The sequence below is a fragment of the Paraburkholderia sp. BR10141 genome, assembly GCF_056155635.1.
Genome location: NZ_JBMIQH010000011.1, coordinates 1 through 57,292, shown reverse-complemented (window position 1 = coordinate 57,292; position 57,292 = coordinate 1). Strand labels below are relative to the sequence as shown.

Below are 57,292 nucleotides of genomic sequence, written 5' to 3'. Positions count from 1 at the left end.
GGCGGCGGCCCACTTGCACAATCCGCAGCGGCGCACCGCATCGTTTCACCAGCAACATCAATGCGCTGCGCTGCCGACGTCGCCCTGCGTCAGACCCGCACGCCCCCCGGCTTCGGGTAAAATACCGCGCTTTTCGGCCGGCGTGAGCCCTGATGGCCCCGGGGTGGACACCCCGTGGCGATTATCCGCCCCGCCAGCGCGCGCTGCCGCAGGGGCCGGAGTGCGTCGCGCTTTCCGACCCGCATTTTTGATCACCTAGAATGGCGGCCAACGGCCACGAGCCGGTCCGCCTTGCGTCGGCCGCGCGCCCCTACCGCGCCGCGCCGCCCGTATCAGTCGTGCATGGGACGGAGTCAGTGCTAAAAAAAGCACTCGCTCCGGCTCGACAGGAGAATGATGAAGAAGTTTGCAGTGTGCGTGGCGCTCGCCCTGATCGCAGGCAGCGCCGCCGCCAAAGAGTGGAAAACCGTGCGCATCGGCGTGGACGCCAGCTATGCGCCGTTCGAATCCAAAGCGCCGAACGGACAGATCGTCGGCTTCGATGTCGACCTCACGAAAGCCCTGTGCGCGCGCATGAGCGTGAAGTGCGTCTGGGTCGAGAACGACCTCGACGGCATCATCCCGGCGCTCAAGGCCCGCAAGTTCGATGCGATCGTGTCGTCGCTGACCATCACGCCGCAGCGCGCCCAGCAGATCGATTACTCCGCGAAGATGTTCGATGCGCCCGCACGCATGCTCGCGCGGGCGGGCTCGCCGCTTCTGCCCACGCCGGCTTCGCTCAAGGGCAAGAACGTGGGCGTCGAGCAGGGCTCGACCCAGGAAGCGTACGCAAAGGCGCACTGGGCGCCGCGGGGCGTGAACGTGATCTCGTACCAGAATCAGGATCAGGTCTACCAGGATCTGATCGCCGGGCGCCTCGACGCCACGCTGCAAGACGAGGTCCAGGCGGATTTCGGCTTCCTGAAAACGCCGCGCGGCAAGGGCTTCGCGTGGGCGGGCCCGGAAGTGGAAGACCCGGCGACGATCGGTGACGGCACCGCGATCGGCCTGCGCAAGGACGACGCCGACCTGAAGGCGAAGTTCAACACGGCGCTGGCCGCGATTCACGCCGATGGCACGTTCGACAAGATCGCGAAGCAGTACTTCGACTTCGATATCTACAAAGGCAAGTGAACGGGAAAGCACACGCAGGTAAATAAACAACGAGACACCACCGCTCGCGCCTCGCGCCACGACACATCAAAAGCCCCGGGGGCTCCCCGATAGACCGCCACCGGGCTTCGTATACAGTCACAGGCGCGCTCACGAGCGCAATTGCATCGGCCGCGCGCGACCAGGCTATAAACCGCGCGGCCATGACCGGATTTGAACCGCGGCAGACAGCCGCGCCTTTCGCGGTGTGAGAAACGCATCGTCAAGGACTTGCCCATGTTTCTTCAAGGCTACGGCCCGCTGATCCTCGCCGGCACCTGGCAGACCGTCAAGCTCGCCGTGCTGTCGCTCGCGCTCTCGTTCGTGCTCGGGCTGATCGGCGCGGCGGCCAAGCTCTCCAAAAACCGCGTCGCGCACGGCGCGGGCACGCTCTACACCACGCTCATTCGCGGCGTGCCCGATCTCGTGCTCATGCTGCTGCTCTTCTACAGCATCCAGATCTGGCTGAACAATCTCACCGACATGCTCGGCTGGGATCAGATCGACATCGATCCGTTCCTCGCGGGCGTGGTCGTGCTCGGCTTCATCTACGGCGCGTACTTCACCGAGACGTTCCGCGGTGCGTTCCTCGCCGTGCCGCGCGGCCAGCTCGAAGCGGGCCACGCCTACGGCATGACGGGCTGGCAGGTGTTCACGCGCATCATGTTCCCGCAGATGATGCGCTTCGCACTGCCCGGCATCGGCAACAACTGGCAGGTGCTCGTGAAGTCCACGGCGCTCGTCTCGATCATCGGCCTCGCCGACGTCGTGAAGGCTAGCCAGGACGCCGGCAAGGGCACGCTGCGTTTCTTCTTCTTCACGCTGCTCGCCGGCGCGATCTATCTCGTCATCACCACGGTCTCCAACTTCGTGCTGATGTATCTCGACAAGCGCTACTCCACCGGTGTGCGCAAGGCGGATCTCTGAATCGCGCGAGGCCAAGACCATGCAAGACTTCGTCCAACTGATCCAGCAGTACTGGCGCAACTATCTCTTCTCCGACGGCTACCATTTCAGCGGCGTGGCCATTACGCTGTGGCTGCTCGTCATCTCGATCGGACTCGGCTTCTGCCTCTCGGTGCCGCTCGCCGTGGCCCGCGTGTCGAAGAAGAAGTGGCTCGCCGGGCTCGTGTGGCTCTACACGTACATCTTCCGCGGCACGCCGCTCTACGTGCAGCTGCTGCTGTGCTACACGGGCCTCTACAGCCTCGAGATCGTGCGCAACCACGAACTCACGAGCGCGTTCTTCAGGAGCGGCATGAACTGCACGCTGCTGGCGTTCACGCTCAACACCTGCGCGTATACCACCGAAATCTTCGCGGGCGCGATCAAGGCGACGCCCTACGGCGAGATCGAAGCTGCGCGCGCGTACGGCATGTCGCAATTCACGCTGTACCGCCGCGTGATCCTGCCTTCGGCGTTGCGCCGCGCCCTGCCCTACTACAGCAACGAAGTCATTCTGATGCTGCACGCAACGACCGTGGCCTTCACGGCGACCGTGCCGGACATCCTGAAGATCGCGCGCGACGTGAACTCGGCGACGTATCAGTCGTTCGGCGCATTCGGCATCGCCGCGCTGTTGTACCTGATCATTTCTTTCACGCTCGTGTGGCTGTTCCGCCGCGCAGAGCGCCGCTGGCTCGCGTACCTGCGACCGCAAGGCAAGTGAGCCCGCCAGGGCGTGTTTAAAGGTCAATTGATGAATTCCCAGAAGCAGAAGCTGTTCGTCGACTCCATCCACAAGAAGTACGGCGACAACGAAGTCCTCAAGGGCGTGTCCCTGAAGGCCAATGCCGGCGACGTGATCAGCGTGATCGGCTCGTCCGGTTCGGGCAAAAGCACGATGCTGCGTTGCATCAACTTCCTCGAGCAGCCCAACGAAGGGCGCATCGTGGTGGATGGCGAGGAAGTCGCCACTCGCGCGGACAAGCGCACGGGCGCCCTGCACCCCGCCGACGCAAAGCAACTCCAGCGCGTGCGCACCAAGCTCGCCATGGTGTTCCAGCACTTCAACCTCTGGTCGCACATGTCGGTGCTCGAGAACGTGATCGAAGCGCCCGTGCACGTGCTGGGCCTGCCGCGCAAGGACGCCGAAGAGCGCGCGCGCACCTATCTGGAGAAGGTCGGTCTCGCGCCGCGCGTGGAGAAGCAATACCCCTCGCACCTCTCGGGCGGCCAGCAGCAGCGCGTGGCGATTGCCCGCGCGCTCGCGATGCACCCCGACGTGATGCTGTTCGACGAGCCCACTTCGGCGCTCGACCCCGAACTCGTTGGCGAAGTGCTCAAGGTCATGCAGAAGCTCGCCGAGGAAGGCCGCACGATGATCGTGGTCACACACGAAATGGGTTTCGCGCGCAACGTTTCGAACCACGTCATGTTCCTGCACAAGGGTCTCGTGGAAGAGGAAGGCCAGCCGGCCGAGGTCTTCGCCAATCCGAAGAGCGAGCGCCTGCGCCAGTTCCTTTCAGGCAGCCTCAAATAAGTCGACTCTCAGGGTCGCCGCCTTTCGGCGATGTAGCAAAAGTAGTTTTACAAGGCGCTTACAGCGCCTGTTCTTTTTGGGACTTTCATCCTCCAAAAGCCGTCCGTTTAGCCTTAAAAACGGCGTTTTTCGCATTACTCCTTGCGAAATCTTCCGTCAATAGTGGCAATCCTGAACTCAGCCATTCAATTGACGTGAGTCCCTTGTCCCACAAGGGTTTCGACCTGGTTGTAGTACCTCTCTGACCACCATCCAGGAAGACCATATTGCAATTTGACGACATCCCGGGGTGCGAGCACGAATTAGTTCGCCAGCGCGGACCTTTTTTGCTAAATTAGTAACCAAAGTAGCAAAACAAAGTTCATTAAAAGTAGTTTCACTTCAAAAAGAACGGGAGATGCCAGTCAACCAGGGGACCTGCAAGACGACCCAGCCCGGGTCATGCAGCGGCACCAGCCCGTACGCCGGTCCTCGGGGTAATTCTCCCTTACGCGACGATTTCTGTTCGCAGCGCCGCCAAGCGCACGGACGTCTTTCGCAGTACTAAGGTTGACTCTTTGACAGGGTATGGAGGAGAAGATGAAGAAAGCTTTGCTCGCCGCAGCATTGATGTCGGCTGGCGTGATCGCGCATGCACAAAGCAGCGTCACGCTCTACGGCCGCCTGGACATGGGTGTGGCGTATATGAACGGCATTGGTGCCGGCAGCGGCGCAAATGGTCAAGCCACCCACGGCTCCAGCCAGGTTCAGCTCGAGAGCGGCTACTGGGGCACCAGCCTCTGGGGCATGAAGGGCGTTGAAGACATCGGTGGCGGCAACAAGGTTCTGTTCCACCTGGAAGGCAGCTTCAGCACCGCCAACGGCACGCTCGGCTCGGCCGGCTCGCTCTGGAATCGCTGGGCAACTATCGGTGTCGCGAACGACCAGTTCGGTACGCTGCTGGCTGGCCGCATGCTGTTCATCTCCAACGGCATTTGGGACTTCGACCCGTTCGGTCAGTCGAACTGGTCGTCGGCCTCGATGGTCCGTGGCCGCAACTGGCCGCAATCGAGCAACAACATTTCGTACCAGTCGCCGAACTGGTTCGGCTTTGACGTGTACGGCCAGTACGCGTTCTCGAACGCGACGAACTGGAACGGCAACAACACGACGCCGTCGGGTCGTGAAGCTGGCCTGCAACTGACCTACACGAGCTCGTTGTTCCAGATCCGCGGCCTGTATGACGAAATCCGCAATCCGAACAATGGTCAGCTGGGCGGCCTGTACAACGCGCTGGACGGCAGCACGAAGACGCCGCTCTCCACCTCGCAAGGTAACGGCAACGGCGTGTTCGCTTACTCGCGCGATTACATGGCCATGTTCAACCTGTTCCTCGGCGCGTTCAAGGTTCAGGGCGGCTACGAAGCCATCCGTTCGTCGGGCATGAATCCGGGCATCATCGGCCAGCCGACCACGCTCGACCACGAGTGGGGCGGTGTGACGTGGCAAATGACGCCGGCTGCAGCGCTGATTGCAGCGGTCTACCACGTCAACGCGAACAACGGCGGCGGCAACGCCACGCTGTACACGATCGGCGGCTCGTACAACCTGTCCAAGCGCACGCTGCTCGACATCCAGGCAGGCACGGTGCAGAACAGCAAGACGGCCAACTTCGGTCTGAACGCCAACAACTTCGGTACGGCTGCAAGCACGGGCAACCCGGTTCCGGGCCACAGCCAGGTTGGCGTGTACGCAGGTATCCAGCACTCGTTCTAATTCGAAACGAGTGTAGAAAGAACAGCTACATCGACGTTTTCACGCTGCTGCGAGAGGCGCGTATCGGTGCGATGTCCGAAAGGGTATCGCACCGTTTTTTATTCTGGGGACGGGCCGCGCGAGCGGCGCCGTCCCCTTTTCTATTGGTGCATCAGGTGCTTCGAAGGCGCACGGTCTCAAACCGCCGCTTCGTTTTCCTCGCCCGTGCGGATGCGGATCACGCGCTCCACGTCGGTCACGAATATCTTGCCGTCGCCGATCTTGCCGGTGCGCGCCGCGCCGATGATCGCGTCGATCACCTGGTCGGCCTGGTCGTTCGCGACCACCACCTCGATCTTCACCTTTGGCAGGAAATCGACCACGTATTCGGCGCCGCGGTAAAGCTCCGTGTGGCCCTTCTGGCGGCCGAAGCCCTTGACCTCGGTGACGGTCAGGCCCGTGAGGCCCACTTCGGCGAGCGCCTCGCGTACTTCGTCGAGCTTGAACGGTTTGATCACGGCAGTAATGCGTTTCATGGCGAACCTCGTCTCGTTATCGGATTTGTCGGAAATTTCGGAACATATCGGGATTCTACGCTGTGCGGCCGGGGCTCACGCCGAGGGCTTGCCCGCAGGCGCCGCGCTCGTCCCGCCCGCTTCGTCGGGTACGCGCTCCAGATCGGCGAGCCAGACCACCGACTCCGAATCGCTGGGGGCACGCCAGTCGCCACGCGGCGAGAGCGAGCCGCCCGAGCCGACCTTCGGCGCATTCGGAATGCAGGTGCGCTTGAACTGGCTCTGGCGGAAGAAGCGGTCGAGGAATATGCGCAGATTGCGCTTGATCGACGCGAGATCGTACTGATTGCGCGCGACCTTCGCGTTCTCGGGCCATGCACCCGCTTCGCGGTCACCCCACGCGTGGCGCGCGAGGAACGCGACCTTGGAAGGCGCGAAGCCAAAGCGCAGCGTGTAGTAGAGGTTGAAGTCCTGCAGCTCGTAGGGGCCGATCGTGTTCTCGGTTTTCTGCTCGGGCGCGCCATCGGACTTGCCGGGGATCAGCTCCGGGCTGATGTCGGTGGCGAGAATCGCTTCGAGCACGTCGCGGCCGCTCTCCCCCTTCTGGCCAATCTGGCCCGTTTCGGCCACCCAGCGCACGAGGTGCGTGATGAGCGTCTTCGGCACGCTCGCATTCACGTTGTAGTGCGACATGTGATCGCCCACGCCGTATGTGCACCAGCCGAGCGCAAGTTCGGAGAGATCGCCCGTGCCGATCACGATCGCGTGATTGAAGTTGGCGAGGCGGAACAGGTGATTCGTGCGCTCGCCGGCCTGCACGTTTTCGAACGTGATGTCGTAGGCTTGCTTGCCTTCCGAGTACGGATGGCCGAGGTCTTCGAGCATCTGCATGCAGCTCTGGCGAATGTCGATTTCGCGCGCCGTGCAGCCCACGAGCGCCATCAGCTCGCGCGCCTGGCGCAGCGTGCGCTCGCTCGTGGCGAAACCAGGCATGGTGTACGCGAGAATGTTCGCGCGCGGCAGCCCGAGGCGATCCATCGCCTTCGCGCACACGAGCAGCGCATGCGTGGAGTCGAGCCCGCCCGAGACGCCAATCACCACCTTCTTGATGCCCGCCTGCGAAAGCCGCTGCACGAGCGCCTGCACCTGGATGTTGTAGACCTCGTTGCAGCGCTCGTCGCGCCGCTTCGGGTCGGCCGGCACATAGGGGAAGCGCTCCACGCGGCGCGAGAGCGCGAGCGTGTCGCGCTGCCATGCGCCCTCGCCCGCCAGCTCGCACGAAATCACGCGAAACTTCGCGACTTCATCGGCGTGGCGGCGGATCGAATCACCGAACGTGGTCTGGCGGATGCGCTCCTGCTGCAGTCGCGCGAGATCGACATCGGCGAAGATGAGATGCGAGTCGTCGGAGAAGCGCTCCGACTGCGCGAGCAGCTCGCCGTTTTCGCACACGAGCGCGTGGCCGTCCCAGGCCATGTCGGTGGTCGATTCGCCCTTGCCCGCCGAGGTGTACAGATACGCGGCAAGACAACGCGCCGACTGTTGCGAGACCAGTTGCTGCCGGTAGCCCGCCTTGCCCACCACGACGTTCGACGCCGAAAGATTGACGAGCACCGAAGCGCCCGCGAGCGCCGCGAACGACGACGGCGGGATCGGCACCCAGACGTCCTCGCAGATTTCCACGTGAAAGCGCAGACCCGCAACCTGCGGCACCTCGAACAGCAGCGACGCGCCGAACGGCACATCCGCGCCGGCGAGGCGCACGGTGTCGGTGCTCGCGCTATCGGCGGCGCTGAACTGGCGCGGCTCGTAGAATTCTCCGTAGTTCGGCAGGAAGCTCTTGGGCACGACGCCCGCCACACGCCCGCCCGCCACGACCGCTGCGCAGTTGAAGAGCGAATGCCCCGCGCGCACCGGCAGCCCCACGATCATCACGAGCGGCAGCGCGGCCGACGCTTCGACGATCTGCGCGAGCGCGCGCTCGCAGGCGTCGAGCAACGCTTGCTGATGGAACAGGTCGTCGCAGGTATAGGCCGAAAGCCCAAGCTCGGGGAACGCGACGAGCGCCGCGCCCCGCGCCGCGGCCTCGCGCGCGAGCGCGAGCGTCTCGCTGGCATTGAATGCGGGATCGGCCACACGGCAGCGCGGCACGCCCACGGCCACGCGCGCAAAGCCGTGCGTATAGAGATTGAAGAAGCGCTCTTTCATTTCGATAACCTTGAGGCGGGCGCGCTGCGCACGAAAGCGCGCGCTCTGACGTTTGGGCTGCCTGGTGCCGCTTGAAGCCGCTTCGAAACCGCTCGATGCTGCGTGGCTGACGCCGCTGCACGAAGCGCGGCGGTCCTCACCCGCTCGGGACGTTTGCTTTACCATGACCGTTTGCCGCTGCAGGCGCTGCTGAACGACCCAAGCCGCATCCCACGCCAACGGGCACGCATGAAACAGGAACATTTCGATTATCGCACGGGCATCCTCGGCTCACCGTCCGAGGTCGACGCCGCCGAATGGAACGCGCTGCTCGCGCGTCAGGCGCAGCCTACGCCCTTTTTGCGCCACGAATTCCTCGCGGCGCTCGACGCCACGCGCTGTTCCACGCCGAACGAGGGCTGGGCCGCGCAATTCGTCACGCTCACCGACGCACGCACGGGCCGCCTCGCCGCCGCCGCACCGGTGTATCTGAAGGGCCACTCGTACGGCGAGTACGTGTTCGACTGGGCCTGGGCCGACGCGTACAAGCGCAACGGCCTCGAGTACTACCCGAAGCTCCTGTGCGCCGTGCCGTTCACGCCGGTGCAGGGCACGCGCCTGATCGCCGCCGACACGACCGCGCGCCGCCATCTGGCCGCGACGCTGCTCGCCTTTGCCGAGCAGGCCGACGTCTCGTCGCTGCATGTGCTCTTTCCGACCACCGAAGACGCCGAGGCACTGACCGACCTCGGCATGATGCAGCGCGAAGGCGTGCAATTTCACTGGCTCAACGACGGCTATCGCGACTTCGAGGACTTCCTCTCGACTCTCGAACAGAAGAAGCGCAAGAACATCCGCGCGGAACGTCGCAAGGTGCACGACGCGGGCGTGACGATGCGGCGTGTGCGCGGCGAGGACATTAGCGACACCGAGTGGCGCTTTTTCAGTCGCTGCTACCGGCAAACCTACCGCGAGCATTTCTCTTCGCCGTACCTGAATCTCGACTTCTTTCGCATGATCGGCGAGACGATGCCGGAGAATCTGCTGCTCGTGATCGCCGAGCGCGAAGGCAAGCCGATCGCGAGTTCGCTCGTGGTCTGGCAGCGCGGTGAGAATGGCCAGGGCGGCACGCTCTATGGCCGCTACTGGGGCGCGCTCGAACACGTGCCCTGCCTGCACTTCGAGACCGCGTATTATCAGCCGCTCGAATTCTGCATCGAGGAAAAGCTCGACGTGTTCGAAGGCGGCGCGCAAGGCGAACACAAGATGGCGCGCGGGTTCCTGCCCACCGCCACGCGCTCGGCACACTGGCTCGCCCATCCGGCGTTCTCCGATGCCGTCGCGCGCTTTCTCGAGAGCGAGACGAACCACATTCACGCCTACATGCACGAGCTCAATGAGCGCAATCCGTTTCGTGCGTGATTCATCCGTAAAACTCGCGCACGACGTGTCCTGAAACGCCCACGCCGATCACGATCATCGCTTCCAGAACTATGCCGTGGTTCCTCTACATGCTCGAATGCGCCGACGGCAGCGTCTACACGGGCATCGCCATCGACGTCGCCGCCCGCTTCGCCCAGCACGCGAGCGGCACCGGCGCGCGCTACACGCGCTCGCGCAAGCCGGTACAGGTGCTCGCGCAATTCGAGTTCGCCGACCGTGCACGTGCCTCGAGCGCCGAGTACTGGGTCAAGCGCCTCACACCACGCGAAAAGCGCGCGCTCGCAGCCGGCACGCGCACGCTCGAATCGGTCCTGCCCCCGCCACCTCCGTCGCCCCCGGAAACGGCCGCGGAAGCAGCCCCGGAAACCGCAGCGCCAGAATGAGCAAACGCCTCGCGGCAAGAGCGTTTGCTCTTTTCATCGAACGCGCCGTCTAAATCCTAAAGCCGCCGCTGCCCCCGCCGTTATTGCTCACAAGACGCCGGTCCTGGCCCCCGGCGCGCGCTCTCATTTCACCTCGCAAGCCGACGGGGACCGGTGAAGCATGAAGAGACCCATTAAATCGGAGACGACCCGGCTTGGCCCCGGTTGGCACGGATGGCGGCGCACGACCGCGGTCCTGCTGCCGCTATGGCTGCTCGCTGCCGTCATGGCGTTGATCGCGGTGGTCAGCCTCGCGATCATGTCGATCCTGCTCGCCTATGTGGCGGGGGAAAGCAGCTGGTCGAAGGGCCAGAAGGATGCGGTCCACGCGCTGGAACGCTACGCGCGCACCGGCGACGAGGCGGACTACCGCGCGTTCCTCGCCGGCATTGCCGTGCCGCTCGGCGACCGCGCGGCACGGCTGGAGATGAACCGCGCGCAGCCGGACATCGCGGCGATCCGGCACGGTTTCGAGCTGGGCCGCATCGCGTCCGCCGACATGGACGGCATGACCTGGGGCTACCGCACGCTCAAGAACACGCCGTGGATGCGCCCGGCCGTCGCTTTCTGGGAGATCGGCGACCGCTACATTCTGCGTCTTGCCGATACCGGCGAACGCCTGCACGCGCTCGTGCAGGCGGGCAAACTGCACGCGCCCGAGTCCGCGAACCTCGTGCACGAGCTGCGCGAGATCGACAGCCGGCTCGCGCCCATCGAAAGCGGCTTCTCCCGCTCGCTCGACGACGCGGCGCGCGCCACGCGCTCGCTCCTCACGCTCGCGCTCGCCGCCTCCGCGATCGTGCTGCTCGGCGTGTTCTCACAGTTCATCCGCCGCGCGCTCGCGCGCAGCGACCGCCTCGAAGCCGAAGTGCGCAAGAACGAGGAGCGCCTCACGCTAGGCTTCGAAGGCATCAACGCCGGACTCTGGGACTGGGAGGTCGGCAGCCGGCAATGCTACTTCTCGAACTGGCTCTACGAGCAGCTCGGCTACGACGTGGGAACACGCTTCGAAAGCGACACGGGCCTCACCCAGCTCGTCCACCCGGACGACCTCACGCTAGTGCGCCACGCGCTGCGCCAACACCTTGCGCGCGCAACGACTTTCGACGTGGAGTTTCGTCTGCGCACGCTCGCGGGCAGCTACTGCTGGTGCCGCGCGCGCGGCCAGGCGGTGCGCGATGCACGCGGGCGCGCCGTGCGCATGGTCGGTTGCCTGTTCGACATTTCCGAGCTGAAGACCGCCGAAGCGAAGGCCTATACGGAACGCGAACTGGCGGAGGTCACACTGGCCTCGATCGGCGAAGCCGTGATCCGCACCGACGAGCACGCGCGTGTGACCTACTGCAACGCGGTGGCCGAACGCATGCTCGGCCGCGCGGCCGCCGAGATGCTCGCGCAACCGTTCGATGCGATCTGCGACGTGCGCAACGACGCACAGGAACCGCAGGGCTTCGCCATCCTGATGAATTCGCAAGCGACGGGCAACGCAGGCGGGTCGAGTCTGCATGTGATGCGCCCGAACGGCTCGCGTCTCGCGGTCGACTACTCGATGTCGAAGCTGCGCGACGCGCAACGCCGCGTGATCGGCACCGTCATCGTGCTCTACGACGTGAGCGCGCTGCGCGAGCATGCCGCCCGCCTCGCGTACCAGGCGACCCACGACGAGCTCACCGACATCTACAACCGCCGCGAGTTCGAGCGGCGCCTCGCCGCGTTGCTGGAAGACAGCGCGGGCGCACCGCCCGGACAGCCCGGCCACGCGGTCATGTTTCTCGACCTCGACCAGTTCAAGGTCGTCAACGACACCTGCGGCCACTCGACCGGCGACGAATTGATCCGCCAGGTCTGCCGCGTGCTCAAGAGCGAGTTGCGCGGCGAGGACATCATTGCGCGCCTCGGCGGCGACGAATTCGGCGTCGTGCTGCCCCACTGCACGGCGGCGCACGCGTCGCTGCTCGCGGAAGGCCTGCGCGCGGGCATCGCCGCGATCCGCTTCACGGGCGCCGGGCGCATCGTGCAGACGAGCGTGAGCATCGGCCTCGTCGGCGATGCGGCGGGTCTCGTTTCCGTGAAGGAGGTGATGAAAGCCGCGGACGTCGCGTGCTACATGGCGAAGAAGAAAGGCCGCAACCGCGTGCACCGTTTTCGCTATGACGACGAGGAACTCTCGCAAACCCACGCGCAGATGGCGTGGGTCTCCGACATCAAGGCGGCGCTCGAGAACGGCCAGTTCTGCCTCTTCGGCCAGAAGATCCTCTCGCTCGCGCAGTCGTCCACATCGGCATCGGGGGCCGACGACACGCACGTCGAACTGCTGTTGCGCATGCAGTCCGCCTCAGGCGCGCTCGTCGAGCCTTCCGCGTTCATCGGCGCAGCCGAGCGCTTCGACCTCATGCCGGCCATCGACCGCTGGGTGATTGCGAGCGCGTTCGCAATGATCGCCGAAGGCACACACGATTACGGCACCTGGTCGATCAACCTCTCGGGCGCCTCGCTCGGCGACGAGCAACTCGCCGACTATATCGAGGAGCAGCAGCGCATCTGGTCCATCCCGTTCGAGCGCGTATGTTTCGAGATCACCGAAACCGCCGCGATCACGAATCTGAACGAGGCAATCACTCTCATCGAACGTCTGCGCGCGCAGGGCTGCCGCTTCGCGCTCGACGACTTCGGCGCGGGCATGTCGTCGTTCAACTACCTCAAGCATCTGCACGTCGACTATCTGAAGATCGACGGCAGCTTCATACGCGGCATCGTCGACAGCCCGCTGGACCAGGCCATCGTGCGATCGATCAACCAGGTCGCACATGCCGCGGGCAAGCTGACGATCGCCGAGTGCGTGGAGGATGCCGCCATCGTGGACTGGATGATCGCGATGGGCGTGGACTACGCGCAGGGCTACGGCGTGGGCAGGCCCGCGCGGCTCGACATCCTGCGCGGGCCGGAGCTGCGCGACGTCGCCGAAGTGGGTTGATCGGGCGCCCATGAAAAAACCGCACGGCCCTGACAGGCACGTGCGGTTTTCGATCAACCCTGAAGCGCGATTTACTTCTTGAAGTTCGCCACGCCTTCGGTGATTTCCTTGTGGGCGGCTTCGATGCCGACCCAGCCTTCGACCTTGACCCACTTGCCCTTTTCGAGCGCCTTGTAGTTCTCGAAGAAGTGCTTGATCTGGTCCTTCAGGTACTCGGGCACGTCGTCGAGCGACTTGAGGTTGGCCGTCATCGGGCAGACCTTGTCGTGCGGGACCGCGATCAGCTTCGCGTCGACGCCCGACTCGTCGGTCATCTGCAGCATGCCGAGCGCGCGCGAACGCACGACCGAGCCGGCCAGCAGCGGGAACGGCGTGATCACGAGCACGTCGACCGGGTCGCCGTCGCCGGAGAGCGTCTGCGGAATGAAGCCGTAGTTCACGGGATAGCGCATGCCCGTGCCGACGAAACGGTCGACGACGAGCAGGCCCAGGTCCTTGTCGGCTTCGTATTTCACCGGATCGCTTTGCGCGGGAATCTCGATGATCACGTTGAAGTCTTGCGGCAGATCCTTGCCGGCGGGGACATTTGCAAAGCTCATGAGCGCTCTCTGTTGAGAAGGGGAAAAATCGACGGCTCGCGCGGAAAAACGGCGCGGAACCGAACGTCGCGGACGTTGGAGGATGGACGCCATTATAGCCAATCGGCCAGGGCGGCCGGCAGTTCGGCCCAGGGCTTTCCCGCACGCAAATGAAGTGGCTGCTGAATTCCCGCGCGTGGCGCCCGCGATTGGCGCGATAATCGATCTGCCGGCGCGGCCCTCCTTGGGGCGATCCGAGCCACGCTTCGGCGACGTTTCCCGTTTTTGCGTTTCCCCTTCCTCGTTTCACCCCCGCTTCACTCCCTACTTACGAGGCGCATACATGGAAGAAGCGAAGCACTTCATCGGCGGCGAGTGGCAATCGCCCGCCAGCGGCGAGACGCTCGCCGCGATCGATCCCTCCACCGGCCAGCCCTTCGCGCAAATCGCGCGCGGCAATGCAGCCGACATCGACTCGGCCGTCACGGCCGCACGCAAAGCCTTCGAGGGCGCCTGGGGCGCACTGAGCGCCGCCGAACGCGGGCGCATGCTGTTCGCGCTCTCGGGTCTCGTCGGCCAGCACAGGGAAGAACTCGCGCAGCTCGAAGCGCGCGACACCGGCAAGCCGCTCAAGCAGGCGCGCGCCGACGCCGCCGCGCTCGCGCGCTATTTCGAGTTCTACGCCGGCGCCGCCGACAAGCTGCACGGCGAAACGCTGCCCTACCAGGCCGGCTACACGGTGCTCACGGTGCGCGAGCCGCACGGCGTGACGGGCCACATCGTGCCCTGGAATTACCCGATGCAGATCTTCGGCCGCAGCGTGGGCGCGGCGCTCGCCACCGGCAACGCGTGCGTGGTGAAGCCCGCCGAGGACGCCTGCGTGTCGCTGCTGCGCGTAGCCGAACTCGCGCGCGAAGCCGGTCTGCCCGCGGGCGCGCTCAACATCGTCACCGGGCTCGGGCATGAGGCGGGCGCGGCGCTCAGCGCGCATCCGGGCATCGACCACATCTCGTTTACGGGCTCGCCGCAAACGGGCAAGCTCGTCGCGCAGATGGCAGCTGAACACCACGTGCCAGTGACGCTCGAACTGGGCGGCAAGTCGCCGCAAATCGTCTTCGCCGATGCCGATTTCGACGCCGCGCTGCCCGTGCTCGTCGCCGCGATCGTGCAGAACGCGGGGCAGACCTGTTCGGCGGGCAGCCGCGTGCTGATCGAGCGCAGCGCCTACGAGCCGCTCATCGACCGGCTCGCCGCCTCGTTCGGCAAGTTGCGCGTGGGCCCGGCCAGTGCCGATCTCGACTGCGGCCCCCTCATCAACGAGAAACAGCGCCAGCGTGTGCGCGCCTTTCTCGACGAAGCGGCCGCGAGCCGCATCGCCACGGCGGCAAGCGGCAGGCTCGAAGCCGATGCGCCCAGCGGCGGCTTCTACGAAGTCCCGACGCTCCTGCGCGACGTGCCGCCGCAAAGCCGCCTCGCCCAGGAAGAAGTGTTCGGCCCGGTGCTCGCGGCCATGCCCTTCGAGAGCGAGGAAGAAGCGCTCGCGCTCGCCAATGGCACGCCTTATGGCCTCGTCGCCGGCATCTGGACACGCGACGGCGCGCGCCAGATGCGTCTCGCCCGGCGCGTGCGCGCGGGCCAGGTGTTCGTCAACAACTACGGCGCGGGCGGCGGCGTCGAATTGCCGTTCGGCGGCACGCGGCACTCGGGACACGGGCGCGAAAAAGGCTTCGAAGCACTCTATGGCTTCACGGTGCTCAAGACGATTGCGATCCGGCACGGCTGAACATGTCGATACTCATACATACGGAGACACCATGCGACTCAAAGGCAAGACGGCCGTCGTGACCGGCGGCGGCTCGGGCTTCGGCGAAGGGATCGCCAGGACTTACGCGCGCGAAGGCGCGAACGTCGTCATCAACGATCTGAACGGTGACGCCGCCGAGCGCGTGGCGAGCGAGATCGCGCTCGCAGGCGGCAAGGCCATTGCCGTGCAAGGCGACATCACGCGCGAAGCCGACTGGCACGCGCTGCGCGAGGCGGCCGTCGAGGACTTCGGCAGCGTGCAGATCGTCGTCAACAACGCGGGCACTACGCATCGCAACAAGCCCGTGCTCGAAGTGAGCGAAGCGGAGTTCGACCGCGTCTACGCCGTCAACGTGAAGGGCCTCTACTGGAGCGTGCGCGCGTTCGTACCGCACTTTCGCGAGCGCGGCGGCGGCGCGTTCGTCAATATCGCGTCGACGGCCGGCATCCGGCCCCGGCCCGGGCTCGTCTGGTACAACGGCAGCAAGGGCGCGATGATCGTGGCCAGCAAGGCGCTGGCGGCCGAGCTGGGCCCCGACCAGATTCGCGTGAACTGCGTGAATCCCGTGATCGGCGATACGGGGCTCACGGCGGAGTTCATGGGCGTGCCCGACACGCCCGAGAACCGCCAGCGCTTCGTCGCGACCATTCCGCTCGGGCGCTTCTCCACGCCGCAGGACGTGGCCAATGCGTGTCTCTATCTCGCTTCGGATGAGGCCGCGTTCATTACCGGCACCTGCATCGAAGTGGATGGCGGGCGCTGCGTATAGTTGCGCCCGCCAGCTGGCCGATCGGTGTTTTCCCCGACAGATACGCGCCGTCGCGCCACGGCGGCGCGTATAGAATGATCGTGCTTTCGCGTCGAATACCCGCCATATCAAGGCGGCAATACAACAAACACGCCAACGAGCAAGATCGCTTAGGAGACACCATGGCCAGTCCAGCGAATCATCTGCCGCAAGCGGGAGCGGGTGCCCCGCCCTCCGCCTTCGAAGAAGCCACGTACCGCAAAGTCGCGTGGCGTCTCATTCCGCTTCTCATGCTGTGTTACGTGGTCGCGTATCTGGACCGCGTCAACGTGGGCTTCGCCAAGCTGCAGATGAGTTCGGCGCTCAATCTCTCCGATGCGGTTTATGGCTTCGGCGCGGGCATATTCTTCGTCGGCTACTTTCTGTTCGAAGTGCCAAGCAATATCATCCTGCATCGCGTGGGTGCGCGCGTGTGGATCGCGCGCATCATGGTCACGTGGGGCCTCGTCTCCATCCTGACGATGTTCGTCACCACGCCCACCATGTTCTACGTGATGCGCTTTTTGCTCGGCCTGTGCGAGGCGGGCTTCTTCCCCGGCATCATCCTCTATCTCACCTACTGGTATCCGGCGCACCGCCGCGGGCGCATGACCACGTGGTTCATGACGGCCATCGCGCTGTCGGGCGTGATCGGCGGTCCGGTGTCGGGCTGGATTCTCAAGTCCTTCGACGGCGCGAACGGCTGGCAAGGCTGGCAGTGGCTGTTCCTGCTCGAAGGGCTGCCTTCGGTGATCGTCGGCGTGCTGGTGTTCTTCGTGCTCGACGACCGCATCGGAAAAGCGAAGTGGCTCACGGAAGAAGAGCGCGCGCTGCTCGAGCGCAACATCGCCGCTGAAGATGCCACCAAGGAGGACCCGCCGATCATGACCGTGCTCACGAGCGCGCGCGTGCTGGTGATGAGCCTCACCTACTTCTCGTTCGTGATGGGCCTCTACGGCGTGAGCTTCTGGCTGCCCACCATCATCAAGGCGACGGGCGTGAAAGACGCGCTCACGATCGGCCTGCTTTCGGCGATTCCGTTCGCCGCGGCCGTGGTCGGCATGGTGCTGGTGGCGAAGAGCGCCGACCGCACGCGCGAGCGCCGCTGGCACATCGCCGTGCCGGCCGCCATCGGTGCGCTCGGCCTCGTCCTTTCGGTCACCTGGGCGCACGACACGACGCTCGCCATGACGGCGCTCACCATCGCGACGATGGGCATTCTCACCACGCTGCCGCTGTTCTGGAGCCTGCCCACGGCCTGGCTCGCGGGCACGGGCGCGGCGGCCGGTATCGCGCTCATCAACTCCATCGGCAATCTCGCGGGCTTCCTGAGCCCGTACGCGGTGGGCTGGCTCAAAGAGGCCACCAAGGCCAACGATTCGGGCATGTACATGCTCGCGGTGTTCATGATCCTGGGCGGTTTGCTCGCGCTTTCGGCGCCTGCGAAGCTCGTGAACCGCTAAGCGCATTACGGCTTCAGCAAAAACAAACGGCCGCCTGTTTTGCAGGCGGCCGTTTTCGTTGCGGCTTCGGATTCGTCGCGGGCTGCTTTACACCACGTTCATCGACAGCGCACTTTCCCGATAGTGCGAAGCGGCCTTCTCGCCGTCGCCGAGCTGCTCGTGCAGACGCGCGAGTGCGCGATGCGAGCGGATCTTGAGCGGCTCGTTCTGCGTGGCGTCGGCGGACTTGAGCGCGGCTTCGAGGAACGACTGCGCTTTGCCCCAGAGCTGTTGCTTCAGGCACAGGCGGCCCAGCGCGAACAGCAGGTCGCCGTCCTCAGGGCGCTCCTTGCGCCAAACCTCGGCCTTCTGGATGAGCGGCAGCGCGTCGCTGCCCGCCGTGTCCGGATAGCGGCGCAGCAAGCGCGCGTCCCAGTTCTGCGCGAGCGCTTCCTCGACGATCTTGCGCGCGTCGGCCTGGCGATCGAGCGCGATCAGCAGTTCGGCGGCGCAGTCGGCGAGACGCGGCGAGTGACGCTCGACGTTCGAGAGCGACTGCCACAGTTCGAGCAGCGCATCGGCGTTGTGACGACGGTCGCGCAGCAGATTTTCCGCCGCGAGCTGGCGCAGGCGCACGGCCACGGCCGGGTGCAACGCTTCGCGCTTTTCCAGCGTCTTCACGAGCTTGAGCACTTCGCTCCAGTTCTTGAGCTGCTGCTGCGCGCGCAGTGCGATCTGTTGCGCGTGGATGCGGCGGCCGCCCTGCGTGCGCATTTCGGTGAGCGCGGCAAGCGCGCCATCGGCGTCGCGGCCGTCGGCGCGCATGTCGGCGGTCGCCATGAGGCGCGCTTCCTGGAGGTCGGGGTCGTCGACCTGGGTGAGCCATTCGTCGCGGCGCGCGTATTCGTGCAGACGATGCGCTGCCGTCGCGGCGATCAGGCCCGCGGCGCTCGTATTCTTCGCGTCGGCGAGCGAATCGCGTGCGGCTTTCTCGGCGCGCGAGAAGCGGCCCGCGTAGAGATTGCCCACGGCATCGCGCAGCGCCGAGTTCGCCTTCTCGGCACGCATGCGCGCGCGGTAGGCGCCCACGCGGCGCGGCATCGTCACGATGTTGCGAGCGAAACGCAGGATCGCGTATAGCAGCAGGAACGCCACCACGATGCCGACCACGAACAGGTTGAGCGAGACGTCCACGCGATACGGCGGATAGACGAGCAGCACCTGCCCGGTGTCGAAGCGCCCGACAGTCGCGAGCGCGACGGCAATCGCGAACAGAAGCGCGAGCCAGAGGAGTCCACGGATCGCCATGTCTTACCCCCGGCTCCGGTATTGCTGAATCGCCTTCAGGCTCGTGTCGAGCGTGGGCAGCGTGACGGCGGCCGAGCCGTCGTTCACTTCCTTGAGCAGTCCGCGCACCGTTTGCGTGTCTTTCGACGCACTGTCGAAGTAGCGTGCGAGCGTGGCGTCGGCGGCCGCGAGGTCGGACTTGAGCGTGTCCTGGTTGCGCGAGAGCAGCGACAGGCGCGCCGAAAGCAGACGCAGCTTCAGGTTCTCACGCACGAAATAGCCTTGATCGGGCGACACGAGCATGGCGTCCGCGTTGTCGATGCGGCGCACCTGCACGAGGCTCGCGATCTGCTTGCCCACGCCGTCGACGAAGGTGTCGATCCAGACCTTCCATTTCGGCTGGTTGGTCGCCGCGGCAACCTGGGCGATATCGGCGGGCTGCGCAGCCTCCGGCTTCGTATGCACGACGATCGCCTCGCCCGAAAGCGGCAGCGAGTCGATCTGGCCGAGCGCGGTGTCGAGCTTGATGGCGAGACCCGTGAGGTCCGTCGACGGCGCGGCCTTGAGCTTGTCGATGTCCTGCGCGATCGCCTTGCGCACGGCGATGGCCTGCGCGTTGTCCGAGGCGGCGAGCCGCGTGTCGGCGCTTTGCAGCGCGAACAGTGCGAGCTGCGTGTTGCCCGTGAGCTGGAGCTGCTCGCTCGCGCTCGACAGCATCTGGCCGACTTCGGCGAGCGTCCAGTCGTCGCGGCTCTTCGACAGGTCGGCGTATTGCTGCGCGAGCGCCTGCTGCGAATTCTGCGCGTCGGCGATCTTGCCTTCGAGCTGGGCGATCTGCTTGTCGACCTGCTGTGCGCCCGCAACAGCCTGGTCGGCGCGCGCACGCAGCGCGGCGGTCTGCTGCTCGCTCGCCTGCTGGCGTTGAATGGCCTGCATGCCGAGGTTGTCGACCTTGCGATTGAGGAAATAGCCGCCTGCGCCCGAGCCCGCCGCGACCAGCACCAGGACGAGCCACAGCAGCGCCGAGCCTGCGCCGCGCCGCCCGTTGCCCGCGCCCGGCGGTGGCGTCAGCGGCGCGGAAGAGCCCGCGCCCGACGACGCATACGAAGGCCGCGCCGATGCGCTGCCCGAAGCCGACGCGCTGCTGGAAGCGGCCGCGCCCGTGGCGAGGGCGCCCTGGTTTGTTGTGCTGCTTGAGTTGTTCGAATCTGTCATGCGTGGGTTGGCCGGCGCCTGGGCCGGAGTGTTCTGAACCGGTTGAACAACGGAAGAAGCGAGGCTTAGCAGCGTCTCGACGATGCGTTCGTCGCCCGCGCCGGACACCGTAATCCTATCAAAACCCATTGAGCGCGCCGTCTCGGCGATCCGCGGGTGCGGCGCGACAAGCGGCGCATGACGCAGCTCGACGATCTCGCCGGCCGTGAGGTGCTCGCGCGCGAGTTCGTCGAGGTTGCGCACGCCCTCGGAGCTCGTGACGAGCCACGCGTGCGGCGCGCCTTCGAGCAGCGCGTGCACCTGCGTCCAGGCGGCAATGGGCGGCTCGGGCACGACGCGGCGGTAGGCCGCCACGGTCTCGACCTCGGCGCCCGCTTCGCGCAGACGCTCGGCGAGCCACTCGCGGCCGCCGTCGCCGCGCACGATCAGGACGCGCTTGCCCGCGAAGGCATCCACGCCGAAGGTCTTTTCGAGCGCGGCGTAAAGCGACTCGGAATCGAAGCGCGCGGGCTCTTCTTCCCCCGCGCCCGCAGGGCTCACCACGCGATGCTCGGGGGCCGCCACGCCGTGCCGCTCGAGTGCGGCCACGCTCGCCGGGCCGACCACGGCCACGGGCAGCGCGGGCGGCCAGATCGACGAGACCGAGGCATAGCATGCGAACGCGCGATCGACGGCGTTCGGCGAAACGAACACGACGAGCGCATAGCGTTCGAGCGCGCCGAGCGCGGCGCGCAGCGGCGCTTCGTCGGTCACGGGCGCAATGGCGATGAGCGGAAAGTCGAGCGTGCGCATGCCGTGCTGCGCGAGTCGCCCCGCCAGACCATCCGACTGACCGGCCGGCCGGGTCATGACGACGGTGAATGGCTTACCGTCGCCATTGCCATTGCCATTGCCATTGCCATTGCCATTGCCGTTGCCACCATGGCTGTTATCGCCGCTTGCCGGTGACGCGCGCTTCGCGCCGGTAGAGGCGTCGCCCGGCCCGCCCCAGTCGTCGGGCTGGTCGGGGTTGCCGTATGGTTGCCTCGGGCCGGCCATCATCTGGAGGCCGGGCCTTCGCCCGCGCCGGTAGGGTTGTGGGCGCCGCCGCCGCTGGCGGGCGCCGCATTCGGACCATCGGCGGCCTGGGCCGCGTCCGCGAGTGCGCGCACGATCTCGAGCGCGCCCTGCGCGATGAGGTCGTCGGCAACGCGGCGGCCGAGCGCCATGGCATCGTCGAGCGTGGATGCCGCGGTGGCCTCCTGCGCCGCGAGCACCCGGCTCGCGTCGGGCATGGCGATCGTGCCGCGCAGCGCAAGCTTGCCATCGTGCCACTGCGCGTAGGCCGCGAGCGGCACCGTGCAGCTGCCGCCCAGTGCGCGCGAAACCATGCGCTCGGCTTCGACGGCCTTCGCGGTGGCGTCGTCGTGCAACGGCGCGAGCCATGCGGCAATATCGGCGCGATCGGCGCGGATCTCGATGCCGAGCGCGCCCTGCCCCGCCGCCGGCAGGCTGTCCTCGGGCTCGATGAGCGCGCGGATACGCGCGCCGAGGCCAAGGCGCTTCAAGCCCGCCGCCGCGAGAATGATGGCCGCGTAATCGCCGCGGTCGAGCTTGGCGAGGCGCGTGTCGAGATTGCCGCGCAACGGCTTCACGTCGAGATGCGGATAGCGCGCGCGGATCATCGACTCGCGGCGCAGGCTCGACGTGCCCACCACGCTGCCCGCCGGCAACGCGGCGAGCGAGTCGTAGTCGTTGGAGACGAACGCGTCGCGCGGGTCCTCGCGCTCCATGATGGCCGCGAGCGTGAAGCCTTCCGGAAGCTCCATCGGCACGTCCTTGAGCGAGTGCACGGCGAGATCGGCGCGGCCCTCGGCCAGCGCCTGCTCCAGTTCCTTGACGAAAAGGCCCTTGCCGCCCACCTTCGAGAGCGTGCGGTCGAGAATTTGATCGCCGCGTGTCGTCATTCCAACAATTTTCACGTCGCAGGCTGGATATAATTTGTGCAGCGCAGCTTGCACATGCTCGGCCTGCCACATCGCGAGGCGGCTCTCCCGCGAAGCGATCACCAGGGTGCGGGGCATGGGCGCGGATAACGTCTCGGAGTTCATGGCAAGTACATCGAATGACGGGATGAAAAGCAGGATCGGATAACAGGCAATGTTAGCACGCGCCCTTTTTACCGCCTCCCCGCTGGGACAGGCTGACAGGGCGCGGGCGGCGGCAAGGAAGAGACTCAGGCGTTGCAGCGGCGCTTACTGTACCCATCGTAGGCAAACTGGCGCGCGTCTGGCATGCGGCTGGCACAAACGCGGCCCGCGCGGCCGCGGCGCCGCTTCGGCTTGCGCTCGCCCTCGCGAGCGGCGCACTCTCCAGCAAGGCCTGCACCCGGCGCACCGCCATTGGCGAGCCGCGCCGCCTCTGCCCTATCCGCACGGCTCGCACCGGGTGGCACCTTCCGCCCTCTCCAGGTTGCACCCGCAGTACACGGCCCGGCACGCGCCGCGGTCATGCAGTTGGCAGTTCTCCGACTAACCTGCCCATATCCTGGCAAGCCTCAAGGAAAACATCGTGAAGTCTTCCGGCTCGGCGCGCGCAGAGCGCCGCAACACCGCATCGCAGAACGCAACTTCGAAGGCCACATCGGCCGCGCCGTCCACGAAACCGGCGAAAACGACGAAGACCACGAAGACCACGAAATCCGCGACGACGAAACCGGCCGCCGAGGCTGTCAAGGCGGCGAAGAAGCCGAAGGCCGAAAAAGCGACGAAGGCCACGAAGGCGGTGAAGGCTCCGAAAATGCCCGCCGGCGCTTCGCGCAATGGTCGCGCGCGCGACGACAAGGACCAGCCGCTCTTCGAAGACATCCGCTACCTGGGCCGCCTGCTCGGCGAAGTGCTGCGCGAGCAGGAAGGCGACGCGGTATTCGACGTCGTGGAATCCATTCGTCAGACCGCCGTGCGCTTTCGCCGCGAGGACGACAGCGCCGACGCGCTCGCGCTGGAAAAGCAGTTGCGCGCGCTCTCGCCCGAGCAGACCGTGAGCGTCGTGCGCGCGTTCAGCTACTTCTCGCATCTCGCGAACATCGCTGAAGATCGCCACCGCAACCGCCGCCGCCGCATTCATGACCTCGCGGGCTCGGCGCCGCAGGCGGGCACCATCGCGCATTCGCTCGAACGTCTCGCACTGGCGGGCGCGGCCGCGACGCCGGTGCTCCAGCAGTTCTTCAACGACGCGCTGATCGTCCCCGTGCTCACCGCGCACCCCACGGAAGTGCAGCGCAAGAGCACGCTCGACTCGCAGCACGACATCGCGCGCCTGCTCGCCGAGCGCGACCAGCCGCTCACGCATCGCGAGCTCGAGCACAACGAGTCGCTCCTGCGCGCGCGCGTGACCTCGCTCTGGCAAACGCGCATGCTGCGCGAGTCGCGCCTGACCGTGGGCGACGAAATCGAAAACGCGCTTTCGTATTACCACACGACCTTCCTCACCGAGATCCCGGCGCTTTACAGCGAGATCGAAACGCAGCTAAAGGAGCACGGCCTTTCGGCGCGCCTGCCCGCGTTCTTCCAGATGGGCAGCTGGATCGGCGGCGACCGCGACGGCAACCCGAACGTCACGGCCGCCACGCTCGAAGAAGCGAGCGAGCGCCAGGCGCAGGTGATCCTGCAGCATTACCTCGACGAAGTGCACCGCCTCGGCGCCGAGCTTTCGGTGTCGAACCTGCTCGCGGGCGCAAGCGAAGAACTGAAGGCGCTCGCCGAAGCCTCGCCCGACCAGTCGCCGCACCGCGTGGACGAGCCGTATCGCCGCGCGCTGATCGGCGTATATACGCGCCTCGCCGCGAGCGCGCGCGTGCGTCTGGGCGAAGGCGTGGTGGCCGTGCGCAGCGCGGGCCGCAACGCCGCGCCCGTGCGTGCCAAGCCCTATGCCGATGCCGACGAGTTCTCGCGCGACCTGCATATCCTGATGGATTCGCTCGCCGAGCATCACGGCGCGTCGCTCGCCACCACACGGCTTGCGCCGCTCATGCGCGCCGTCGACGTGTTCGGCTTCCATCTCGCCTCGATCGATCTGCGCCAGAGTTCGGACATCCACGAAGCCGTGATTACGGAGCTGCTCGCGCGCGCCGGTGTCGAAGCCGACTACGCGGCGCTTTCCGAAGAAGACAAGCAGATCGTGCTGCTCGCGCAGCTCGCCGATCCGCGCACGCTGCGCTCGCCGTACCTCGACTATTCCGAGCTCGTGAAAAGCGAGCTGGGCGTACTGGAAATGGCGCGCGTGACGCGCGAGAAGTTCGGCGCGCGCGCCGTGCGCAACTACATCATCTCGCACACCGAAACGGTTTCCGACCTGCTCGAAGTGATGCTGCTGCAGAAGGAAACCGGCCTCATGAGCGGACGCCTCGGCCACGCGGAAGACCCCGCGAAGGCCGCGCTGATGGTGATCCCTCTCTTCGAGACGATTCCCGACTTGCGCCACGCGCCGGGCATCATGCGCGACCTGCTCGCGCTGCCCGGCATCGACGCCATCGTCGAGCACCAGGGCAACGAGCAGGAAATCATGCTCGGCTACTCGGACAGCAACAAGGACGGCGGCTTCCTCACCTCGAACTGGGAGCTGTACCGTGCGGAACTGGCGCTCGTCGCGCTATACAAGCAGCGCGGCATCACGCTGCGTCTGTTCCACGGCCGCGGCGGCACGGTGGGCCGCGGCGGCGGCCCGACCTACAACGCGATCCTCTCGCAGCCGCCGGGCACGGTCGAAGGCCAGATCCGCCTGACCGAGCAGGGCGAAGTCATCGCGAGCAAGTTCGGCAATCCGGAGATCGGCCGCCGCAACCTCGAAACGGTGATCGCCGCGACGCTCGAAGCGACGCTGCTGCCGATGGGCGGGGCGAGCAACGCGCCCGACCAGCTGCCCGCGTTCGAGGAGACGATGCAATCGCTCTCCGACGCCGCGATGGCCGCGTACCGCTCGCTCGTCTACGAGACGCCCGGCTTCACCGACTACTTCTTCGCCTCCACGCCGATCACGGAAATCGCCGAGCTGAACATCGGCAGCCGCCCGGCCTCGCGCAAGCTGCAGGACCCGAAGAACCGCAAGATCGACGATCTGCGCGCGATTCCGTGGGGCTTCTCGTGGGGCCAGTGCCGCCTGCTGCTCACGGGCTGGTACGGCTTTGGCAGCGCGGTGGCCTCGTATCTCGACGATGCGGGCAGCGACGCCGAGCGCGCGCGCCGTCTCGCGATGTTCAAGAAGATGTACAAGACCTGGCCGTTCTTCTCGAACCTGCTCTCGAACATGGACATGACGCTCGCGAAGACCGACCTCGCGGTGGCCTCGCGCTACGCGCAACTCGTCGCGGACAAGAAGCTGCGCAAGCTCGTATTCGAGCGCATCGTGGCCGAATGGGAGCGCACGACGAAGGTGCTCGGTGAGATCACGGGCGCCCCCGGACGACTCGCCGACAACCCGCTGCTCGCGCGTTCGATCAAGAACCGCTTCCCGTATCTCGATCCGTTGAATCACTTGCAGGTGGAGCTGATCAAGCGCTATCGCGCCGGCGACCCGAGCCCGCGCGTGCGGCGCGGTATTCATCTGACGATCAACGGGATTGCGGCGGGGCTGCGCAATACGGGTTGAGCGTTCGCGCTGTGCTCCGGTGCAAACGGCGTCGTGCCCTCGCGGTCACGACGCCGTTTTTTATTGCCTCAGGCGAACTTCAATCGCGCCGCGTCGCGTCGATCATCAGTGCATCGAGCTTGAACGACATATCGCTCTGCACATCGAAGTATTGGCGCACTTCATCGGGCGCGCGCTCCCACATCGAGCGGATCGCCGTCACGCGCTCCGGCGGCGTGCGCATGCGCGCGACCCACGAATCGAAGTCGAGCGCGATGCGCCAGCGCTCGCTCACCTTCGCGTCGAAGCCGGCGGCGTCGAGCATCGCGATCCACTCGTCGGCGCGGTAGTCGCGAATGTGCGACGCATCGCGCAACAGTTCGATCGCCTGAATATGCGTGTCGTAAAGCGGATCGTCGATGCCCGCGATGTCGATGAACTTGAGCCGGCCGCCCGGCTTGAGTACGCGGTGCACTTCGGCAAGCGCGCGCGGCACGTCGCGCCAGTGGTGCGCGCTCATGCGGCTCACGGCCCAGTTGAAGCTCGCGTCGGCGAACGGCAGCGTTTCCGCCGCGCCCTGCTGCGTGCGCACGGTCGTCAAGCCGCGCTCCTTCGCGGCGGCTTCGACCGTGGCGAGCATTTGCGGAGCGATGTCGTAGGCCACGACTTCGCGCACGTGCGGCGCCACGGCGAAGCTCGCGTGGCCCGCGCCGCAGCCCATGTCCAGCACCGTCGCATTGCCGCAGGTGGCCGCGAAGGTCGCGGCGAGGTTCTCCAGATCCGCGCCGCTCGCGTGGACCTGGCTCGTGAGGTAGGCGGCGGCGGTCGAGCCGAATGCGTCGGCGACCTGATCGTGATGCTTCATCGCATGCTCCTTTTGCGGGTTCTTATGCGGTGCTTTATGTGGGGCGCGAAGCGGCGAGCGCCGCGCGCCGAGGGGTCTGCAATCTCCGGGCTGGCTGACGTGGCGGCCCGTCGCCGCGTCAGACGCTACAATAGAGTCCGTTTTGTACCAGTACAAGTTAAGCGATTATTCTGGTATCGCTGCCACTAGCCCCACGCCCAATGAGCCTCGATACGCCCTCCCCGGCTTCACCCGCCGCCGCCGGCAAAACCCTCGACGCGACACCCGCCCGCGCGCTGGGCGAATTCATCCGCGCCCATCGCGAGCGTCTTTCGCCCGCGGAGGTCGGCCTGCCGCCCGGCCCGCGCCGCCGCACGCCTGGCCTGCGCCGCGAGGAAGTCGCACAGCTGTGCGGCGTGAGCCCGACCTGGTACACGTGGATCGAGCAGGGCCGCCCCGTCTCGGCCTCGGCGGACGCGCTCGCGCGCATCGCCGTCGCACTGCGGCTCTCGCGCGCCGAGCGCGCCTATCTGTTCGAGCTGGCCGCGCAGCGCGACCCCGCCGAGCCCGATCCGGCCACCGCCGCGGACGCGCCCGCCACGCTGCTGCAAACGGTGAAGCTCGTGGACGCCCCCGCGTACGTGCTCGACCGCCAGTGGACCGCGCTCGCCTGGAACGCGCATGCGGCGGACCTCTTCACGGGCTGGCTCGACGGCGAGCACGACCGCAACCTGCTGCGCTTCACGTTCACCGAGCCGCTCGGGCGCGAGCTGATCGTGGACTGGGAAACGCGCGCGCGGCGCCTGGCCGCCGAGTTTCGCGCCGACTCCATCCGCCACCTGAACGACGCGCCCACGCGCGCGCTGATCGACTCGCTGATCGCCGCGAGCGACGACTTCGCGCGCTTCTGGGCCTCGCAGGACGTGTTCGAGCGCGAGGGCGGCCGGCGCGAGTTCAACCATCCGCGCCACGGCCGCATCGCCTGCGACCAGATCACCTTCAAGCCCGCGCATCGCGAAGATCTCAAGCTCGTGGTGCTGGTGCGGCTCTGAGCGGCGCGGGCCGCCTGGCGGCGTTGCGGCAGAGCGCCAATGTTAAAATCGAGTTCTTTCCCGCCGTGCTTGACGCAATGCAGTGCAATGCGCCGCGCGGCACGCCTTCTCACCGCTTGCTCGTTCACGCCCCATCACCATGACGTCCCAACTGCACAAAAAAGGCGAAGCCTGGTCGGCTCGCTTCTCCGAACCCATGTCGGAGCTGGTCAAGCGCTACACGTCGTCGGTCTTCTTCGACAAGCGCCTCGCGCTCGTCGATATCGAGGGCTCGCTCGCGCATGCGTCGATGCTGGCCGCGCAGAAGATCATCTCCGCCGACGACCTCGCCGCCATCGAGGGCGGCATGGCGAAGATCAAGGGCGAGATCGAGCGCGGCGAATTCGAATGGCTGCTCGACCTCGAAGACGTGCACCTGAACATCGAAGCGCGCCTGACCGCCCTGATCGGCGATGCGGGCAAGCGGCTGCACACGGGCCGCTCGCGCAACGACCAGGTCGCGACCGACATCCGCCTATGGCTGCGCGGCGAGATCGACCGCATCGGCGGCCTGCTCGGCGACCTGCGCGGCGCGCTGCTCGACCTGGCCGAACAGCACTCGGGCACGATCATGCCCGGCTTCACGCACCTGCAAGTGGCGCAGCCGGTCACCTTCGGCCATCACCTGCTCGCCTATGTGGAAATGTTCACGCGGGACGCCGAGCGCATGGTGGACTGCCGCAAGCGCGTGAACCGTCTGCCGCTCGGTGCGGCGGCGCTCGCGGGCACGAGCTTTTCCGTAGACCGCTTCGCCGTGGCGAAGACGCTGGGCTTCGACGGCATCTGCGCAAACTCGCTCGACGCCGTGTCCGACCGCGACTTCGCCATCGAATTCACGGCGGCGGCCGCGCTGGTGATGACGCACGTCTCGCGCTTCTCGGAAGAGCTGGTGCTGTGGATGAGCCCGCGCGTGGGCTTCATCGATCTGGCCGACCGCTTCTGCACGGGCTCGTCGATCATGCCGCAAAAGAAGAACCCGGACGTGCCGGAACTCGCGCGCGGCAAGACCGGCCGCGTGAACGGCCATCTCATGGCGCTCCTCACGCTCATGAAGGGCCAGCCGCTCGCCTACAACAAGGACAACCAGGAAGACAAGGAGCCGCTGTTCGACACGGTCGATACCGTGGCAGACACGCTGCGCATCTTCGCGGAGATGGTCGCGGGCATCACGGTCAAGGAGCAGGCGATGCGCGCGGCGGCGCTGCAGGGCTTCTCCACGGCCACGGATCTGGCCGACTACCTAGTCAAGAAGGGCCTGCCGTTCCGCGACGCGCACGAAGCCGTGGCGCACGCGGTGCGTATCTGCGTGGACCGCAACTGCGATCTGGCCGACCTCACGCTCGACGAGATGCGCCGCGAACTGCCGGCCGTGTCGAACCTGCTGGCCGAAGACGTGTTCGCAGTGCTGACGCTCGAAGGCTCGGTCTCGGCGCGCAACCATCCGGGCGGCACCGCGCCCGAGCAGGTGCGTGCGGCCATCGCGGCGGCGCGCGCGGCGCTCAAGTAAGCGCAGCGCAACGGGCGGAAAACGCTCGCAGTCTAAAGCCCAACCGGGCGCGCGACGGACAACGTCGCGCGCCCGGTTTGCTTTTGGGCGGCGCACAAGGTGACCATGCCAATGAGGACACACATGACAGCGCGCTGTACCCGCAGCAAAATGCCGGAAGTGTGCGCCCGGCAGCCGCGCGTCATGGCCTACGATCCCGCGCCATACTGACGACTTGCTCCGTCAGGTTTCGTCTTCGCCCCCAACACCTGCCCCATGATCGTCCGCCCTCACCTCCACTGGTTCCGCATGCTGCTCGCGTGGCGCGGCTCCGTGCTGCCGCAACTTCTGCCGCGCCTCTTCATCGTGCTGGTACTGTCGATCATCGCAGTGGCCGCGCACGATCACATCCTCAAGCTCACGGTCAACCTGAGCACCGTGCCGTTCTCGCTGATCGGTATTGCGCTCGCGGTGTTTCTCGGCTTTCGCAACAGCGCGAGCTACGACCGCTATTGGGAGGGCCGCAAGCTCTGGGGGCAAATGCTCAATGAGACGCGCTCGCTGGTGCGCCAGGCGCTGACGCTCCCGCGCAGCGGCGACGAAGCGGCAACACGCGAGCGGGCGAGCGAACTGGCCGGTCTGCTCGCTGCGCTGCCGCATGCGCTGCGCCATCAACTGCGCAACACCGACCCGCGCGCCGATCTCGAGTCGCGCCTGGCGCCCGCGCTGTTCGCGCGCGTGATGGCGGCGCGCTACCGCCCGGCCACGCTCCTGCTGTGCGCTTCGGAATGGGTCCAGCGCGAGACGCGCGAAGGCCGCCTCGACGGCTACGCGGTGCTCGCGTTCGAACATAATCTCAATGGCATTTCGGATGTGATCGGCGGGTGCGAGCGCATCGTCTCCACGCCGCTGCCGTTCGCCTATACGGTGATGATTCATCGCACCGTGTACTTCTTCTGCGCGATGCTGCCGTTCGGCCTCGTCGACAGCATCGGCGGTTTGACGCCGATCTTCGCCGTGTTCGTGGCCTACGCGTTCATGGCCCACGAGGCGATCGCCTCGCAGCTCGAAGACCCGTTCGGCACCGAAGACAACGACCTCGCGCTCAACCTGATGTCGACCGGCATCGAAGTCGCGTTGCACGACCTGATGGGCGAGCCGACTGCGCTGCCGGCGCGCGCGCCGGAGCAGTTCATCCTCGACTGAAGGCGCAGCCTCAGTGGTTGTTCACCGTTTCGGCGAGGCGCTTCAAGGTCGCGAGGCGCCCGCCTAGCAGATCGAGTCGCGCATGCTCGTCGATGAGCGGCGTGGTCGCGTCGCGATACGCGCGCCAGTCGCTTTGTGCGCGTGCAACCGTAGGCCGGGCGTGCTTCGGTATGCGCGCATAGAGCTGACGGTAGTAGCGATTGAGGTCATAGCTCACGTGCTCGCAGCGCGCATCGGCGCTGCAGGCGCGCACCTTCGGCGCGTCGCCGTCGTAGGTCGTCGCCTGGGTGCGCAGCGCGAGCGCGCGATCGCGCACCGGCTGCAGGCGCATGTCCGCCTCGTAGAGCTGGTAGGTGCTGCCGCTCGTGGTCGCGAATGCGGCGCCGAGCATGGTGTCCTCGGCGTCGCGCCAGGCCACCCACTTCTGCTGGCTCAGTTGCCAGCGCTTTTGCTGCGCGGCCGGCAGCTTCGCGAGCAGTTGCGCGAGCGCGTTGTCGGCGGCCTTGCGCCATGCGGTGCGCGCGTCGTCCATGCACTGGATCTGGCCAGCCGTCGACGACCGGTCCGCGCGCGCGAGACAGGTGCGCATGGCCGTATCGATCGGATCGGCCGCCGCGACCTCGGCGCGCGCCGCCGGTGCCACGGCGAACAGCACCGTGGCGGTCGAAATCACCGACAGCGTCGACACCATCGCAGCAAAATAACGCGCTAGCCGCGCCGAAGAACCATCCAACATCCCCTCCCCTCGCGCGTTCAGTCGCGCACGCAATCCACGAAATACTCGATGCGGCCGTTGATGGTCTCGCCCACGAGCCCGTGGATGTCGGTATGGAAGCCCGGGAAGCGCTCGTTGAACTCGCGCGCGAACTTCAGATAATTCACGATCGTCTTGTTGAAGCGCTCGCCCGGAATCAGCAGCGGAATACCCGGCGGATACGGCGTGAGCAGGATCGACGTGACGCGGCCTTCGAGTTCGTCGACAGGCACGCGGTCGATCTCGCGGTGCGCGAGCTTCGCGAATGCGTCCGACGGCTTCATCGCAGGCTCCATGCTCGAGAGGTACATCTCGGTCGTGAGGCGCGCGATATCGTTGGCACGGTAGACGCTGTGGATCTGCTGGCACAGGTCGCGCAGGCCCACGCGCTCGTACATCGGATGCTGCGCGACGAATTCGGGCAGCACGCGCCACAGCGGCTGGTTGTTGTCGTAGTCGTCCTTGAACTGCTGGAGCTCGGTCACCATCGAGTTCCAGCGGCCCTTCGTGATGCCGATCGTGAACATGATGAAGAACGAGTACAGCCCCGTCTTCTCGACGATGATGCCGTGCTCGGCCAGGTACTTCGTCACGATCGCGGCGGGAATGCCGGTCTCGCCGAATTCGCCGTCCACGTCCAGACCCGGCGTGACGATGGTCGCCTTGATCGGGTCCAGCATGTTGAAGCCTTCCGCCAGCGCGCCGAAGCCGTGCCAGTGATCGTTCGGGCGCAGCATCCAGTCTTCGCGCGAGCCGATGCCTTCTTCGGCCAGCTCGTCCGGGCCCCAGACCTGGAAGAACCAGTCGTCGCCGTACTCGGCGTCCACCTTGCGCATGGCGCGGCGGAAGTCGAGCGCTTCGGCGATCGACTCTTCCACCAGTGCCGGGCCGCCCGGCGCTTCCATCATCGCGGCGGCCACGTCGCACGACGCGATGATCGCGTATTGCGGCGACGTGGACGTGTGCATCAGATACGCCTCGTTGAAGCGGTGGCGGTCGAACGCGCTGTCTTCCGAGTCCTGCACGACGATCTGCGAGGCCTGCGAGATGCCGGCGAGCAGCTTGTGCGTCGAGTGCGTCGCGAACACCAGCGCCTTGGTACGCGGACGGCCCGCGCCGATCGCGTGCATGTCCTGATAGAACTCGTGGAATTCGGCGTGCGGCAGCCAGGCTTCGTCGAAGTGCAGCGTGTCGAGCATGTCGCCGAGCAGATCCTTGATCATCTCGACGTTGTAGACCACGCCGTCGTACGTGCTCTGCGTGATCGTCAGAATGCGCGGCTTCACGTTCGGATTCTTTGCGAGCGCCTCACGGGCGAACGGATTCGCCTCGATCTTCTTGCGGATGTTTTCCGGCTTGAACTCGTCGCGCGGAATCGGGCCGATGATGCCGAAGTTGTTGCGCGTGGGCGTGAGGAACACGGGAATCGCGCCCGTCATCGTGATCGCGTGCAGGATCGATTTGTGGCAGTTGCGGTCGACCAGCACGATGTCGCCGGGCGCGACCGTTGCGTGCCAGACGATCTTGTTCGACGTGGACGTGCCGTTGGTCACGAAGAACACGTGGTCCGCGCTGAAGATGCGCGCCGCGTTGCGCTCCGAGGCCGCGACCGGGCCGGTGTGATCGAGCAGCTGGCCGAGTTCCTCGACCGCATTGCAGACGTCGGCGCGCAGCATGTTTTCGCCGAAGAACTGGTGGAACATCTGGCCGAGCGGATTCTTCAGGAAAGCGACGCCGCCCGAGTGACCCGGGCAGTGCCACGAGTACGAACCTTCGTCGGCGTACTTGACGAGTTCCTTGAAGAACGGCGGCGCGAGCGCGTCGAGATACACGCGCGCTTCGCGAATCACGTGGCGCGCGACGAACTCCGGCGTGTCCTCGAACATGTGGATGAAGCCGTGCAGCTCGCGCAGGATGTCGTTGGGCAGATGGCGCGAGGTACGCGTCTCGCCGTACAGGAAAATGGGGATGTCCGAGTTGCGCTTGCGCACCGCTTCCATGAACGCGCGCAGCGCGACGATGGCGGGCGCGTGCTCGGGCGCTTCCTCGTCCGAGCCTTCGACGTAGGGCAGCAGCTCGTCGTCGTCGATCGAGAGGATGAAGCACGCGGCGCGGCTCGACTGCTGCGCGAACGACGTGAGGTCGCCGTAGCTCGTCAGCCCGAGGACTTCCGCGCCCTCTTTCTCGATGGCTTCGGCGAGCGCGCGGATGCCGGAACCCGAGATGTTCTCGGAGCGAAAGTCTTCGTCGATGATGACGACGGGAAAACGAAACTTCATGGGCGATTCTCCAAAAGAAACGACCGCTGCATATGACGCGCAGCGGTCCCCGTATGTCGTTGAATCCGGTAGTGTTGTGCGCTGGAACTCAGGTCTTCGGCAGGGTGACGCCGTGCTGGCCTTGATACTTGCCGCCGCGATCCGCGTACGAGACCTCGCAGATCTCGTCGCTTTCGAAGAACAGCACTTGCGCCACCCCTTCGTTCGCGTAGATTTTCGCAGGCAAAGGTGTCGTATTTGAGAATTCGAGCGTGACATACCCTTCCCACTCGGGCTCGAACGGCGTGACGTTCACGATGATCCCGCAGCGCGCGTAGGTCGACTTGCCCAGACACACCGTCAGGACGTTGCGCGGAATGCGGAAATACTCGACCGTGCGCGCCAGCGCGAACGAATTGGGCGGGATGATACAGACGTCGCCCTTGAAGTCCACGAACGACTTTTCGTCGAAGTTCTTCGGATCGACGATGGTCGAATTGATGTTCGTGAAGATCTTGAATTCGTCGGCGCAGCGGATGTCGTAGCCGTAGCTCGAGGTGCCGTAGCTCACGATCTTGCGGCCGTCTTCCGACATACGGACCTGATCGCGCACGAACGGCTCGATCATCTTCTGCTCTTCGGCCATGCGCCGGATCCACTTGTCGGACTTGATTGCCATGTTCGCTACTTGACGAGAAATTCGGGTCGGGAAAGCATGCGGACGGACCCACCGGGCGCGCGCCGCGTGCGAAAGGCGCCTATTTTACGCGATGTGGATCGCCATGCCTGGAACTGCGTTTCGCGCCGACACCAACGCCGCGCTCACTGGGCGCGGATCAGGCCGCAGGCGAGCGCCGGGCCCGTGCCGCGCTGCGGGTACGCGTAGGGGTCGATGGCGTCCCGGTGCACGATCACCGCGCGTTGCAGGACGGAGCGCACGCCGTCGAGCGAGACGTCGGGGGCGACGATAAAGCCCGACGCCACGCCGTTCGAATCCGCATGGATATTGCCGAGGTCGCCTTCCACGCGCGCGCCGGGCTTCAGGCGCTCCGCGGCGGGCGCGAACACGGCGCCGGCGCTCGAGGCGTCGGTGGCGTTGCAGTCGCCGCGCTCGTGCACCTGCAATGCGTGATCGCTGTCGGGCTGCAGGCCCGCGAGGTTGTAGCTCACCTGCACGCCGTCCGAATGTTCGACGAACGAAACCGTGCCGCGCACCTGGCTGCCGACAGTGGGCAGCAACTGTGCGACCGCGCGCTTCTCCTGCTGCCCCATGAAGCTCGTGCAGCCCGCCAGCAGCGCGCAGCCGCAGAGCGTGACGAGGGCGATCATCCTGACGACCTGCGCATTCCCCGCTTGCCTGTCGTGTCCTTTATCCATGCGATCCTCTTGCCGGGCGGCGGCAGCCCCGTTGCTGCCGCCATACCGGACCCGATGAAGCCCACATGATACCGCGCAGGCGGCGCGTCGCGCGCCTATCTGTCCCCATGCGCGGGGCGCCGCACGAGCGCTGCGGCCGCACCGGCGCTCAGGTGTTCTGCACGACGATGGTCGGGAACTTCGAGGTCATGTCGCGGGCGCGCTCGGCGATCTGGATGGCCACGCGCCGCGCGATCGCGCGATAGGTTGCCGCCACCGGCCCCTCGGGTGCGGCCACCACGGTGGGGTTGCCCGAATCGGCCTGCTCGCGAATGGCGATGTCGAGCGGCAGGCTGCCGAGCACTTCCACGCCGTACTCCTTGGCCATGCGCTCGCCGCCGCCCGCGCCGAAAATATGCTCGGCGTGGCCGCAGTTCGAGCAGATATGCACGGCCATGTTCTCGACGATGCCGAGAATCGGAATGCCTACCTTCTCGAACATCTTGAGGCCCTTCTTCGCGTCGAGCAGCGCGATGTCCTGCGGCGTCGTGACGATCACGGCGCCCGTGACGGGCACGCGCTGCGAGAGCGTGAGCTGGATGTCGCCGGTGCCCGGCGGCATGTCGACCACGAGATAGTCGAGCTCGCGCCAGTTGGTCTGACGCAGCAGCTGCTCGAGCGCGGAAGTGGCCATCGGGCCGCGCCAGACCATCGGGTTGTCCTGCTCGATCAGAAAGCCGATCGAGTTGGCCTGCACGCCGTGGCCTTCGAGCGGATTCATCGACTGCCCGTCGGGCGATTCGGGGCGGCCTTCGATGCCGAGCATCATCGGCAGCGAAGGGCCGTAGATGTCCGCGTCGAGCACGCCGACCGAAGCGCCTTCGGCGGCGAGCGCGAGCGCGAGATTCACGGCGGTCGTGCTCTTGCCCACGCCGCCCTTGCCCGAGGCCACGGCGACGATGTTCTTCACGTTGGGCAGCAGCTTCACGCCGCGTTGCACCGTATGCGCGGTAATCTCGCTTCTGACCGCGACGCGGCTCGCCTTCACGCCCGGCACGGCGGCAAGCGCCGCTTCGACCTGCGCGCGCACCGCGTCGAACTGGCTCTTCGCCGGATAGCCGAGCACGATCTCGACGCCGACCGTATCGCCATCGACGGTCACGTTGCGCACGCCCTTGGCCACCGTGTAGGGATGGCCCGTGTTCGCGTCCGTCAAGGCCGCGAGCGCGGCGTCGACCAAAGCCCGATCTATGCTCATTGAAACTCCGTGGGGAGAATGCCGGTCTGCGTTAGCGCCGATCCGAGTGAGGACTGATCGCCTACGCGCCGGAAATCGAAAGAAATTGTTAAGCTGCATTGCGCAAAATTGCCCGAAAGGGCACGCTTCGCGGCAGCATCGATTTTGTATGCCGACCAGGCGGTCTCGAAGCCGCGACCCAGCGGCCTTTCGCCTGGCGGCGCAAACCTCAAGGCGTCATTGTAGTAGCTGCCGCCGCGCACCGTTCGAAGACCCTGTTCGCAAGCGGGGCCGCGAACGCCGCAGGCAGCGTCCGTTCCACTCAAGAAAGGAAAGCAAATGAACACAAGAATCCTGACTCGCCTGTCCGTCTTCGCCATTGCCGGCGCGCTCGTCGCCGGCTGCGCGACGCAGCAGGGCACCAACACGGCTGTCGGCACCGGTGTCGGCGCAGGCACGGGCGCGGCGATCGGCGCCATCTTCGGCGGCGGCAAGGGCGCGGCAATCGGCGCAGGCGCGGGCGCACTGGTCGGCGGCATCACCGGCTACAACTGGCAAAACATCCACAACAAGCTCTCGGGCGCCACCAAGGGCACCGGCACGAAGATCACCGAGCAGCCGGACGGCTCGCTCAAGCTCGACATCCCGAGCAATGTGACGTTCGACACCAGCAGCTACGCGATCAAGCCGTCGTTCGCGCCGGTGCTCGACCAGGTCGCGCAGACGCTCCAGCAGAACCCGGAAGTGGTTGCGCAGGTGGTCGGCCATACGGATAACACGGGCTCCGCCGCCTACAACCAGACGCTGTCGGTCAACCGCGCACAGAGCGTCGTGAACTATCTCGCGTCTCGCGGCATTCAGATGCAGCGCATGGCGGCGGAGGGACGCGGCGATACGCAACCGATCGCCGACAACAACACCGAAGCGGGCCGCGCCGCCAACCGCCGCGTGGAAATGTACCTGCGCGCGACGTCGCAGCATCAGGGCGGCTAAGCTGGCCCGACGCAGTCGCCGGGAACGCAGTGCCGGCGACTGCGCAGAAAAACAGCGACACATTGACGGGGCGGCAGTCATGCCGCCCCGTTTGCATTTGGAGTTGCTCGAACACGCGCTCCGATACCCTTGCTGGACGGCCCTCGCAAGCCTGCTTCAACGCGCTTGCAGAGAATCGAAAAAAATTTTCGAACTCTCGGCAAGCCGTGCTGTCTGTCTTTACGGTACGTGTGCGGCAGCGCCGCCGCGTCACCATTCTCCTCTTGTCGTTGTTGCTCCGGGGCCAATCTTGCCCCGGTTTTTTTTGGCCACAATTTGTGCGTCGCAGCATCCCCGCGACTTTCGCAGCCCGCGCCCCATCCAGGCATTGCGCATACGAGCGTCCACCGGCTCGCCGAACGGCGCTGCGCCTGCCCTGCTAAAATCGCGCTTTCCCCCCGCAACATCGGACTTCCCCTCACTTATGTCAGCACCCGCCACCGACCTCGCAGCAGCCGGCGCGCATGCCAATCAAAGCGGCCGCCGCCAGATTCTCGTTACGTCTGCTCTGCCGTACGCCAACGGTCAGATCCACATCGGCCACCTGGTCGAGTACATCCAGACGGACATCTGGGTTCGCGCGCTGCGAATGCATGGTCACGAGGTTTACTACGTCGGTGCCGACGACACGCACGGCACGCCCGTCATGCTGCGCGCGGAGAAGGAAGGCCTCACGCCGCAGCAGCTGATCGCGCGCGTGTGGCAGGAGCACAAGCGCGACTTCGACAGCTTCGGCGTGTCGTTCGACAATTACTACTCGACGGACTCCGAAGAGAACCGTGTGCTCTCCGAGTCGGTGTATCTGGCGCTCAAGGAAGCGGGTTTCATCGAAACGCGCGACATCGAGCAGGCCTACGACCCGGTCAAGAACATGTTCCTGCCGGACCGCTTCATCAAGGGCGAGTGCCCGAAGTGCGGCGCGAAGGACCAGTACGGCGACAGCTGCGAAGTATGCGGCTCGACTTACGCGCCCACTGACCTGAAGAATCCGTACTCGGTGGTCTCGGGCGCGACGCCGATCCGCAAGACCTCGACGCACTACTTCTTCCGTCTCTCGGACCCGCGCTGCGAAGACTTCCTGCGCGGCTGGGTGAGCGGCCTCGCGCAACCGGAAGCGACCAACAAGATGCGCGAGTGGCTGGGCGAATCGGGCGAATCGAAGCTCGCCGACTGGGACATCTCGCGCGACGCCCCCTACTTCGGCTTCGAGATTCCGGGCGCGCCCGGCAAGTACTTCTACGTGTGGCTCGATGCGCCCGTGGGCTATTACGCGAGCTTCAAGAACCTGTGCGAAAAGCGCGGCCTCGATTTCGAGGCATGGGTGAAGGCCGGCTCGAAGACCGAGCAGTACCACTTCATCGGCAAGGACATCCTGTACTTCCATACGCTGTTCTGGCCGGCGATGCTGCAGTTCTCGGGCCACCGCACGCCGACCAACGTCTTCGCACACGGCTTTTTGACCGTGGACGGCGCGAAGATGTCGAAGTCGCGCGGCACGTTCATCACGGCGGAAAGCTATGTGACCACGGGCCTGAACCCCGAGTGGCTGCGCTACTACTTCGCCGCGAAGCTCAACAGCACGATGGAAGACCTCGACCTGAACCTCGAAGATTTCCAGGCGCGCGTGAACAGCGACCTCGTCGGCAAGTACATCAACATCGCAAGCCGCGCGGCGGGTTTCCTGATCAAGCGTTTCGACGGCCGCGTGCAGGACAGCGCGATGCACCATCCGCTGCTCGAGCAACTGCGCGGCGCGATTGCGCAAATCGCTGCGCACTACGAAGCACGCGAATACAGCCGCGCGCTGCGCCAGACGATGGAACTCGCCGACGCCGTGAATGGCTACGTCGACACGGCCAAGCCGTGGGAACAGGCCAAGGATCCGGCCAACCCGGTGGCGCTGCACGAGACCTGCAGCGTGAGCCTCGAAGCGTTCCGCCTGCTTTCGCTCGCGCTGAAGCCGGTGCTGCCGACGCTCGCGGAAGGCGTCGAGCAGTTCCTCGCGATCGAGCCGCTGACCTGGGCCGATGCCGGCAAGGCGCTTTCGTCGCAACAGCCGATCAACGCCTACAAGCACCTGATGACGCGCGTCGATCCGAAGCAGATCGAAGCGCTGCTTGCCGCCAACCGCGATTCGCTGCAGGCAACCGATGCACCCGCCGCCGCGGCTGCGGATGCGAACAAGAAGTCGAAGGCTGCCAAGGAAGCGAAGAAGCCTGCCGCCGATGAAACGCCGGAAGTCATCTCCATCGACGACTTCGCGAAGATCGACCTGCGCGTGGCGCTGATCGTCGACTGCAATATCGTCGAAGGGTCGGACAAGCTGCTGCAGCTCACGCTCGACGTGGGCGAGGAAAAGACGCGAAACGTGTTCTCGGGTATCCGTTCGGCGTACAAGCCGGAGGACCTCAAGGGCAAGCTCACGGTGATGGTTGCGAACCTCGCGCCGCGCAAGATGAAGTTCGGCATGTCCGAAGGCATGGTGCTCGCGGCTTCCGCCGCCGACGAGAAGGCCGAACCGGGTCTGTACATTCTCGAACCGCATAGCGGCGCAAAGCCGGGCATGCGGGTCAGGTAATTCCCACTCGCTGATGTCATACGAAACGCCCCTTGCGAGGGGCGTTTCTTTTTGCATCTGGCTTTTCGAGGCGCTAGCGGCGCAGCCGATCGAAACGCCGCGTATAGAGAATATCGGCGCCGTTGAAGGTGCCGCCGTACACCACCAGCGACCAGTAGCGCGAGAGGTTGATCGTGGCCTTCACCGCGTTCGACGCCGACTGCAGGCCCTGCTCATAGCCGATCACGAGACGCTGGTTGATGGCCTTCGCGATCATGACGACCTCGGTGTCGGTCAGACCCACCTCGCTGCGCCCGATCGAAAATTCGTCGAGGCCGATGCTCTGCGCAATGCGCTTGCCTTGCGCGCTGCCGAGCAGAGCGAGCGCCGTCGTCATCGCGCTCTGCTGGCCGAGGTTGTTGCCCTGGTCGGTGCCGTGCCCGAACAGCAGCCAGGAGAGCTTTTCGTTATCGGGCACGTTGGGCTCGGAGACGAGCCGCACCGACGGCGCCTGCACGGTGCCGGTGACCTGCACGCCCGCCTCGACCTGCTGGTTGCGCCGCATGGCAAGAATGTTGATGCCCGGATTGCCCACCGGCCCGTTGAACGTGAAGAAGCCGTTTTCGATATTGAGCTTGGTGCCGAACGCCGTGTACGTGGAGCCTTCGGTCACGCGCACGTTGCCGACCGCGCGCAGCGGGACATCCGGCGCACTGTTGACCGTAATCGTGCCCGCCAGACCCAGATCCGCGCCCTGCCCGCGGAAGCGGAAGTCGTGGCCGAGATCGATGTCGACGTTAGCACGCGGAGCAAATCGCGGCGCGGGCCTGGTCGACGCCGTTTCTTCGATGGGCGGCCTGCCGCCGACCGTGGTGCCGTCGGGGCGCACGATCACGACGTCGTCGCCGAGCGACGGCGCTGGTAACTCGGGCATGTCGAAGAGCGCGTGATCGACGGTGAACTTGCCGTCGATCTGCATGCCGCCCAGATGCCCGCCGTTGGCGATGCTCGCGCTGCCGGAAAGCGACAGCTTGCGGTCGGGCGAAGCGAAAAGCTCGAGCTTGTCGGCGACGATGCTCGCGGTGAGATCGGGCTCGGCGTTGTCGAGCCGCACCTGGCCTTTTGCGCGCAGCGTGCCGCTCGTCGCGCCGTGGAACTCCACCTGCTGGAAGTCGACCAGGTTCTGCGAGAGCGCGATGCGTATCACGCCGTCCTTCAACTCCACGCCCTGGTCGACCACGGTGGCCGAGATGCCGTCGCCGACCAGCGAGCCCGTGAGATTCGGCTTCGCGACCGTGCCGCCGAGCGCAAGCTGCAGCGCGAGATGGCCGTCGAGCAGGTAAGTCGGGCCGAGCATGCCGCCCGTGTTCCGGAGCGAGGGCACGTTCGCCTTGATGGTGCCGCCGATCGGCGCCTCGTCCGCGACGGTGAGGATGCCGTCGCGCGGCATGAGCGTCGTGTAGGCGTCGATGTCGAGCACGCCCACGCGGTTCGCCTGCGCATGCGCCGTGAGCGTGAGGCGGTTGCCGCCGCTGAAGGCCGCGCGCACGTTGAGGTCGCCCACGCCCAGCGAGGCAAAGCCGCGGCCGACCTCGGTCGTGATGTCGCCCGAGCGGCGCTTGATCTGCACGTAGCCGGTGGCCGTTGGGCCGACGGAAAAGTCCCAGTCGCCGTCGAAGATCAGGTCGGTCCTGAGCGTGGACGGCACGCCCGTAAACTGCTGCCGGATTTGCATGATGCGTGCAAGCGACACGTTGGTGAGCGTGCCCGCCGAGCGGATGCGGCCATGGTCGAGATCGAACGATTTCAGGTCGAGCGACGCGCCTTCCCCCGTGATGCGCGTCGCGCCGAGCGTGACCTTGCCGGGGCCCGCGCTCACGGTGAGAGGCGACTGCAGCTTCACGCCGGGCACGCCGCGGTTCTCGAGTTGCGTCACCGTGCCGTTCCAGCGCGTGCCCTCGCGCGTGTCCTGGAGGCCGCCGTTGGCCACCGCCACGAAGTCGATCGGCTGGCCCTGGAGCTTGCCCTTCGCGCTCGCGGTGAGCGTGTGCTTCGCGCGCGTGCCGTCGAGGCGCGCGGTGAGCGTCGTGATATCGACGCCCGCCACGGCGATGTCGCTCGCGTCGGTGCTGAAGGCGAGCGCGCCGTTCGCGCCGTCGCGCGCGAGCGCCCGGCCCTCGGCATGGCCGACGCGGTTATCGCCGAACACCACGTGGTCGGCCTTGTAGTCGAGCGAGACGTCGGGATGTGCGAAGGTGCCGGTCACGTCGCCGTTCGCCGCGAGCTGGCCCGCGATGCCAAAGCCGAGCCGGTCGAGCTGTGGCGCATCTACGCGAAAGCGCAAGCGGTCGCCACGCGCGCCGAAGCTGCCTTGCAGATCCACGGTATTGCCCGCGATAGACAGGTTCGCGCGGCTTGGCAGAATCCGCGAGCCCGCCAGCTGGATGAGGCCCTCGCCCGTGAGCGGCAAGTCGTCGTAGACGCTCGGGCCGAGCTTGAACTCGGCCCGCGTCGTGAAGGTGGGCGCGAGCGTGCCGCTCGCATTGAGCGTGCCGTTCACGCGCGCTTCGATGCGCCGGGCCGCGGGACGCGTGGCGGCTCGCGGCTTCGCCTCGTGCTGGGCCGCCCCGCCCCGCTCGGTCTGCTTGGCGTTCTCCACGCGCTTTTGCTCGGCGGCCTGCTCGCCCGATTGCGCGGGATTGAGCGACGGGTTCAGCGCCGGATTGAGCGCGAGATTGCGTTGCGGGTTGAGCGCGTCGGCGGCGGGTTGGGCTGCAGGCCGCGGCCGGGCGGCCGGCGCTGGAGTTTTCGCGGCCGTGCGCGCCGGTGTTTGCGACGTGAGCGACAGCGGATCGAAATTGGTCAGCACCGCCTTGAGTTGATAGGTCGAACTGGCGTCGTGCTTGAGCGCACCCGACAGGTCGATGCGCCCCGCGCCGGAAGTCAGCCGCACATCGTTGAGCGACAGTCGCGCGGGGTCCTGCGTGATCTTGCCCTGCACGCGCAGCGCCGCCTTGGGGTCGGCGAGATCGAGCGTGACGCTTTGGACGTCGCCATTCAGCCGCACGCCGACCGGCCCCGCGAATTGCGTGGCGCGCACGCTCGACTGGATCGCGTTGAGGTCGAGCCCGGCCACCTTCAGATCGAAACGCCCGTCGCGCCCGCTGATCGTGCCGCCGCCGGTGATCGTCGCGTTCCTCACGAGACGCACGGCAAGCCTCGGGATGCGCTGCGTCTTCGCGTCGAGCACGACGTCGGCGTGGGCGTCGATGAGCGGCAGCAGCTTTTCGTCGATGGCGCCCGGCTTCGCGTTCACGATCGAGACCGCGCCCGCCACCGTGAAGCCCGCCACATTACTGCGCGCGCGCGCCGCATCGGGCATCGCCCCGCCCGCAGGCGCCGATGCCAGCGCGGGCACCGAAGCCGGCGTCACGCCCGACACCGCAGCCGCCCCCGAAGCCACCGCCGCGAGCGCCGCCGGCACGCCCGCCGCGCCGCCCGGCACCGGCTGCAACTGCGCACGCACGGCGAGGTCGGCGAACGGCGCGCCCGGCGCGAACGCCTTCGGATTGACATGATCGAACGCTAGCGTGACGCGCTGCAGCGGCACGGCAGCGAACGGCGTGGCCTCCACATGCGCGCGGCCGGTGAGCTTCATGCCGCTCGCGTCGACATCGACCGTGAGCGCCTCGAGCGAGCCGGCGAGGTTTGCGCTCACCTGCACGTCTTCGCCGTTTACCTTGCCGGAGTAACCCAGGTCGCCCGTGAGCGCGAACGGCCGCACGCCGTCGAGCTTCGCCTCGGCGCTCACTGCGCCAAAGGGCGTGTCGAGACGCTCGATGGCGGCCTCGTGATGGCGGCCGTCGCTGCGGCCGTGGAACTGGAAGTGCGAGAACTCGTTGGTCGAGGTGCCTTCGTGCACCGTGAGCTTGTCCACCTGCAGGTCGCGGATCTCGAGCCCGAGCGGCAGCTGCAGGTTTTCCGGCAGCTTCATGGGCGAGGAAGGCTCGTGCGACGGCACGACGCGCATCTCGATGTCGCCGGCATGCAGGTAGTCCACCACGAAGCGCCACGGTTGCTGGCCGAAGCCCTGCAGCTCCCATTGGCCGCCGATGCGGTCGACCTTGAGCGTGGTGCCGTCCGTGCCGCGCCAGCTCACGCTGGAAAAGCGCACACCGCTCGCGAGCGTGCCGCCTTCGAACCGGCCCGCAAGCTTGCCGTCGAGCAGCCTGACCGCCGCGCGCCACGCGTAGGCCGTGCCGCGCTCGGTGGTCAGCACGCCATAGAGCAAGCCGGCGACGAGCCCGACGAGCAGCACCGGCACGACGATCGCCCAGGCAAGCGCCTTCCAGAGCCGCGGCCCGCGGCGGCGCGGCGGCGCACCGTCGCCGCCCGCGCCGCCGTCGCCGCCATGTCCTCCATGGCCGCCGGCTTCGCTGCGCGCTTCATCTTCCGGGCTGCGGCCAGCTTCTTCCGGCGGCACCGCGAACGTGGCCGGCAGCCATGCCACCGCAGCAAAACGGCGCGCGCTCATGCGGCCCCCTCGCGGTGCGGCGCAGGAGGCGTTGCGAAGCGGAGCAGCGAGCACGTCATCATCAGAAGGCGATCCCGAGTGTCAGATAAGGCCGCACGCTGTGAGTGCGAAACCCATAGGCGAGATCGAGGTTGACCGGCCCGACGGGGCTGCGCCAGCGCGCGCCGATACCCGCGCCCGGATCGAACTGCTTTTCGCCCCAGGTGTCGGTGGCGGTGCCGACGTCGAAGAACGCCGCGCCGCCCCAGTCGTGGCTGAACCAGTGCTGGTACTCGGCCGAGCCGGTGACGAGATACTTGGTCGGCAGGATCGAGCCCGACTGGTCGTTACCGATGCTCTGGAACGAGTAGCCGCGTACCGAGTTCGAGCCGCCCGCACGGAACAGCAGCGACGCGGGGATGCCGCTCGACGGGCCGCCCGTGAACACGCCGCCCAGTTCCGCGCGGAACACCATGATGTCGCTGTGGCCGATCGGCAGGTATTGCTGGCCGCGCATGTAGGCGCGAAAGAAGCTTTGCTCGGCGCCCGCGTTCTTGAGCGCGAGGCCCGCCTCCACGCGGATGATGTTGCCCGAGCGCGGAAAGAGCGGGTCGTCGACGTTGCGGCGGGTCCAGCCCCAGGTCGGCACGAGCGCATAGGCCCGCGAGGACGGCCCCACGTTCTGCGTAAGTCGGTCGTCGTAGAACATCAGCGCGTACGCATAGTCGATGTTCTGCGAGGTGCGCGTGCGCTGCACCCCGACGCGCGCGCTATAGATGTTGGTGTCCGAGACGTCGGTGGTGGTGTAAGACGCGACGAGGCTGTTGGTCCAGGCGCGCGGACCCGGCGGCATCGAAAGCTGGACCTGACCGAACTTCTGGATCTGGTCGAGCCGCCCCTGCACCTGGAACGGCCACGCCGCCCCGAACGTGTTCAGGTAGGTGTAGGAGCCCTGTACATGCGCGCCGGTATCGGTCGAATAACCCACGCCGCCGCGGAAGTTGTTGTACGGGAACTCGCTCACCTTCACGTGCACGGGCGTCTCGAGCGGCTTTTGCGTGTTCGCGTCGACGTCGATCGCCACGCTCGCGTAGTACGGCGTGTTCTGCACCTGGCGCTGCAGTTCGGCCACGCGCTTCAGGTCGTAGATTTCGCCCGGCGAAAGCGGATTCACGTTGTCGATGATGTAGCCCGGATAGCGCCGCGGCCCCGAAACATCGAGCTTGCCCAGCGTAAAGGTCGGCCCGCTGTCGAACGTTACGGAAAGTTGCGCGTCGTGCCTGAGCGGATCGACCCGCGCCTCCGAAAACGTAATCTTCGCGCCAAGGTAGCGGCGCGCCTGCAGCGCCTTGAGCGAGCCGTTCTTGGCGTCGTCCCAGCCCGACTGCGTAAAGGCGTCGCCTTCGTGCAGCGAGAACGCGAAGCGCGCGGTGTTCTCCTGCGCCGGGTCTTCCGTGAGGACCGGACCGCGAAAGACGAGTTTCACCGACGAAATCGTGGTGCGCGGCCCCGGATCGACGCTCACCCGCACGTGCCGCCTGCCGTCGATCGTGCGCACATCGGTGCGCACGACCGGCGTGAAATAGCCCGCCGTCGAGGCGAGGTCGCGCACCTGTTGCGGCGTCGCGGTCACAAGAAACTCGAACTGGTCCTCGTTCACGTCGGCGCGCGTGGCAAAGCGCGCAATGTCGAGGTGCGCCTCGAGCAGCTTGCGCAGATCGCGCGGGGTGGCCTGGATATCGACTTCGTAGTAGGTGCGCGGGCGCATCCACGGCAGGAGGGTGGTCAGGATGTCGGCCCGGGCGGGCGGTGCCACAGCGGAGCACACGGCGAGGCACACGATCAGGCACGCGGCGAGCCGTGGCCGCGCCGCCCGCGAGGGGCGCCGCCGTGCGCTCAATGCTTCGATCACCCATCCCGCCAAACGCCACCTCCGGCCGTCGTAGAACTGGTTGCCACCGGTTGCGCCGCTCGCGCGCAGGGCGGCACGGGAAGCGGCAACGGGCGCAAACGCGTTATTTCACCACATCGGCGCGTCAAAACCCCAGGAGGAGGTGCAAAGCGTGCCACAACGGCGGGCGCGGCCGGACCTATGGCGCGCGCGGGGCGGCCGAGGGGATGGCCAACGCGTTCCGCCCGGGCGGATGTTCCGCGGCGTTGGCTTGCGGTAAAATTGCCGCCGACAGAATTAGCGGCGCGGCGCAATCAGGCGCCCCGCCTTACTGGACGGACGTCAGCCATGTATCAATCGGACATCACGCAGTTCATCAACCAGCTCAAGCAGCAAAAGCCGCAGCTCGAAGAACAGCAACGCAAGGGCCGCGCGCTCCTGTGGGACAAGCAGCCGATCGACCTCGACGAGCGCGAGCGCCAGCAGGCTTCGCGCGTGAAGCAGACGTCTTACGTCTACTACCAGAACTTCTGATGGCCGAGGCCGACGGGGCCGGCGCGCCGCCAGCGGGCGAGCACGCGGCCAGTCACGCGGGCCACGCTGCCGGGCAAACGCCCGGTGAGGCGCTGACCACACCCGCAACCGACTCGACGCCCGACACGGTCGACGGCGTCGCGTTCGCACGCCTTTACGGCGAGCCGCTCTTCAAGCTCCCGCAGGACCTCTACATCCCGCCGGACGCGCTCGAAGTCTTCCTCGAGACCTTCGAAGGTCCGCTGGACCTGCTGCTATACCTCATCCGCAAGCAGAACTTCAACGTCCTCGACATCCCGATGGCGGAGGTCACGACCCAGTACCTCGGCTATGTCGAGCAACTGCGCAAGACCAACCTCGAACTCGCGGCCGAATATCTGTTGATGGCGGCCATGCTCATCGAGATCAAGTCGCGCATGCTGCTGCCGGTCAAGAAGGCCGACACCGGCGAGGAAGCCGAGGACCCGCGCGCCGAACTCGTGCGCCGCCTGCTCGAATACGAGCAGATGAAGCTCGCCGCCCAGCGCCTGGACCAGTTGCCGCAGCTCGGGCGCGACTTCCTGCGCGCCGAGGTCTACATCGAGCAGAGCATCACGCCGCGCTTCCCCGACGTGGACAGCAACGACCTGCGCGCCGCGTGGGCCGACGTCATCAAGCGCGCGAAGCTCGTCCAGCATCACAAGATCTCGCGCGAGGAGCTCTCGGTGCGCGAGCACATGAGCATCATCCTGCGCCGGCTCCAGGGCGAGCGCTTCATGGAATTTTCCGAGCTGTTCGACACTACGCGCGGCGTGCCCGTCGTGGTCGTGAACTTCATCGCCATGCTGGAGCTGTCGCGCGAATCGCTCATCGAGATCACCCAGCCCGAACCGTTCGCGCCGATTTACGTGCGGCTCGCGTATTTGCCCGCCTGATCCCCGACCGGCCTTGCCCGGGTCCGCGCGCAGCGAAGGCAGTAAATAGGACCGCATCGCGCGGGAACCTCCAAAGGGCCGCACAGCGGAATGTCAGGACAAGCCCCTACCCGAGGCGGGTGCGCCGCATTCACAAATCCACTACAATCGCCCGCGCCTGCCCGGTCTCGTCCCATATACGGGGCACCGCGCCACTCGCGCGGACCGGGCGCGCAACGTCCGCTCGCGGCCCTTCGTCCGGGTCTCTGGCTTGCGGCCGTGCAACCCAAGTCTTGCCCCCGCGCGAGGCATAAAGCATCCGACCATGAAAGTCATCAGCTCGATTCAGGAATTGCGCGACCAGTTGCGCGGCCAAAACCGCACGGCGTTCGTGCCGACCATGGGCAACCTGCACGAAGGCCATCTCTCGCTGATGCGCCTCGCACGCCAGCACGGCGACCCGGTCGTGGCGAGTATCTTCGTCAACCGGCTGCAGTTCGGCCCGAACGAGGACTTCGACAAGTATCCGCGCACGCTTCAGGACGACATCGAGAAGCTGCAGAAGGAAAACGTCTACGTGCTGTTCGCGCCCACCGAGCGCGACATGTATCCGCAGCCGCAGGAGTACCGCGTGCGCCCGCCCCACGATCTCGGCGACATTCTGGAAGGCGAGTTCCGCCCCGGTTTCTTCGAAGGCGTGTGCACGGTCGTCATGAAGCTGATGTCGTGCGTGCAGCCGCGCGTGGCCGTGTTCGGCAAGAAGGACTACCAGCAGCTCATGATCGTGCGCGCGATGTGCAACCAGTTCGCGCTGCCGACCGAAGTGATCGCCGCCGAAACCGTGCGCGACACCGACGGCCTCGCGCTCAGCTCGCGCAACCGCTACCTTACGGAAGCCGAGCGCGCCGAGGCGCCGCAACTGGCGGGCGTGCTGCGCGCGATCCGCGAGTCGGTGCTGTCGGGCCGCCGCGACTTCCAGCAGCTCGAACTCGACGCCATGGCGACGCTCGCCGCGCGCGGCTGGAAGCCCGACTACATCGCGATCCGCAAGCGCGCGAACCTGCTGCCGCCCTCACCGGGCGTGGCCGGCGACGCCGAATCGCCGCTCGTCGTGCTGGCCGCCGCGAAGCTCGGCGCGACGCGCCTGATCGACAACCTCGAAATCTGAGGGCCGCGGGCGGCCGCGCCGTCCCGCTTTCACCCGATCCCCCAGATTCCGCTTACCCGCGGCGGGCCGCGCGCCCGCTCGCCTGAGGAGACCCTCCATGCAACGCCATATGCTCAAGTCGAAGATCCACCGCGTCGCGGTCACGCACTGCGAGCTGCACTACGAAGGCTCGTGCGCCATCGACGAAAACCTGCTCGAAGCGGCGAACATCGTCGAAAACGAGCGCATCGACATCTGGAACATCAACAATGGCGAGCGCTTCACGACCTACGCGATCAAGGGCGAGCGCGGTAGCGGCATGATCTCGCTGAACGGCTCGGCCGCGCGCCGCGCGCAACTGGGCGACCTCGTGATCATCGCGGCCTTCGCGAACGTGGAAGAGGAAGAGCTCAAGGCCGGCTGGAAACCGGACCTCGTGTTCGTGGACGAGAACAACCGCATCAAGGGCAGCCGCGACCACGTGCCCACGCAGGCCTGGAGCTAAACCGCGGGGCTGGCGGACGCGGCTCATCGGGCCCGCGCCGCCGCGCTTGCCCGCCTTTTGGCGCGCTTATTTGCCGTCGACCCAACCGATGATCGACTGCCACTGGTCGAGGTCCTTCTCGACCCGGCTCTTCGCGACGTCCCACAGCGTGAGGCCGTGCGCAGCGAGCTGCACGTAGTTCTGCGTGTCACGCAAATAGCCCAGCACCGGCAGTTCCAGGCCCTCGACGAAGCGCTGCAGCTGCTCGGCCGAGCGCGTGCGCGCATCCACCCGCATGCCCACCACGCCCACCTGGATCGCCCCCTTGCGCACGGACTTTTCCTTGGCGAGGCGGTTGAGGAAGTCCTGGGTGGCAAGAATGTCGAACATCGAGGGCTGCAGCGGCACGATCACCTTGTCCGCCAGCTCGATGATCGCCTGGAGCCGGTTGCCGTGCAGGCCGGCGGGCGTGTCGATGACTGCGTGCTCGAGTCCCTTGGGCGGCTTGGCCGGGTTGTCCAGATCGACCTGCCAGCTTTCGATCGCCGGCAGCGTCGCGGGCCGCAGATCGAGCCATGCGTGCGAGGACTGCTGCCGGTCGAGGTCCGCGAGCGCCACCCACTCGCCTTGCGCGGCGAAATAGCCGGCCAGATTGGTGGACAGCGTGCTCTTTCCCACGCCGCCCTTGGGATTCGCCACCACGATTACCGTCATGAATGCTCCCGTCAGGATGGCTGGCGCAAGGCCAGCCGGATTGCCGTGATTTTGCGTGATGCGTGTTTCGATACCTTGCGAGGCGACTTGCGGACGAGCCGGCGCCCCGAATCAACCGTCCGATATTATCGGCAAATTGCGCGCCGCCGAAGCCCCCCACGAGCGCGCACCCGCAATGTTCATATCAAATCAAGGAGACTGAGCGACCATGAGCACGCTACGCCACGACATCACGATCGAATCCCTGCTCGAGAGGCAGCGCGGCCGCCTGCCCGATTTGCTGGGCTTTCGGCCGCTGGTCCTCGAGCAAGGCCTGCTGCGCGCCGAACTCGACGTGCGCAGCGACCTGCTCGCCCCCAATGGCTTCCTGCACGCCGCCACGGTGATCGGTCTCGCCGACACGGCCTGCGGCTACGCCTGCCTCGCGCACCTGCCGCCCAACGCGAAAAACTTCACGACCATCGAGATCAAGAGCAATCATCTCGGCACCGCGCGCGAAGGCACGATCTCGGCCGTGGCCAAGGGCGTGCACCTCGGGCGCAGCACCCAGGTCTGGGACGCCACCGTGAGCGGCCCGGACGGCAAGACCATCGCGCTGTTCCGCTGTACGCAGATGGTGCTTTACTGAGCCGGGCAGCCGCGCTTTTAGCTGCGCTGTCAGCGGATTACGCCGAACACCTTCTCCAGATCGAGGCTCGCCGCGAGCGTGTCCGCCAGCCGCTCAAGCGACGCCTCGCGCAACGCCGGATAGTCCACCGCGCGCGCCTGCGCGAGCCCGGCCCAGCGCAAGAGCGCCGCGCAGGCTTGCGGCGTGTCGAAGAGGCCGTGCACGTAGGTCGCGAGAATCTGGCCGTCCGCCGAGCGCGCACCATCGGGGCGCGTCGCCCCCTCGTCTCCCTCAGCGAGCCACAGCGCGGGCGACGCTAGCGCCCGCCCGCGCGTCTCGCCCATATGAATTTCGTAGCCCGCCACGCGCGCCGGGCCCGCGTCCGCATGCCCGTTAGCGCCTTCCAGTGCGAGCGCGCCCGTCACGTTCTTCAAGGTCTTTTCGCGCGTGAGCACGGTCTCGTAGTCGAGCCAGCCGAAACCCTCGACCGCGCCCGGCTCGCCCTCCACGCCGTGCGGATCGGCAATCGCGCGCCCGAGCATCTGCATGCCGCCGCAAATACCGATCACGCGGCCGCCATAGCGCAGATGCCGCGCGAGCGCCGTCTCCCAGCCCTGGGCGCGCAGCCACGCGAGGTCGTCGCGCACGTTCTTCGAGCCCGGCAGGATCACGAGATCGGCGGCGGGCGGCGCTTCGCCCGTGCGCACATAGGTGAAATCGACCTGCGGATGGGCGCGCAGCGCGTCGAAGTCGGTGTGGTTGCTGATGTGCGGCAGCGCCGGCACCACCACGCGCAGCGTCTCGCCGGCGGCCTGCGCGCCGCTGTGGACCGCGCCGGGCAGCATGTCCTCCGCGTCGAGCGTGAGGCCGTGCAGATACGGCACGACGCCGAGCACCGGCTTGCCCGTCTGCTGCTCGAGCCAGGCGAGGCCCGGTTCCAGCAGCGTGCGGTCGCCGCGAAAACGGTTGATGACGAAACCTTTGACGCGCGCGCGCTCGCTCTGGGAAAGACAGGCCAGCGTGCCGATCAGATGCGCGAATACGCCGCCCCGGTCGATGTCGGCCACGAGCACGACCGGGCAATCGACCGCCTCGGCGAAACCCATGTTGGCGATGTCGTTGGCGCGCAGGTTGACTTCGGCGGGGCTGCCCGCGCCCTCCACGAACACCGTGTCGTAGCGCGCGCGCAGACGCGCGTAGGACGCCAGCACGGCCTCGCGCGCGAGCGGCTTGTAGTCCTGGTACGCGCGCGCGTTGAGATTCATGCGCGCCTTGCCGTGGATGATGACCTGCGAGCCGAGGTCGCTATTGGGCTTGAGCAGCACCGGATTGAGGTCGGTGTGCGCCTCGATGCCGGCGGCGACAGCCTGCAGCGCCTGGGCGCGGCCGATCTCGCCGCCATCCACGGTCACGGCGCTGTTGAGCGCCATGTTCTGCGGTTTGAACGGCGCGACGCGTACACCCGCGCGGCGCGCGAGGCGGCACAGGCCGGCGACGAGCGTGCTCTTGCCGGCATCGGAGGTCGTGCCCTGGATCATCAGCGTGCCGGTGGGTACGCGGGGCATGGCGGGTAGCGTGGCGGTCATGAAGCGCATGGGTGGGCAGCGAAGGCGAACGCGCATTATCCCATCGCGCCGCCGCCCGATGCAGGACCACGGCGCAGGACCACGGCGCGACATTGACCGATGGGACAACAGCGAGCCTGGGTGCAGCCGTTACAATCACGCGATGAATTCGCGCGATCTCACCTTCATCGTCGGCGGCGCGCGCTCGGGCAAGAGCGCGCACGCCGAACGGCTCGCTGCCGCGAGCGGCCTGCCCGTCACCTATATCGCCACCGCGCGCGTGACGGACGACACCGAGTTCGCCGAGCGCATCGGCCACCATCGCGCGCGGCGGCCCGCGCACTGGGCGCTCGCCGAGGCGCCGCTCGATCTCGCGGGCGCACTTGACGCAGCCGCGGGGCCCGGCCAGTGCGTGCTGATCGACTGCCTCACGCTGTGGCTCGCGAACCTGCTTTGCCCCGCCGACTCCGAAGCGCCGCTGTCCGACTGGCGCGAGCGCCTCGACGCCTTCGCCGCCGCCTGCGAGCGCGCACAAGGCACGGTGCTCGTGGTGAGCAACGAGATCGGCATGGGCGTCGTGCCGATGGGCGCGGCCACGCGCCTTTACGTGGACGAACTCGGCCGCCTCAATCAGCGCATCGCGGCGCTCGCCGACCGCGCCACGCTTGTCGCCGCGGGCCTGCCTCTCGTGCTCAAAGCGCCGCGCGGGACCTCATGATGCTCTCGCTACCCGTCACCGCCGCGCTCGCCGTGGCCGGCGTCGCCGTGGACCGCTGGCTCGGCGAACCGCGCCGTGCACACCCGCTCGTCGCCTTCGGCAAATACGCGAACCAGATCGAAGCGCGCCTGAACACGGGCCGCCGCGGCCGTCCGCTCGGCCTCGTCGCATGGCTCGCCGCCGTTGCCCCGCCCGTCATCGTCGCCGCGCTGCTGTGCGCCCTGCTACCCTGGCCGCTCGCCTGGGCACTGCACGTCGCGCTGCTGTGGTTCGCGCTCGGCGCCCGCAGCCTCACGGAGCACATCGCGCCGATCGGCGCCGCGCTCGCCCGGCGCGACCTCGCCGCCGCGCGCGAGCTGACCGGCCGCATCGTCTCGCGCGACACAGCCGGGGCGGACGCCACCGCGCTCTCGCGCGCGGCCGTCGAATCGGCGCTCGAAAACGGCAACGACGCGATCTTCGGCGCGCTGTTCTGGTTCGCGATCGCGGGCGGCCCGGGCGCCCTCGCGTTTCGTCTCGCCAACACGCTCGATGCCATGTGGGGCTATCGCACCCCGCGCTTCCTGCGCTTCGGCTGGGCGGCCGCGCGCATCGACGACGTGCTCAACTGGATTCCCGCGCGCCTCACGGCCGCGAGCTACGCGCTGCTCGGCGACACGCGCGTGGCGCTGCGCTGTTGGCGCGAACAGGCGCATCGCTGGGAGAGCCCGAACGCGGGTCCGGTGATGGCCTCCGGCGCGGGCAGCCTGAACGTGCTGCTGGGCGGCGCGGCCGTGTATCACGGCATGCTGGAGGAGCGCCCGGCGCTCGGCGCGGGCTCGCCGCCGCGCGCGCAGCACGTGGACGCGGCCTTGCGGCTCGTCGAGCGCACCACCATTTTGTGGCTCGCCGCGCTGCTCGCGCTGGCCTTCGTGAGCGTGGCGAGCCATGTCTGAACAACCAGCCGCACTCGTCGCGCACGGCGGCAATCTGCACGAAGCCGCGCAGCGTTACGGCATCGCCTGGGACGAGTGGATCGACCTCTCCACCGGCATCAATCCGCACGGCTACCCTGTGCCGCCGGTGCCATCCGCGGCATGGCGGCGCCTGCCCGACGACGGGGACGGCTTCGCTGCGAGCGCCGCGCACTACTACGGCGCGCCCGACGCCCGCCACGTGCTGGCGGTGGCGGGCAGCCAGGCCGCGATCCGCGCGCTGCCCGCGTTGTTGCCGCGCGCGCGTGTAGCAATCGCTGCGCTCACTTACGGGGAGTACGCACCGGCGTTCGCGCGCGCGGGCCATGAGATCGTGCCGCTCGATGTCATGCAGGACACGCTGCCCGATACCGTCACGCATGCCGTCGTGGTGAATCCGAACAATCCGACGGCTACGCATCTTGCTGCCGACCGCCTGCTGCGTTGGCATGCGCAACTCGCGGCGCGCGGCGGCACGCTGATCGTCGACGAAGCTTTTGCCGATGCGTTCGGCCATGAGCGCTCCGAAACGCTTGCGCACGCAACCCGCCGCGCAGGACTCGTCGTGCTGCGCTCGCCGGGCAAGTTCTTCGGGCTCGCGGGCGCGCGCTGCGGATTCGCGCTCGGCGCGCCTGCCCTGCTGGCCGCGTTGCGCGTGCATCTGGGCGCGTGGACCGTGAGCGGGCCGGCGCGCCACGCGGTCACCCATGCGTTCGAAGACAGCGCGTGGCAGAACGAAACGCGCATTCGGCTCGCCGCCGAAAGCGCGCGCCTCGTCGCGCTGTTGCGCGCTCACGGCTTCACGCCGCACGCCACGCCGCTGTTCGCGTGGCTCGCGGACCCACGCGCGCCGGTGCTGCAGGACGCACTCGCGCGCCACGCCGTATGGACGCGCCGCTTCGACGCACCGGCCAGCCTGCGCTTTGGCCTGCCCGCGTCAGAAAGCGAATGGCAGCGCTTCGAAAGCGCACTCGGACAAGCCATGCGGGCGATCGGCTGATGCGCGCAGCCGTCATTGCGTTGGCGCTGCTGGCCGCGACGCTCCTGCCGTGCGCCGCGCATGCGACCGTCACCGCCATCGACGACGCGGGCAACACCGTCACCCTCCCCGCGCCAGCGCAGCGCGTAGTGAGCCTCGCGCCCCACGTGACCGAGCTGCTCTACGCCGCAGGCGGCGGCGCGAAGGTGGTCGGCGCCGTGGCCTATAGCGACTACCCGCCCGAAGCGCAAAAGGTGCCGCGCGTGGGCGACAATCGCGCGCTCGACCTCGAGCGCATCGCCGCGCTCAAGCCCGACCTCATCGTGGTCTGGCGTCACGGCAACGCTCAGCAACAGCTCGATCGTCTGCGCGCGCTGCACATCCCCCTCTTTTTCAGCGAGCCACACAAGCTCGACGATGTCGCGACCTCGCTCACGCGCCTCGGTGTGCTGCTCGGCACCGAAGACGCTGCGCAGGCCGCCGCGAATGCTTACCGCCGCGACATCGCGCAGCTGCACGCGCGCTATGCGCAGCGCGCATCCGTGAGCGTGTTCTACGAAGTCTGGGATCAGCCGCTGATGACCATCAACGGCTCGCACATGATCAGCGACGTGATCGCGCTCTGCGGCGGCCGCAACGTGTTCGCGGCCCTCGAACCGCTCGTGCCGACGGTATCGACGGAAGCCGTCCTCGCGGCCAATCCCGATGCGATCGTCACCGCGTCGCAAGGCGCGACGTCGCCGGAGCGCCCGCTGCCGGGCCTCGAGCGCTGGCGCGCCTGGCCGGCGCTAGCCGCCGTCGCGCGCGGCAATCTCTTCGCCATCGACGGCGATCTGCTCACGCGCCCCGCGCCGCGCATCGCCCAGGGCGCGGCGCAGTTGTGCGAGGATCTCGACCTCGCCCGCTCGCGCAACGCCGCCGCGCATTGATTCGCTATCCTCAGCGACTTACCAGGCGTTCCAGCGCGCGAGCAGCCATAGGGCGCTTGACGAGTCGTAACGCAAATGCACGATGGCGCCCATCTCCAGCGGCCAGCGCACGCAACGCGCGAGCGGCATGCCGAGCGCGCGCGCCGTGACGGTGCGGATCACGCCCGCATGCGTGACGGCCCAAACGGTGCGCTTCTCGCGCGCGTCGAGCGTATCGAACCAGTTGCTCACGCGCGCATCGAACTGCGCGACGCTCTCGCCGCCATGCTCGCGCGCATGCTCGAAATTCGCGGCCCATGCGTCGATCTGCGCGCGCTCGATCGCGTCCCAGCGCTGCATCTCCCATGCGCCGAAATCCATCTCCGCGAGGCGTGCTTCGGCTTGCGGCGTGTGGCCGCGCAGACGGCCGAGCGCCGCCGCCACGCTCGCGCAGCGCGTGAGCGGGCTCGTTTCGATACGCTGCGGTTCGCGCACGCCGAGCGCCGCGATCCGCTCAGCGAGCGACGCGGCCTGCTGCGTCGCGTCGCCCGCGAGCGGCACATCGCTCGCGCCGTAGCAGACGCCCGCATCCACCGCCACGGCGGGATGGCGGATCAGAACGAGATCCATGCGAGTCCCACGAGGTAGATGGCGATCTCGAACACCTGTTGCGCCAAGCCGAGACAATCGCCCGTATAGCCGCCGATGCGCCGCACGAAGTAACGCCCCAGTGCATAGCGCAACACGGCGAGCACGCCGAGCGTCGCGACGCCCGCGCGCCAGTCGGGCGCACCGGACCACACCGGCCAGAACAGCCACGGCAAGCCGAACACGCACGCGCACAGCCACGCGGGCATGCTCATGCGCTGCGCGACGGGCTTGGCCTTGCCCTCGGCACGCACATACTCGAGCGAGACGAGATAGCTGATCGCGCACGCGCGGCTCGCGGCGTGGCCGGCGATCATCAGCATCGCGGCGCGTGCCGGCGGCAGCGCCGCGAGCGTCTGCCACTTGAGCGCGAGCGCCACCACGAGACCGATCGCGCCAAATGCACCGATGCGCGAATCGTGCATGATGCGCATCACGTCCTCGCGGGCGTACGCGCCGCCGAATGCGTCGAGGCAGTCGGCGAGACCGTCTTCGTGGAAGGCGCCCGTCGCGAGGAGCGTGACCGCCATCGACAGCAGCACGGCCACGTTCGCCGGAAACACGCGCAACGCGGCGAGATAGACGAGCGCCCCAAGCGCGCCGATCAACGCGCCGACGAACGGAAAGTAACGCGCCGCCGCGTTGAGCCAGGCGGGCTCGAATCCCACCCAGCGCGGCACCGGGACGCGCGTGAAATAGCCGAGCGCCGTGAAGAAGTAACGCAGCTCCGCAAGCGGATTCATCGCGCGGCGCTCAGGCGTGGCGATCACTGCGATTGTCGACGCCGGCCGACTCGAAGCTCGCCATGTCGTTGAGGAACGCCACCGCCGCGCGCAGCAGCGGCACCACCAGCGCCGCGCCCGTGCCCTCGCCCAGACGCAGGTCGAGCGTAAGCAGTTCGCGCGCGCCGAAGTGATCAAGCATGCGACGGTGCCCCGCTTCGTTCGATGCGTGCGCAAACACGCAGTAGTCGCGCACGTTCGGCGCGAGCGAGTCGGCCACGAGCAGCGCCGAGGTGGCGATGAAGCCGTCGACGAGAATCGCCATGCGCGAGCGCGCCGCTTCGAGATATGCGCCCGCCATCATCGCGATTTCGAAGCCGCCGAACGCGGCGAGCACGTCGAGCGGCTCGCGCGCATCGGCGTGATGCGCGAGCGCCGCCGCGAGCACATTGCGCTTTTTCGCGAGGCCCGCATTGTCGAGGCCCGTGCCGCGCCCGACGCATTCATCGATCGGCACGCCGCACAACCGG

General features: G+C 66.9%; 46 protein-coding genes. 26 read left to right on the top strand and 20 right to left on the bottom strand.

What is annotated here, in order from left to right; genetic code table 11:
* Positions 1–396: 396 nt before the first annotated feature.
* The 5 genes from ACOJB8_RS17190 (at position 397) to ACOJB8_RS17170 (ending at position 5,428) form a co-directional block, all read left to right on the top strand.
* Positions 397–1,173, top strand: a complete 777-nt coding sequence (locus ACOJB8_RS17190; RefSeq protein WP_475013437.1) for an ABC transporter substrate-binding protein — start codon at positions 397–399, stop codon at positions 1,171–1,173.
* A 255-nt stretch (positions 1,174–1,428) separates the two neighbouring features.
* Positions 1,429–2,118, top strand: a complete 690-nt coding sequence (locus ACOJB8_RS17185; protein ID WP_028207717.1) for an ABC transporter permease — start codon at positions 1,429–1,431, stop codon at positions 2,116–2,118.
* Positions 2,119–2,137: 19 nt separating this feature from the next.
* On the top strand, positions 2,138–2,860 hold the full coding sequence (locus tag ACOJB8_RS17180; RefSeq protein ID WP_028210520.1) for an ABC transporter permease: 723 nt from the start codon (positions 2,138–2,140) through the stop codon (positions 2,858–2,860).
* 30 nt (positions 2,861–2,890) lie between these two features.
* Complete coding sequence (locus ACOJB8_RS17175) at positions 2,891–3,673, top strand: ABC transporter ATP-binding protein (protein WP_342947891.1); 783 nt, start codon at positions 2,891–2,893, stop codon at positions 3,671–3,673.
* 579 nt (positions 3,674–4,252) lie between these two features.
* Positions 4,253–5,428, top strand: a complete 1,176-nt coding sequence (locus ACOJB8_RS17170; RefSeq protein ID WP_069265406.1) for a porin — start codon at positions 4,253–4,255, stop codon at positions 5,426–5,428.
* 176 nt (positions 5,429–5,604) lie between these two features.
* On the opposite strand, the gene ACOJB8_RS17165 is transcribed toward ACOJB8_RS17170, so the two are convergent.
* Together ACOJB8_RS17165 and ACOJB8_RS17160 are read right to left on the bottom strand one after the other, a co-directional pair.
* Entirely contained in the window at positions 5,605–5,943 is a 339-nt protein-coding gene (locus tag ACOJB8_RS17165) for a P-II family nitrogen regulator (protein ID WP_027795598.1), read from the bottom strand.
* 75 nt (positions 5,944–6,018) lie between these two features.
* The gene (locus ACOJB8_RS17160; RefSeq protein WP_475013436.1) at positions 6,019–8,130 is read right to left on the bottom strand and encodes an NAD(+) synthase; all 2,112 of its coding nucleotides are present in this window, start codon (positions 8,128–8,130) and stop codon (positions 6,019–6,021) included.
* Positions 8,131–8,358: 228 nt separating this feature from the next.
* Here ACOJB8_RS17160 and ACOJB8_RS17155 point away from each other — a divergent pair, with 228 nt between their 5' ends.
* The 3 genes from ACOJB8_RS17155 to ACOJB8_RS17145 all read left to right on the top strand — a co-directional run bounded on the left by ACOJB8_RS17155 (position 8,359) and on the right by ACOJB8_RS17145 (position 12,948).
* Entirely contained in the window at positions 8,359–9,531 is a 1,173-nt protein-coding gene (locus tag ACOJB8_RS17155; RefSeq protein ID WP_475013435.1) for a GNAT family N-acetyltransferase, read from the top strand.
* 71 nt (positions 9,532–9,602) lie between these two features.
* Positions 9,603–9,935, top strand: a complete 333-nt coding sequence (locus ACOJB8_RS17150) for a GIY-YIG nuclease family protein (protein WP_475013434.1) — start codon at positions 9,603–9,605, stop codon at positions 9,933–9,935.
* A 160-nt stretch (positions 9,936–10,095) separates the two neighbouring features.
* A complete protein-coding gene (locus ACOJB8_RS17145; protein WP_475013433.1) occupies positions 10,096–12,948 on the top strand; it encodes an EAL domain-containing protein in 2,853 nt (950 codons plus the stop codon).
* 71 nt (positions 12,949–13,019) lie between these two features.
* Here the strand turns inward: ACOJB8_RS17145 and ppa are convergent, their stop codons facing one another.
* Positions 13,020–13,547, bottom strand: a complete 528-nt coding sequence (gene ppa, locus ACOJB8_RS17140; protein WP_028207725.1) for an inorganic diphosphatase — start codon at positions 13,545–13,547, stop codon at positions 13,020–13,022.
* 322 nt (positions 13,548–13,869) lie between these two features.
* Here ppa and ACOJB8_RS17135 point away from each other — a divergent pair, with 322 nt between their 5' ends.
* The 3 genes from ACOJB8_RS17135 (at position 13,870) to ACOJB8_RS17125 (ending at position 17,580) form a co-directional block, all read left to right on the top strand.
* Entirely contained in the window at positions 13,870–15,309 is a 1,440-nt protein-coding gene (locus ACOJB8_RS17135) for an aldehyde dehydrogenase family protein (protein WP_475013432.1), read from the top strand.
* A 31-nt stretch (positions 15,310–15,340) separates the two neighbouring features.
* Positions 15,341–16,099: an SDR family oxidoreductase gene (locus ACOJB8_RS17130; protein ID WP_368729241.1), complete on the top strand. Its 759-nt coding sequence runs from the start codon at positions 15,341–15,343 to the stop codon at positions 16,097–16,099.
* Positions 16,100–16,260: 161 nt separating this feature from the next.
* Positions 16,261–17,580, top strand: coding sequence for an MFS transporter (locus tag ACOJB8_RS17125; RefSeq protein ID WP_342947885.1), 1,320 nt, complete (start codon positions 16,261–16,263; stop codon positions 17,578–17,580).
* 87 nt (positions 17,581–17,667) lie between these two features.
* On the opposite strand, the gene ACOJB8_RS17120 is transcribed toward ACOJB8_RS17125, so the two are convergent.
* From ACOJB8_RS17120 to ACOJB8_RS17105, 4 genes are all read right to left on the bottom strand, one after another.
* Complete coding sequence (locus tag ACOJB8_RS17120) at positions 17,668–18,867, bottom strand: heme biosynthesis protein HemY (protein ID WP_342947884.1); 1,200 nt, start codon at positions 18,865–18,867, stop codon at positions 17,668–17,670.
* A 3-nt stretch (positions 18,868–18,870) separates the two neighbouring features.
* Entirely contained in the window at positions 18,871–21,102 is a 2,232-nt protein-coding gene (gene hemDX, locus ACOJB8_RS17115; protein ID WP_475013431.1) for a fused uroporphyrinogen-III synthase HemD/membrane protein HemX, read from the bottom strand.
* A complete protein-coding gene (gene hemC, locus ACOJB8_RS17110; protein WP_368616960.1) occupies positions 21,099–22,151 on the bottom strand; it encodes a hydroxymethylbilane synthase in 1,053 nt (350 codons plus the stop codon). The genes hemDX and hemC overlap by 4 nt, the downstream gene beginning before the upstream one ends.
* A 420-nt stretch (positions 22,152–22,571) precedes the next feature.
* Entirely contained in the window at positions 22,572–22,862 is a 291-nt protein-coding gene (locus ACOJB8_RS17105; protein ID WP_342947882.1) for a hypothetical protein, read from the bottom strand.
* Between ACOJB8_RS17105 and ppc the strand changes: the two genes are divergently transcribed.
* Entirely contained in the window at positions 22,840–25,686 is a 2,847-nt protein-coding gene (gene ppc, locus ACOJB8_RS17100; RefSeq protein WP_342947881.1) for a phosphoenolpyruvate carboxylase, read from the top strand. The genes ACOJB8_RS17105 and ppc overlap by 23 nt on opposite strands.
* Before the next feature lie 79 nt (positions 25,687–25,765).
* Here the strand turns inward: ppc and ACOJB8_RS17095 are convergent, their stop codons facing one another.
* Positions 25,766–26,530, bottom strand: a complete 765-nt coding sequence (locus ACOJB8_RS17095; protein WP_069265426.1) for a class I SAM-dependent methyltransferase — start codon at positions 26,528–26,530, stop codon at positions 25,766–25,768.
* Between the two features lie 200 nt (positions 26,531–26,730).
* Between ACOJB8_RS17095 and ACOJB8_RS17090 the strand changes: the two genes are divergently transcribed.
* The 3 genes from ACOJB8_RS17090 (at position 26,731) to ACOJB8_RS17080 (ending at position 30,292) form a co-directional block, all read left to right on the top strand.
* The gene (locus ACOJB8_RS17090; protein ID WP_368606879.1) at positions 26,731–27,561 is read left to right on the top strand and encodes a helix-turn-helix transcriptional regulator; all 831 of its coding nucleotides are present in this window, start codon (positions 26,731–26,733) and stop codon (positions 27,559–27,561) included.
* A gap of 139 nt (positions 27,562–27,700) precedes the next feature.
* A complete protein-coding gene (argH, locus tag ACOJB8_RS17085; RefSeq protein WP_069265428.1) occupies positions 27,701–29,107 on the top strand; it encodes an argininosuccinate lyase in 1,407 nt (468 codons plus the stop codon).
* A 255-nt stretch (positions 29,108–29,362) separates the two neighbouring features.
* Positions 29,363–30,292 carry a bestrophin family protein gene (locus ACOJB8_RS17080; protein ID WP_342947878.1) on the top strand — a complete coding sequence of 310 codons (930 nt, stop codon included), beginning with the start codon at positions 29,363–29,365 and terminating at the stop codon, positions 30,290–30,292.
* A 10-nt stretch (positions 30,293–30,302) separates the two neighbouring features.
* On the opposite strand, the gene ACOJB8_RS17075 is transcribed toward ACOJB8_RS17080, so the two are convergent.
* The 5 genes from ACOJB8_RS17075 to apbC all read right to left on the bottom strand — a co-directional run bounded on the left by ACOJB8_RS17075 (position 30,303) and on the right by apbC (position 35,918).
* On the bottom strand, positions 30,303–31,028 hold the full coding sequence (locus ACOJB8_RS17075) for a lysozyme inhibitor LprI family protein (protein ID WP_410860497.1): 726 nt from the start codon (positions 31,026–31,028) through the stop codon (positions 30,303–30,305).
* Positions 31,029–31,045: 17 nt separating this feature from the next.
* Positions 31,046–33,325: an arginine/lysine/ornithine decarboxylase gene (locus tag ACOJB8_RS17070; RefSeq protein WP_069265431.1), complete on the bottom strand. Its 2,280-nt coding sequence runs from the start codon at positions 33,323–33,325 to the stop codon at positions 31,046–31,048.
* 88 nt (positions 33,326–33,413) lie between these two features.
* Positions 33,414–33,983 (bottom strand): dCTP deaminase, encoded by a 570-nt coding sequence (dcd, locus tag ACOJB8_RS17065; RefSeq protein ID WP_028207739.1) that lies wholly within the window; start codon positions 33,981–33,983, stop codon positions 33,414–33,416.
* Positions 33,984–34,126: 143 nt separating this feature from the next.
* A complete protein-coding gene (locus ACOJB8_RS17060; RefSeq protein ID WP_324161893.1) occupies positions 34,127–34,681 on the bottom strand; it encodes a superoxide dismutase family protein in 555 nt (184 codons plus the stop codon).
* A gap of 148 nt (positions 34,682–34,829) precedes the next feature.
* Positions 34,830–35,918 carry an iron-sulfur cluster carrier protein ApbC gene (apbC, locus tag ACOJB8_RS17055; protein ID WP_069265433.1) on the bottom strand — a complete coding sequence of 363 codons (1,089 nt, stop codon included), beginning with the start codon at positions 35,916–35,918 and terminating at the stop codon, positions 34,830–34,832.
* A gap of 318 nt (positions 35,919–36,236) precedes the next feature.
* On the opposite strand from apbC, the gene ACOJB8_RS17050 reads away from it, so the two are divergent.
* Both ACOJB8_RS17050 and metG read left to right on the top strand, forming a co-directional pair.
* Positions 36,237–36,890 (top strand): YiaD family glycine zipper/OmpA-like lipoprotein, encoded by a 654-nt coding sequence (locus ACOJB8_RS17050; protein WP_069265434.1) that lies wholly within the window; start codon positions 36,237–36,239, stop codon positions 36,888–36,890.
* A 463-nt stretch (positions 36,891–37,353) separates the two neighbouring features.
* Positions 37,354–39,507, top strand: coding sequence for a methionine--tRNA ligase (gene metG, locus ACOJB8_RS17045; RefSeq protein WP_342947877.1), 2,154 nt, complete (start codon positions 37,354–37,356; stop codon positions 39,505–39,507).
* Between the two features lie 73 nt (positions 39,508–39,580).
* Here metG and ACOJB8_RS17040 read toward each other — a convergent pair whose 3' ends face one another.
* Together ACOJB8_RS17040 and ACOJB8_RS17035 are read right to left on the bottom strand one after the other, a co-directional pair.
* The gene (locus tag ACOJB8_RS17040) at positions 39,581–44,020 is read right to left on the bottom strand and encodes a translocation/assembly module TamB domain-containing protein (RefSeq protein ID WP_342947876.1); all 4,440 of its coding nucleotides are present in this window, start codon (positions 44,018–44,020) and stop codon (positions 39,581–39,583) included.
* 61 nt (positions 44,021–44,081) lie between these two features.
* On the bottom strand, positions 44,082–45,767 hold the full coding sequence (locus tag ACOJB8_RS17035) for an autotransporter assembly complex protein TamA (RefSeq protein ID WP_342947989.1): 1,686 nt from the start codon (positions 45,765–45,767) through the stop codon (positions 44,082–44,084).
* A 471-nt stretch (positions 45,768–46,238) separates the two neighbouring features.
* Here ACOJB8_RS17035 and ACOJB8_RS17030 point away from each other — a divergent pair, with 471 nt between their 5' ends.
* The 4 genes from ACOJB8_RS17030 (at position 46,239) to panD (ending at position 48,969) form a co-directional block, all read left to right on the top strand.
* Positions 46,239–46,424 (top strand): DUF3460 family protein, encoded by a 186-nt coding sequence (locus tag ACOJB8_RS17030; RefSeq protein WP_069265440.1) that lies wholly within the window; start codon positions 46,239–46,241, stop codon positions 46,422–46,424.
* Complete coding sequence (locus ACOJB8_RS17025) at positions 46,424–47,338, top strand: segregation and condensation protein A (RefSeq protein ID WP_256094748.1); 915 nt, start codon at positions 46,424–46,426, stop codon at positions 47,336–47,338. The genes ACOJB8_RS17030 and ACOJB8_RS17025 overlap by 1 nt, the downstream gene beginning before the upstream one ends.
* A gap of 304 nt (positions 47,339–47,642) precedes the next feature.
* Entirely contained in the window at positions 47,643–48,485 is an 843-nt protein-coding gene (gene panC / locus ACOJB8_RS17020; protein ID WP_342947874.1) for a pantoate--beta-alanine ligase, read from the top strand.
* Positions 48,486–48,582: 97 nt separating this feature from the next.
* Positions 48,583–48,969, top strand: coding sequence for an aspartate 1-decarboxylase (gene panD, locus ACOJB8_RS17015; protein ID WP_069265442.1), 387 nt, complete (start codon positions 48,583–48,585; stop codon positions 48,967–48,969).
* A 66-nt stretch (positions 48,970–49,035) separates the two neighbouring features.
* On the opposite strand, the gene ACOJB8_RS17010 is transcribed toward panD, so the two are convergent.
* Positions 49,036–49,662: a ParA family protein gene (locus ACOJB8_RS17010; RefSeq protein WP_069265443.1), complete on the bottom strand. Its 627-nt coding sequence runs from the start codon at positions 49,660–49,662 to the stop codon at positions 49,036–49,038.
* A gap of 208 nt (positions 49,663–49,870) precedes the next feature.
* Between ACOJB8_RS17010 and ACOJB8_RS17005 the strand changes: the two genes are divergently transcribed.
* Positions 49,871–50,290, top strand: a complete 420-nt coding sequence (locus ACOJB8_RS17005; protein WP_069265444.1) for a PaaI family thioesterase — start codon at positions 49,871–49,873, stop codon at positions 50,288–50,290.
* A 29-nt stretch (positions 50,291–50,319) separates the two neighbouring features.
* On the opposite strand, the gene ACOJB8_RS17000 is transcribed toward ACOJB8_RS17005, so the two are convergent.
* Positions 50,320–51,864 (bottom strand): cobyric acid synthase, encoded by a 1,545-nt coding sequence (locus ACOJB8_RS17000; protein WP_475013430.1) that lies wholly within the window; start codon positions 51,862–51,864, stop codon positions 50,320–50,322.
* 133 nt (positions 51,865–51,997) lie between these two features.
* Between ACOJB8_RS17000 and cobU the strand changes: the two genes are divergently transcribed.
* The 4 genes from cobU to ACOJB8_RS16980 are packed head-to-tail and all read left to right on the top strand — an operon-like array spanning position 51,998 to position 55,413.
* Complete coding sequence (gene cobU, locus ACOJB8_RS16995; RefSeq protein ID WP_342947872.1) at positions 51,998–52,552, top strand: bifunctional adenosylcobinamide kinase/adenosylcobinamide-phosphate guanylyltransferase; 555 nt, start codon at positions 51,998–52,000, stop codon at positions 52,550–52,552.
* Positions 52,552–53,487, top strand: coding sequence for an adenosylcobinamide-phosphate synthase CbiB (gene cbiB, locus ACOJB8_RS16990; protein ID WP_342947988.1), 936 nt, complete (start codon positions 52,552–52,554; stop codon positions 53,485–53,487). Before cobU ends, cbiB begins: the two co-directional genes overlap by 1 nt.
* Positions 53,480–54,505, top strand: a complete 1,026-nt coding sequence (cobD, locus tag ACOJB8_RS16985; RefSeq protein ID WP_342947871.1) for a threonine-phosphate decarboxylase CobD — start codon at positions 53,480–53,482, stop codon at positions 54,503–54,505. Before cbiB ends, cobD begins: the two co-directional genes overlap by 8 nt.
* The gene (locus ACOJB8_RS16980) at positions 54,505–55,413 is read left to right on the top strand and encodes a cobalamin-binding protein (RefSeq protein WP_342947870.1); all 909 of its coding nucleotides are present in this window, start codon (positions 54,505–54,507) and stop codon (positions 55,411–55,413) included. The genes cobD and ACOJB8_RS16980 overlap by 1 nt, the downstream gene beginning before the upstream one ends.
* Before the next feature lie 18 nt (positions 55,414–55,431).
* Here ACOJB8_RS16980 and cobC read toward each other — a convergent pair whose 3' ends face one another.
* The 3 genes from cobC to ACOJB8_RS16965 all read right to left on the bottom strand — a co-directional run.
* Entirely contained in the window at positions 55,432–56,022 is a 591-nt protein-coding gene (gene cobC / locus ACOJB8_RS16975) for an alpha-ribazole phosphatase (RefSeq protein WP_342947869.1), read from the bottom strand.
* On the bottom strand, positions 56,007–56,783 hold the full coding sequence (locus tag ACOJB8_RS16970; RefSeq protein ID WP_342947987.1) for an adenosylcobinamide-GDP ribazoletransferase: 777 nt from the start codon (positions 56,781–56,783) through the stop codon (positions 56,007–56,009). The genes cobC and ACOJB8_RS16970 overlap by 16 nt, the downstream gene beginning before the upstream one ends.
* 10 nt (positions 56,784–56,793) lie before the next feature.
* Positions 56,794–57,292: nicotinate-nucleotide--dimethylbenzimidazole phosphoribosyltransferase (locus tag ACOJB8_RS16965; RefSeq protein WP_475013429.1), on the bottom strand; the 499-nt coding region annotated here is incomplete at its 5' end.

Coding starts and splice junctions, on each gene's coding strand:
- ACOJB8_RS17155 (WP_475013435.1), top strand. CDS start 8,359: ATGAAACAGGAACATTTCGATTATCGCACGGGCATCCTCGGCTCACCG.
- cobD (WP_342947871.1), top strand. CDS start 53,480: ATGTCTGAACAACCAGCCGCACTCGTCGCGCACGGCGGCAATCTGCAC.
- ACOJB8_RS17185 (WP_028207717.1), top strand. CDS start 1,429: ATGTTTCTTCAAGGCTACGGCCCGCTGATCCTCGCCGGCACCTGGCAG.
- ACOJB8_RS17075 (WP_410860497.1), bottom strand. CDS start 31,028: ATGTTGGATGGTTCTTCGGCGCGGCTAGCGCGTTATTTTGCTGCGATG.
- dcd (WP_028207739.1), bottom strand. CDS start 33,983: ATGGCAATCAAGTCCGACAAGTGGATCCGGCGCATGGCCGAAGAGCAG.
- ACOJB8_RS17130 (WP_368729241.1), top strand. CDS start 15,341: ATGCGACTCAAAGGCAAGACGGCCGTCGTGACCGGCGGCGGCTCGGGC.
- ACOJB8_RS17120 (WP_342947884.1), bottom strand. CDS start 18,867: ATGGCGATCCGTGGACTCCTCTGGCTCGCGCTTCTGTTCGCGATTGCC.
- ACOJB8_RS17040 (WP_342947876.1), bottom strand. CDS start 44,020: ATGAGCGCGCGCCGTTTTGCTGCGGTGGCATGGCTGCCGGCCACGTTC.
- ppa (WP_028207725.1), bottom strand. CDS start 13,547: ATGAGCTTTGCAAATGTCCCCGCCGGCAAGGATCTGCCGCAAGACTTC.
- ACOJB8_RS17080 (WP_342947878.1), top strand. CDS start 29,363: ATGATCGTCCGCCCTCACCTCCACTGGTTCCGCATGCTGCTCGCGTGG.
- ACOJB8_RS17090 (WP_368606879.1), top strand. CDS start 26,731: ATGAGCCTCGATACGCCCTCCCCGGCTTCACCCGCCGCCGCCGGCAAA.
- cobU (WP_342947872.1), top strand. CDS start 51,998: ATGAATTCGCGCGATCTCACCTTCATCGTCGGCGGCGCGCGCTCGGGC.
- ACOJB8_RS17170 (WP_069265406.1), top strand. CDS start 4,253: ATGAAGAAAGCTTTGCTCGCCGCAGCATTGATGTCGGCTGGCGTGATC.
- ACOJB8_RS17190 (WP_475013437.1), top strand. CDS start 397: ATGAAGAAGTTTGCAGTGTGCGTGGCGCTCGCCCTGATCGCAGGCAGC.
- ACOJB8_RS17175 (WP_342947891.1), top strand. CDS start 2,891: ATGAATTCCCAGAAGCAGAAGCTGTTCGTCGACTCCATCCACAAGAAG.
- ACOJB8_RS17025 (WP_256094748.1), top strand. CDS start 46,424: ATGGCCGAGGCCGACGGGGCCGGCGCGCCGCCAGCGGGCGAGCACGCG.
- ACOJB8_RS17030 (WP_069265440.1), top strand. CDS start 46,239: ATGTATCAATCGGACATCACGCAGTTCATCAACCAGCTCAAGCAGCAA.
- ACOJB8_RS17010 (WP_069265443.1), bottom strand. CDS start 49,662: ATGACGGTAATCGTGGTGGCGAATCCCAAGGGCGGCGTGGGAAAGAGC.
- ACOJB8_RS17050 (WP_069265434.1), top strand. CDS start 36,237: ATGAACACAAGAATCCTGACTCGCCTGTCCGTCTTCGCCATTGCCGGC.
- panC (WP_342947874.1), top strand. CDS start 47,643: ATGAAAGTCATCAGCTCGATTCAGGAATTGCGCGACCAGTTGCGCGGC.
- ACOJB8_RS17165 (WP_027795598.1), bottom strand. CDS start 5,943: ATGAAACGCATTACTGCCGTGATCAAACCGTTCAAGCTCGACGAAGTA.
- hemDX (WP_475013431.1), bottom strand. CDS start 21,102: ATGATGGCCGGCCCGAGGCAACCATACGGCAACCCCGACCAGCCCGAC.
- ACOJB8_RS17150 (WP_475013434.1), top strand. CDS start 9,603: ATGCCGTGGTTCCTCTACATGCTCGAATGCGCCGACGGCAGCGTCTAC.
- cobC (WP_342947869.1), bottom strand. CDS start 56,022: ATGGATCTCGTTCTGATCCGCCATCCCGCCGTGGCGGTGGATGCGGGC.
- ACOJB8_RS17125 (WP_342947885.1), top strand. CDS start 16,261: ATGGCCAGTCCAGCGAATCATCTGCCGCAAGCGGGAGCGGGTGCCCCG.
- apbC (WP_069265433.1), bottom strand. CDS start 35,918: ATGAGCATAGATCGGGCTTTGGTCGACGCCGCGCTCGCGGCCTTGACG.
- hemC (WP_368616960.1), bottom strand. CDS start 22,151: ATGAACTCCGAGACGTTATCCGCGCCCATGCCCCGCACCCTGGTGATC.
- ACOJB8_RS17005 (WP_069265444.1), top strand. CDS start 49,871: ATGAGCACGCTACGCCACGACATCACGATCGAATCCCTGCTCGAGAGG.
- ACOJB8_RS17000 (WP_475013430.1), bottom strand. CDS start 51,864: ATGCGCTTCATGACCGCCACGCTACCCGCCATGCCCCGCGTACCCACC.
- ACOJB8_RS17095 (WP_069265426.1), bottom strand. CDS start 26,530: ATGAAGCATCACGATCAGGTCGCCGACGCATTCGGCTCGACCGCCGCC.
- metG (WP_342947877.1), top strand. CDS start 37,354: ATGTCAGCACCCGCCACCGACCTCGCAGCAGCCGGCGCGCATGCCAAT.
- ACOJB8_RS17060 (WP_324161893.1), bottom strand. CDS start 34,681: ATGGATAAAGGACACGACAGGCAAGCGGGGAATGCGCAGGTCGTCAGG.
- cbiB (WP_342947988.1), top strand. CDS start 52,552: ATGCTCTCGCTACCCGTCACCGCCGCGCTCGCCGTGGCCGGCGTCGCC.
- ACOJB8_RS17145 (WP_475013433.1), top strand. CDS start 10,096: ATGAAGAGACCCATTAAATCGGAGACGACCCGGCTTGGCCCCGGTTGG.
- ACOJB8_RS17180 (WP_028210520.1), top strand. CDS start 2,138: ATGCAAGACTTCGTCCAACTGATCCAGCAGTACTGGCGCAACTATCTC.
- ACOJB8_RS16980 (WP_342947870.1), top strand. CDS start 54,505: ATGCGCGCAGCCGTCATTGCGTTGGCGCTGCTGGCCGCGACGCTCCTG.
- ACOJB8_RS17160 (WP_475013436.1), bottom strand. CDS start 8,130: ATGAAAGAGCGCTTCTTCAATCTCTATACGCACGGCTTTGCGCGCGTG.
- panD (WP_069265442.1), top strand. CDS start 48,583: ATGCAACGCCATATGCTCAAGTCGAAGATCCACCGCGTCGCGGTCACG.
- ACOJB8_RS17135 (WP_475013432.1), top strand. CDS start 13,870: ATGGAAGAAGCGAAGCACTTCATCGGCGGCGAGTGGCAATCGCCCGCC.
- ACOJB8_RS16970 (WP_342947987.1), bottom strand. CDS start 56,783: ATGAATCCGCTTGCGGAGCTGCGTTACTTCTTCACGGCGCTCGGCTAT.
- argH (WP_069265428.1), top strand. CDS start 27,701: ATGACGTCCCAACTGCACAAAAAAGGCGAAGCCTGGTCGGCTCGCTTC.
- ppc (WP_342947881.1), top strand. CDS start 22,840: ATGCCCGCCGGCGCTTCGCGCAATGGTCGCGCGCGCGACGACAAGGAC.
- ACOJB8_RS17070 (WP_069265431.1), bottom strand. CDS start 33,325: ATGAAGTTTCGTTTTCCCGTCGTCATCATCGACGAAGACTTTCGCTCC.
- ACOJB8_RS17035 (WP_342947989.1), bottom strand. CDS start 45,767: ATGCGCCCGCGCACCTACTACGAAGTCGATATCCAGGCCACCCCGCGC.